This window comes from Bacillus sp. EKM206B (genome assembly GCF_011066015.1).
GTDB classification, from domain to species: Bacteria; Bacillota; Bacilli; order Bacillales; family Bacillaceae; genus Bacillus; species Bacillus velezensis.
Genome location: NZ_JAAMNL010000017.1, coordinates 1 through 41,100 on the forward strand (window position 1 = coordinate 1; position 41,100 = coordinate 41,100).

Genomic DNA, 41,100 nt, shown 5'->3' on the forward strand with positions numbered 1-41,100 from the left:
CAATCACCGATAAACTATCGGCAATTGGCTGTTTAAAAGGTGTTTTGACCCCTGTCTCAAAAACGGGGGGCAGTCCCTTTCATCCGGGCTTTTTTATTTTCGGTATAAAATGAGAGCGGAAAAACAATAAAGCTGCTCACCTTCAGGATCACAGGCCGCCGCTACCGTATATTTAATATCAACGAGCTGTTCATCAGAAATCCCCTTTAAAAATGTATTGACTTCAGTCTGCAGATCCTTTTCATGCTCCTCATCAAAAACAGCTATCTTCAGCACATCACCCTCTCCTTTCTCTATCAATTTATTCCGGTTCAATTGAAATATGATAGAGAAAAACAGATTTTCTTTTTTACTGATTTTTACTAAAAGTAACCAAAAATAGTTATTGAAAACGCTTACTAACATATGATAATATCATTTTAACAATAACCAGGTCATTTCTGTTTAGTAAATATTTAGTAAAAAGGAGATGCGAAATGGTCCGTCTCAAAGATATTGCCTTACAGGCATCTGTATCCAGCGCGACAGTATCGAGAATTTTGAATAAGGATGACTCTTTGGCCGTGACTGATGAAACAAGAGAAAAAGTTCTGAGGATCGCCGATGAGCTGGGCTATCAGCCGTCGGCAAAAAAACGGAAGAACCGCAGCCGCAGCGATTCTGCGCCCCTGATCGGCGTTGTCAGCTGCCTGTCACCGGAAGAAGAACGGCAGGATCCTTATTTTTCAGCGATTCGAAAAGGCATTGAGGAAGAATGCTTTCGGCAAAAAGTTTTTATCACATCTTCTATCCATCTCGGTTCTTTTCAAGAGCATATGTTTCACGAACTGGACGGCGTGATCGTAATCGGCAGCCTGCAAGAAGAGGCGCTTACGAATATCAGCGCCGCTTTCAGGCACGCGGTATTTGTTAACGGCACCCCCGATCCCGCCCGCTACGATTCTGTCAGCGTGGATTTTTATGCCGCAGCGCAAAAGGCGATAGAACATCTTCTGTCGCTCGGTTACCAGCGGCTCGGTTATATCGGCGGCCGGGAGCGGGAGCATACCGTCATAGACGGTGTAAACAGCAATAAAACGATTGAGGATAAGCGTCTGACCGCTTTCTTACAAATGGCCGGCGCCGGGCCGGAGCATGTACTGATCGGCGAATACAGCATGCACGAAGGGTTCCGGCTGATGAATGAAGCCATCAAAGGCGGAAGTCTCCCCGATGCCTTTTTTATCGCAAGTGATTCGATGGCTGTCGGCGCTTTAAAAGCCTTGCAGGAAGCCGGCCTTCAAGTCCCGCGCGATACGGCAATTGTCAGCTTCAACGGAATTGATGAGGCAGAATACGCCAGCACGCCGTTATCAACGGTAAAAGTATACACGGAAGAGATGGGCCGGACGGGTGTCAAATTGCTTCTCGACCGTTTAAACGGAAGAACCGTCCCGCTGGCCGTGACGCTCCCCACTTCATTGATTGTCAGACAAAGCTGCGGCTCACAAGAAAGGAGGTGACATGTCCCGCAGCGTTTATATCATATTTAAAGGAGGAAAAGATGAAACGCTTACTGGCTTTGTTTCTTTCTTTTACTTGCATGATACTACCCGGCTGCTCGGCAGAACAGAGCGGCGCCGGAGAAAAGCAGAAAACATTGACAGTCTATTCCACAATATCCTCAGACAGCGAACGCGCCGTATTCAGAAAGTTGGCTGATTCATTCCAAAAAGAACATCCGGACATTCAAGTAAACGTTCATTTCCCAAGCAATGACTACGAAAATATGATGAGGGTCAGAATGGCGGCCGGTGACATGCCCGATCTTTTCGACACACACGGCTGGGCCAAAATCCGCTACGGAGAATATACCGCCGACCTCAGCGGCATGTCTTGGACGAAGCGGCTCGATCCGAATTTAAACAGCATGCTCAAAGACGCCAAAGGCAGAATATACGCCTTCCCTCTGAATCAGGCAAAGGACGGACTGGCCTACAACCGTACAATGTTGAAAAAATACGGAATCAAACCGCCGGGAACAATGGATGATTTTATGAAGGCACTGAGACAGATTAAAGAAAAAAGCGGCGGAACAGTCACCCCCTTTTGGTTTGCCGGCTATGAGAAAAGCTCATTTGCCCAATATTACGATCAATTCGCCGCACCGCTTCTCATCACAGATCCCGTACACCGTTTCAAAAAACAGCTGTTAAACGGAACCTTCCGCTGGACACACTTCACCTATTTATCTGACAAACTGAAAGAGATGCAAAAGGAAAACCTGCTCAATATAGATGCCGTGACGGCAAAACGGTCCCAGCTCATTGAACTGATGGCGCAAAACAAAATCGCCTTTACGCTGCAGGGCGGCACCCTCGGCCAAGACGTCGCTCAAATCAATCCGAAGGTAAAAGTCGGCATCATACCGACCCCGGCCGTCCACAAGGGAGACGCGCCGGTTTGGATCGGAGGCGAACGTTACACGCTGGCGGCATTCAAGGATTCCCCGCGGCTTGAAGAAGCGAAACAGTTCATCGCATTTATGGCCCGTCCCGAGCATGCGAAATCAATTGCCGAAGCGACCTCGCTTCCGGCCGGATTAGTGAATGTGCAAACGGACATTTTCTACGCAAATGACTATAAGCGCTATCAGCATATTAAGGTGCAGCCTTATTTTGACCGCCTTTATTTGCCGAACGGAATGTGGGATGTGATGGGGACAGCCGGGCAGGAGCTGATGGCCGATATCTTAACCCCCGCGGAAATTTCGGCGAAACTCGGCAGGGAATATAAGCGGCTCCGTCTTCAATCTGATTCACAAGGAGCTGAAAAAGAATGAGTGATCTTGCAAGAGAAACCCAAGGATTTCAGCATCAAAAGCCGGTAAAACCCGCGTCACTGTGGTGGATGTACGTTCCCGCTCTTGCCACGGTTTTTATTTTTATGATTTTTCCGTTTGTCAAAGGCGCTTTTATCACATTTACAAACTGGAACGGCTTCTCACAGACGTATCAATGGGTGGGGGTCACTCAATATAAAAGGCTTTTTACAGATCCGGACACGTGGCTTATTGTGAAAAACACTTTGCTTTACGGCATCGGAAGCACTTTTTTTCAGAATATGCTCGGACTTTTATATGCGCTGCTTTTGAATCAGAGCTTAAAAATGAAGGCACTCACAAGAACGATCGTCTACCTGCCCGTCATTATCAGTCCGCTGATTATGGGATACATTTGGTATTTTATTTTCTCATATGACGGGGGTGCGCTGAATGATGTACTGGGCGCACTGGGAATCGGTCCTGTCAACGCCTTGGCAAGCCCTGCGGCAAACCCTTGGATTATCGTCATGATTAACACGTATCAATACGCAGGCATTGCAATGATTGTATATTTGGCGGGGCTGCAAAGCATTCCGAAAGATTATTACGAAGCCGCAAAAATGGATGGCGCGGGAGGTCTTCAGCCGTTTTTCACCATCACCCTGCCATTATTGATGCCGGCTGTCACCATCAACATGGTCATCAATATCATCGGAGGGCTGAAGCTGTTTGATGTCATTTTCGCGCTGACCGCAGGCGGGCCGGGCAATTCCTCTCAATCGATGTCGACGTTTATGTATGATTTATATTTTAAACGGCAGGATGCGGGATATGCCGCCGCCCAAGGCGTGTTTATGTCCGTCATTATTCTTGTCATCAGCTTTTCGGCTCTCGTGTATTTCAAGCGAAAGGAGACGGAAATGTCATGAAAACAGCCCGAATGCGGATTTTTACGCTGTTGGCTGCCGTTATCTCGTGCGTTCATATTGTCCCCTTTTATATTTTGCTGACCACGTCATTAAAAGCAAAAGGAGACTACAGTTCAAAATGGTCGCTGCCATCCGCCTTTTCATTTCAGAATTTTCGTGAAGCATGGGAGCGCGCCTCTCTCGGGCAATCCTTTCTGAACACGATCATCATTACAGCCGTTTCCGCCGCCTTGCTAATTTTCATGGGTTCGCTTGCCGCATACCCGCTCGCAAGAAGAAATACAAAGCTGAACAAAATCGTCTTCGGCCTTTTGATTTCAATCATGATCATCCCGCCTTTGACTTCCATGGTTCCTTTATACAAGATGGTCGCTGATGCGGGGCTGGTCAATACGCATGCCGCAGCCATTCTCATTAATACGGCTGCATATATGCCGCTGACCGTTTTCTTATATTCAGGGTTTATCCGCTCCTCTATTCCGAAAGAACTTGAGGAAGCCGCCAGGATGGACGGCGCGGGATTGATCAGGACTTTTTATACGATCGTGTTTCCTTTGTTGAAACCGATTACCGCAACGGTCTGCATTATTTCCTGCGTGTTTATCTGGAACGATTACCAATTTGCGATTTTCTTTTTACAAGATCAAAAGGTGCAGACATTGACCGTGGCCATGGCGGGGTTCTTCGGCGAAAACGCGAACAATCTTCACTTAGTCGCCGCAGCCGCAATTATGGCGATGCTGCCGATGGTCGTATTGTTTTTGGCGCTTCAAAAATATTTTATCTCAGGGCTGTCCTCCGGGGCGGTCAAAGGCTGAGAAGAAAAGGGAGGAATTTCTGTTGAAGAAAATTACATTTATCGGAGCGGGGAGCACGATTTTCGCAAAAAATGTACTGGGGGACTGCTTACTAACTGAAGCATTAAACGGATTTGAATTCGCGCTTTATGATATTGACGCTGTACGGCTGAAAGAATCCCAGCTCATGCTGGAAAACATGAGAGACCGCTACAATACGAGTATATCCATCATCTCTTACGATGACCGAAAACAGGCGCTTACACAGGCCGGCTATGTGATAAACGCCATTCAGGTCGGAGGCTATAAACCCGCGACGGTCATTGACTTTGACATCCCGAAGCGGTACGGTCTCCGCCAGACGATTGCCGATACCGTCGGAATAGGCGGCATTTTCCGTTCCCTCCGCACCATCCCCGTTTTATTTGACATCGCAAAAGACATGGAAGAGGTCTGCCCGGATGCGTGGCTGTTAAACTATACAAATCCGATGGCCTCTCTGACCGGAGCGATGCTCAGACATACAAATGTCAAAACGGTCGGCCTGTGCCACAGCGTCCAGGTCTGTACCAAAGATCTGTTTGACTCACTCGGCATGGATCACGAAGGTACGGAAGAACGCATTGCCGGCATCAACCATATGGCTTGGCTTTTGGAGATTAAAAAAGACGGAATTGATTTATATCCGGAAATTAAAAGACGGGCACGCGAAAAACAAAAGACGAAACATAAGGACATGGTGCGGTTTGAGCTGATGGATAAATTCGGCTGCTACGTGACGGAATCATCTGAGCATAATGCCGAATATCACCCGTATTTTATAAAAAGCCGGTATCCGGAGCTGATAGATGAACTCCAAATTCCGCTTGATGAATATCCGAGGAGATGCGCGGATCAAATCAAATATTGGGAAACGATGAGAGACGGCATCATCAACAACCAAAACCTGACGCATGAACGCTCGAAAGAATACGGTTCGAGAATTATAGAAGCGATGGAGACGGGCCGTCCGTTCACATTCGGCGGCAATGTGCTGAATACAGGGCTGATACCGAATCTGCCGGCGAAAGCGGTCGTTGAAGTGCCGTGCGCCGCCGTCAAAAACCAAATTATGCCGTGCTACTCCGGCGAACTTCCGGAGCAGCTCGCGGCGCTCAATAGAACAAACATTAACACACAGCTTTTAACCATCGAAGCAGCCGTTACATTAAAAAAGGAAGCCGTATATCAAGCGGCCATGCTTGATCCGCATACGAGCGCCGAGCTTTCCATGAATGACATAATCTCTTTGTGCGATGACTTATTTGAAGCGCACAAAGACCGGCTTCCGGCTTATCATTGATCATTCGCGATCCGGTCCTGGGCGGGCCGGACGCTTTTATACGTTCAGCACCAGTTTGACCGTCTGTAAGGTGTGTCCTTTAAAATCTTCTTCAAATTCACATACCCTTTGAAACCCTTTCGCTTGATAAAAGGACAAGGCGATGCGGTTCTCTTTTTCTGCATGGACATAAAGCTTTTTTACCCCGCCGGACTGCCTGATGCATTCTTTAAGAAGTGCCGTGCCTATCCCGCTTCCCTGGCAATCCGGGTCAATATAGATGGCGGTCAGCTCCGCATTTCCGTCTTTTTGAACCGGGGTGACATTTGCAAAACCGAGCACTCGCCCCTCTTCTTCTGCCACAAAGAACAAAGAATGCAAGAGCCGGCGTTCCATCATCTCATCCTGATAGGCGGATTCGAGAAACTGATCCTGAATGTGTCTGGGGATAATCCCTTCATATGTATGATGCCAGCTTCGTTCTGCGACTTGCCGGACCTGTTTGATATCGTTTGTTTTCATCGCGCGGATCATCGGTTTCACCTGATTCGCCTCCCGTTTTTTTATAAAAAAAGAAGAAAAAGACGCACGTCCCTTTTCTTCTTTCACTTCAAAGCGTTATTTCTTCGGCTTTGTTTCGCCTTCCCACTCCAGCATGCCGCCTTCAACATTAACTGTACGGAAGCCCTGCTCATGTAAATACATACAAACGTTCATGCTTCTTTTTCCGGAACGGCAGATAAATACATATTCCTTGTCCTTGTCTAACGCATCCATCTTCTCAGGGATGTCCCCCATGCGGATATGAACGGCCTCCGGAATCATTCCTTCGGCAACTTCTTCGTCTTCTCTGACATCAATCAGATACAGCTCTTCTCCCGCTTTTAATTTTTCTTCCAGTGCGGCTGTGCTGATTTCATTTATTTTCAATGCGTGACACTCCCATTCATCTTTATGGTGTTAAGTATACCAAAGCCCGCGGTGCAATTTCTATGATAGAGGCCTGATAAAAAAGCCCCTCTCTGTAGGAGAGGGGCTTCGTCCGGTCAGTTTGCCACGATATTGACAAGCTTGCCCGGTACGGCAATGATTTTTCGGATCGTTTTTCCTTCAAGCTGCTCTTTTACTTTTTCGTCAGCTTGTGCGAGCTGTTCTAACGCTGCTTTATCAGCATCAGCCGGAACCATTAATTTCGCTTTTACTTTTCCGTTCAGCTGGACGACGATTTCCACTTCATCGTCCACCAGTTTTGATTCATCATAAGCAGGCCAAGCCTCGTATGCAATCGAACCTTCGTGGCCGAGTTTTTCCCACAGTTCTTCCGCCAAATGCGGCGCAACAGGAGAAAGCAGCTTCACAAAACCTTCGATATATTCTCTCGGCAGTTCATTCGCTTTGTAAGCTTCATTAATGAAGACCATCAGCTGAGAAATGCCCGTGTTAAAACGAAGGGCTTCGAAGTTTTCTGTCACTTTCATAACCGTTTCATGATAGACGCGCTCAAGAGTTTCGCCCGCGCCTTCTGTCACTTTACCCGTCAGCTCGCCGTTTTCCTCGATAAACAAACGCCATACGCGGTCAAGGAAGCGGCGCGCTCCGTCAAGACCTGATTCAGACCAGGCGATAGATGCGTCAAGCGGCCCCATAAACATTTCGTACAGGCGAAGCGTATCTGCTCCGTGAGACGCCACAATTTCATCCGGATTGACGACGTTTCCGCGGGATTTACTCATTTTTTCATTGTTTTCCCCGAGAATCATCCCTTGGTTATACAGCTTTTGGAACGGTTCTTTCGTCGGCACGACACCGATATCGTAGAGGAATTTATGCCAGAAACGCGCGTACAGAAGGTGAAGCACGGCATGCTCCGCTCCTCCAATGTAAATATCAACGGGCAGCCATTTATCCAGTTTCTCAGGTGAAGCGAGCTGATCCGGATTTTTCGGGTCGATAAAGCGGAGGAAATACCAGCAGCTTCCCGCCCATTGCGGCATCGTGTTCGTTTCTCTTCTGCCTTTTTTGCCCGTTTCAGGATCAGTGACTTCCACCCACTCTTTAATGTTGGCAAGCGGTGATTCACCTGTTCCGCTCGGTTTGATCTCATCGGTTTTCGGCAGAATCAGCGGCAGCTCTTCCGCCGGAACGGCTGTTGACGTGCCATCTTCCCAATGAATGACCGGAATCGGCTCGCCCCAATAGCGCTGGCGGCTGAACAGCCAATCACGCAGACGGTATGTCACTTTTTTCTCACCGTTTTTCGTTTCTTCAAGCCAGGCGATCATTTTTTCAATCGCTTCCGCTTTATTCAGTCCGTTCAGAAAGCCGGAATTGACATGCTCTCCGTCTCCCGTATACGCTTCTTCTTCCGTGTTTCCGCCTTTTACGACTTCTTTGACAGGCAGGCTGAACACTTTTGCGAATTCAAAATCACGTTCGTCATGCGCCGGCACGGCCATTACAGCGCCCGTTCCGTAAGAGGCGAGGACATAATCCGCTATCCAGATCGGCAGCTTTTCTCCGTTTGCAGGGTTTACGGCATATGCGCCCGTGAAGACGCCCGTTTTTGTTTTCGCAAGATCCGTCCGTTCCAGGTCACTTTTCGCCTGAACTTCTTTAACATAAGCGTCTACCGCTTCTTTTTGTTCAGGCGTCGTGATGGCCTCCACAAGCTCATGCTCAGGAGCCAGTACGGCATAAGCCGCGCCAAACAGCGTGTCCGGTCTTGTCGTAAACACGGTAAACGTGTCATCAGTGCCGTCGATCGCGAAATGCACGTTTGCGCCTTCTGAGCGTCCGATCCAGTTGCGCTGCATGTCTTTAATGCTTTCCGGCCAGTCAAGGTCTTCTAAATCTTCAAGAAGCCTGTCCGCATAAGCGGTGATTTTCAGCATCCATTGTCTCATCGGACGGCGTTCAACCGGATGGCCGCCCCGCTCGCTTTTGCCGTCAATGACTTCTTCGTTCGCAAGCACCGTTCCGAGCGCCGGGCACCAGTTGACCGGCACTTCGTCTACGTAAGCGAGCCCTTTTTCGTACAGCTTGGTGAAGATCCACTGCGTCCACTTGTAATAGTCCGGATCAGTCGTATTGATTTCACGATCCCAATCATATGAAAATCCGAGCGATTGAATCTGGCGGCGGAAATTATCTATATTTTGTTTTGTGAACTCGGCCGGATCATTCCCCGTGTCAAGCGCGTATTGCTCGGCAGGAAGCCCGAACGCGTCCCATCCCATCGGATGAAGCACATTGTATCCTTGCATGCGTCTCATGCGCGAAAGGATATCGGTTGCCGTATAGCCTTCCGGATGTCCGACATGAAGGCCGGCTCCTGAAGGATACGGGAACATGTCAAGCGCGTAAAACTTCGGCTTGTCATTCTCTTCACTGACGGCGAACGTTTTATGATCCAACCAGTAATTCTGCCATTTCTTTTCTATTTTTTCATGCTGAAAACTCAACGTAAAAACCTCCTTCTGATTGAATACGGCGTATGTAGTCCAAGTATTGACGGGATGAGAAAGATTATATTCAGATTATTCTAAAACTAAAAAAAACTCCCTCATCCCAAAAAGGGACGAGAGATTTTTGTTTCCCGCGGTACCACCCTCGTTAGCGCGGTTTTAAGCCGCACTCACTTGATACTTTTAACGCAGTTATGCGTCAGCGGTTTTGCCGCTGCAACTCTGAGGCGAGTTCGGAAACAGACTTGATTGACTTGCACCCGCCGTCAACTCTCTGATTGCAAAATCTGCTTCTTACTGCTCCTCTTCACTGTTCTTATCGCTACCGTAATCTTACCTGTATTTTATAGAATTCTGTTCATAAGTGCAAGCAGGTTTGTATACAATGGGAATGTACCCGGAACGGGTCATGAGCGGGGATATTATTTTGATGGAGGATTTTTTTGCTGGTGTGGTTTTGCTTCGGCCGAATCACTGTTTTGTTCTCTGACAAAATCAAAGCTCCTGAGAACAGCTTCTCCGCCGTAGCCTGCGATTATCGATAAGATGACGAGTTGAATTCCTGAATCGGGGTCAGCGGATAAGACAAGTAAGATGGAAGCAGCCATTCCGATAAAACCATCTTCCAAAAAACCGAGATAGATAAACCGCTTTGTCATTCTGGGTTTCTCCAGCCTGCCTCTCTTTTTCACATGACCGAGAACCCCCATGATTCCTCCAATTACACAAGCAATTATTACCTGATGCAGCATCTTCATCACCTTCCTAAAGCCCTTATTTAGTAAAGCGACTTCAGGCCATCCAGCCCCCTTACGAATACGATGATTTTCGATATCTACATACCGGCGATTGAGCAGGAAAGTAAAAAGCTTGTTTCTTCCATTATATGTGAACACATGATCGGTAAGCTTGATGCATTAGATTCATTTTTCACCCAGTGACAATGACCTAGTCACTTACTTAGCGATGATGTGCCTTCCCCTTATATATTCAGTGTATATGAGGACAAGCCCGAATGACAAATTGCAAACTTCGGCTGCTTGAATCAGAACATATGTTATGCTACGGTTACTGTAGATTCATTTAAAAAGGGGAGAAACACGGCTGAAAAAGCGCGCAGCTTTACGGCCAAAAGGGGGTTTTACATGGCTGACTCAAATGTATCCGGAAAACTGGAGCAGCTGGAGCTTATCAAAAAGGCGCTTGATCACGCACGCATCGGCGTGGTGATTACAGACCCCTCTCTTGAGGATAATCCCATCATATATACAAATCAGGGATTTATGGATATGACAGGCTACTCTTCCGAAGAGATATTAGGTAAGAACTGCAGATTTCTGCAAAGCAAAGAAACCGACCGTCAACAAGTCGCGAAAATCAGAAAGAGCTTAACCCAGAAAGAAAAGATCACGGTGCGGCTGAAAAACGTCAAAAAAGACGGCACCCCATTTTGGAATGAACTCAACATTGATCCTCTTTATGTTGAAGACAAGCTCTATTTTGTCGGTTTTCAAAAAGACATTACAGAGCAGAAAGAATACGAAAAGCTCCTTGAGGATTCCCTCACAGAAATCACGACGCTGTCAACACCGATTGTTCCGATCCGAAACGGCATCTCCGCTTTGCCGTTAGTGGGAAACTTAACGGAAGAACGATTTGATTCAATTGTGACAACTTTGACAGACATATTAACCGCATCTAAAGATGATTACTTAATTATAGACTTATCAGGTCTGGCCGAGGTAAACGAACAGACCGCAGACCGGATTTTCAAATTGCACCACCTGCTTAAATTAATCGGCACAGAATTGATTATCACCGGTATCAAGCCTACCCTCGCCATGAGAATGAATCAGCTTGATGCCAGCTTTTCTTCATTAAAGACATATTTAAACGTTAAGGACGCCGTCAACGTGCTTCCGGTCGTATAAACAAAAAAATCCCGCCGAAACAGCGGGATTTTTTTTATGTCGTCATCGCACTTGGACGTTTTGTTTATTAACGGTTTTCAGGCGTTTGTCGTACAGCACCGTCGCTGCGATGCTGACAACAAGAAGCACCATCAGGATCAACAGCAGCACGCTCATTCCGTACTGATCAACCAGCACGCCGCCAAGGAGCGGCCCGATCATTCTGCCGCCCGTCGCCGCACTGTTGACGAATCCTTGGTAAAATCCTTCTTTCCCCTTAGGCGCAAGCTGATTGGCAATGGTAGGCACGGCAGGCCAGACAAGCATTTCTCCGACGGTTAAAATCACCATTGCGGTGAGGTACATCGGAAATTGCTTGGCGCTGAGAAGCACGCCGAACGAGACGATAAAAATACAAAAGCCGATGACCATCTGCGTTTTTAACGCACCGGACCATTTTTTCAGAACAGCTCCCATGAGAGGCTGTCCGGCGACAATTAATATTCCGTTTACGGTCCAGAGCACACTGTATAATGAAAGCGGCATACCGATGCTTTGAGTATGTGACGCAACGGTTGTGGACCACTGCGAATAGGCGATCCACCCGAGAACATACCCGCCGCTCAATATGAGAAGCGCCGTAAATTTCGTTCTGCTGCTGACAGGCTCGTAGTCCAGAACAGAAACCTGGCTCGCATTTTGGGTTTTGATATTTCGAAACCCGAAAAATACGATAAGGAAAAACAGCACATACAGCATAGCATTGGCTAAAAACACGTACGTAAACGAGTACGCCGCAACCATCCCGCCGAGTGCCGAGCCCACGGCGACACCTGCGTTCTGAGCTACATAAATCGCATTAAAAGCTCTCCGCCCGCCTTCTTTCCATACCGCTCCCGCCATGGCGTAACTGGCCGGAAACACGATACCGGAACCGAAGCCGACAATGATGAGCAGCCAAATATAAACGGGCCATTGATGAAACAGAACGAGTCCGAGAAGACTTGCCAATGTGATCATAATGCCCAGCATAATGGATTTGAATCCGCCGATTTTATCAAACAAAAATCCGCCGCATAAATTCCCCGCCACACTGGCCCCGGAATTCAGCATCAGAACAACCCCCGCAACAGTCAGCGATTTCCCTAAATGATTATGAATATAGATCGTATTCAGCGGCCACAAAAAAGATGCGCCCGTCACATTGATAAACATTCCGATGATTAATATCTTCAAAGCGCGCGGCATACCGATCCCCCTCTCTCTATAAAAAACCCCATGAAAAAACGGAAACCGCAAGCCGCGGCTCCGTATCGAACTTGTTATCATAGCACATTCATTCTATCGCCGCGGACGTCTTTTTTCAACATCAGAATCTGAAAAAAATAATGCCGGAATGTTGAAAAAATTACAAATGATTGGATTCACAAAAACAGGCCGGCCTCATGCTCTTTTCCTCAGCAGCCAAAACGGAATATACAGAATGAAAAAGCTCAATATCACCGCCGCTTCCATTGATAGAAGATACCACGGCCAAGGTCCGAAAACATTCAGAAGCGAAGCGGTCTTCGGTTTTTTCATTAAATATAAGTAATTTGCATTCAGCACACGATCAATAAAAAAGACACACGCCCCGTACAGATTTACGATCAGCACCGACATCCACAGCCCGCGTGCCGACGGCCTGTACCTTTCTGAAGCGGCCATGAATAGACAGGTAAGAAAAACACAGCCGTGGGAGACGAAAAACACGATGTACCGAAAATGAGGAGAAGAATACGCCCCTAAATCAGGTGTTGCCATCGCCTGTACGGCGCTGCCCAAACCGGCAAAATAGACGAAGGCGAACAGTTTTTTGCTTTTTGTCATGACCATCAGCATTGCCAAATAGACGGAAAGGTCGCTCAGCTGCAGCGGCAGAGCTGTTTTCAACGACCAGGCATGATGACAAAGCAGCCATATATGATAGCTGATCTGCGACACGGCAAGGAGAATGAACAGTACATAGCGGAAAACGCGATTCGACCGGCCGTGATTGAGCTGTTTCCGGAATACGATCACGCACACCCCCAGCAATCCGATGACCAACAGCGTGAAAATGTGTTCCTTGGAAAAAAGATGAAAGGCTCCTGTTTCAGATTTCAATTGAAAATACTTCTGCATAAGGCTCCCCCGCGCGAAAAAATGACGTATGTCTATTCTTTTAAAAATCGCTTTCTTCTATTCATACAAAAAAAGCCTCCGCTTATGCGGAGGCTCCTCAACTTGTTTTACAAGGCGGATTGAATGACCTTTTTATAGTATAGCACCGACAGCATGCCGAAGATGGAGTACAGCAGCGTATACAGCGCCATGACGATGATCATCGGCGTCCACACTTCCGTTCCGAATAAAAACCATCCTGACTGAACGGCAAAATAGCTGTGGAACAGCCCGAGAACGAGCGGAATCCCGAAATGATACGCCTGCTTCCGGCGGATGCCTTTCAGCAGATCTCCTGTTGTGAAGCCGAGCTTCCGCAATATCGTGTAATCAGCCTTCTCATCCTCACACTCGCCCATTTGTTTAAAATAAAGGATACAGCCTGAGGTAATCAGAAAGGTTAATCCTAAAAACCCGACAATAAACATGACCAGCCCCATGTTTTTCTTTTGCGTGTCAGCCGTTTCAAATTGTGAAAGCGCGCCGTCAGAATAGTGCTGCGCTTGAAACAGACCATCAGCTTTTTGGATGTCCTCTTCTCGTTTGAGTGTAATGCCGAAAAACCGATTTGATTTTCCCTGGATGGACGGGTCGATATCTTTCTCGATCCGGTCAAATACCTGCTGCGTGACGATAACGGTCGGCAGCCCTCCGCTTGTAAATGTATATGACAGGAGGAAGTCGTTCTTCAAGCCCTTATACGCCAGCGGTATTTTATCCGTTTTGCCGTTTATATCAATGGATCCTGACGTTTTCAGGTCGAGAAATCTTTTCATCATATCATTATATCCGGTAAACACGGCTTCTCCGTCAGAAAGCTCCGTCCCTTCTGCGTCTTTCTCGCTTATAATCGGCAGCGCCAAGCTGGACGGGTCTTGTTGAAAGCTTTTCATGTCGCCGTTTATGATGTTCTTCATATTGACACCGGCTTGAATGGTCTTGATTGTTTTCACTTTGTGTTCAATTCCGTTTTTCTTCAATAAAGCGGTAAATGAGTCAGTCTCCTTTTGGTTATCAAACGCAAAGTCCGCGGCTGTATTTTGCTCAGCCGATTTTTCCGCGGAATAGTACGAGATATAGCTTAAAGACAGCAAACCGATTGCCAGCGCCGAAAGAGTCGTAATAATCGTCAGCAGGACGGCGTTTGACTTCATCCGGAACATGATGGATGACAAAGACAGCACTTCACTGACATTCAGATACCCGCCTTTTGATTTCCGGATGAGATTTGCCAGAAAGCTGACCGAACCTTTATAAAACAGATAGGTTCCGATAATGACCGAGCCGAGAATAAACACCATGGCCGAAAACAGTTCATTCATGCTCGTAAAACTGCCTCCGAATAAATCCGCAGACACGGCATAGCCGGCGATAATGGCCGCAATACCGACAACGCCGATCGACATCTGCACCCAAGAAAGCCGTCTTATGCCGCTTTCTGACGATGACGCGGTTTTAAATAAAGACAAAATGCTTTGCCGTTTAATAAATAAGTAATTCATCATCATAATCAGCACGTAAATCGCCCCGAACACAATTAACGTCTGAACGAGCGCCTTGCTTGAAAAAAACAGTGAGACAGAGGCTTTCACACCGACTGTATGAAACAGCATCATCATACATAATTTCGAGAGAGAAAAGCCGGCAAAAATACCGATCCAAATCGATCCGAAATACAAAATGAAATTTTCTGTGCTGAGTATGCGGAAAATGTGCATTTTCGTCATTCCGATTAATCGGAATAAGCCGATTTCCCGGCCGCGCCGTTTAATAAAAATGGTGTTGGCGTATAAAAGAAATACCGACACGATCGCCACAAGCAGTACAGAGGCGGCCCGGATTGCCGCCGCTCCTTTTATGGAGCTTTTCATTTCATCAAGCGCCGGATCGTATTGCATCGTGACAAACGCGAAATAAAGGGCGGCGCTGAACACCAGCGCAAAAACGTAAAGGTAATAGTTTTTCAAATTCTTTTTCAGGTTCTGGAAGATCAAATGATGAATACTCATGCCTGAATCCCGCCCAATACACTTTGCGTTTTCATAATATCCTGAAAAAAGTCGGGTCTGTCCTGGCCGCCTTTATTCAGCTGTGTATACACACGGCCGTCTTTAATGAAAACCACACGTCCGGAATAGCTGGCAGCAACCGGATCATGCGTCACCATCACAATGGTGGCGCGGCGTTTTTGATTCAGACGGCTGAGTTTATTCAGTAAATCCATGGCAGCCTTTGAATCGAGCGCTCCGGTCGGCTCATCAGCAAAAATAATGCCCGGCTCGTGAATAACAGCTCTTGCGGCAGACGTCCGCTGTTTTTGCCCGCCGGAAATTTCACTCGGATACTTATGTCGCAAATCATAGATCCCAAGCTCCTCTGCCGTCTCGGCAAATCGCAGGTCCGCCTCTTTCTTAGACATTTTCGTAATGGATAACGGCAGGAGTATGTTTTCCTTCACGGTCAGGGTGTCCAATAAATTATAATCCTGAAAAATAAAGCCGAGATGCCGTTTTCTGAATTCGGCAAGCTGCTTTTCTTTCATGGATGTAATCTCCGTCTCATTCAGTTTAATGGTGCCCGCGCTCACTTTATCAATGGAGGAAAGCACATTCAAAAGGGTCGTTTTCCCTGATCCCGACGGGCCCATAATGCTGACGAATTCCCCTTTGTGAATCTGAAGATCAATTCCTTTCAGCACCTCTTGTTTATTCAGCTTGTTTCCGTAGCTTTTTTGGATATTGCCTGCTTCTAAAATCATCACGTTATGATTCTCCTTTTACATTGGTTATCTTTATTTTAAAAACAGAAGCCGTTTTTTTCGTTTGATTAAGCGAACAAAAGAGAAAAGCATGTGACACTTTTGTCACACGCTGAACATGCTGACGGCATCGTTCTGTTTCGGAAACACCAAGGTAAAAACCGTGCCGCTTTCCGGCTCAGAGCGCACGCTGATCCGGATAAGAAGCGGAGCCGCGGCTTTTTGAGCCAAATACAGGCCCATCCCCGTTGACGCGTGATCACGCCTCATTCGCGTCGAGGTAAATCCCTTTTCAAAAATGCGCGGAAGATCTTTGGGCTCGATGCCGATGCCGCGGTCTTCGATATCCACATGCACCCGGCCGTTTTGTTCATAGCTTTTTACGGTAATGTCATCCGCCTCACTGTATTTGACGGCATTGCTTAACAGCTGCCTGATGATGAAGGAAAGCCATTTTCCGTCACTGTGAACGTCTGGTGAATCAAGCTGAATGTCAAACCCGATCCCTTTTTGTATACACCAAGATTGCAGATTTTTAATTTCTTTGAAAACGAGCGGTCTGAGCTGAATGCGCTGGAATGATAAATCATTTTCAATAAAGGACAATCGTTTCTGATGAAGCTGCTGATCCAGGAGATGGTGAATCCGCAGCCATTCATACAGCAAAGGGGCTTTCAGCTGATGTTCATCAAGGCGCTCGATCATGAGATGCATCGCTGTCAGCGGTGTTTTGACCTCGTGAATCCATGACATCAGATCGTCCTTTTCATGCTCTGACGCCGCCTGAAGATGAAGGGAGCTTTTTCTTAACTGCTCTGTCTGCCCTTCAATGCTTTCTTCAACGATAGACTCAAACGGACTGTCAGGCGCTTTCAGATAAGACATGTCTAAATTGGCGTCCCACTCTCTTAAGCTTTTATAATAGGCGGTCTCTTTACGATAGCGGAACAAGAGAAATACAAGAAACACAAGAAGCGACAGGTAAACAAAATACAACACTGAAAGAAACGGAATAGACGGATCAATATATGCCGCAAAAAGGAGCACAGCCTGCTGCAAAAGAAACATCGCGATCCAGCTCTTTCTTTCGAGCAGAAATGATTTAATCATAAAGACCGTCTTCTTCCTTTGCGATGTATCCCTGCCCCACCTTGGTTTCAATCATTTTCCCGATGCCTAATTGATCGAGTTTTTTCCGCAGCCGGTTGACATTCACCGTCAGCGTATTATCACTGACGAAACGCTCATCATTCCATAGGCTTCTGATGAGTTCTTCCCGGCTGACGATTTTATTTTTCTGCTCAGCCAGCAGTTTTAAGATCAGCATTTCGTTTTTGGTCAGCTCGACCGAACCGTTTTTACGGCTGACCGTGTTGGTTTCTGTGTCAATGACCGCCCCGCACCATCTTTTCATCAGCGCAGGTTCTGTGCCGTATTGATGCACACGGCGGAACACCGCCTGTATTTTCGCGATTAACACATCAAAGTGAAAAGGCTTCTGAATAAAATCATCTGCCCCGAGCTGCATCGACATGACCATATCCGCGGGATGATCGCGCGAGGACAAAAAGAGAATCGGCACGTTTGATTGGGAGCGTATCATTCTGCACCAATGAAAGCCGTCAAATTTCGGCAGCTGTACATCAATGATCACCAAATCAGGCTTGATTTCGGTAAACTCCCGGATGACCCGGCTGAAATCTTTTATTCCGTGCACCGCAAATGACCAGCCCGTTAATCTCTCTTTCATCTCGTGAAATAAAGTGTTATCATCTTCTATTAACAAAATGTGAAACATGGTATCCGCCCTTTTCTGATAGATAGAGGAAAAACCGGCTGATGTCCAGCCGGCTTTTTTCCTTTACAGTTCTCTTCTTAATGCAGTCAGAACGTTGGTTTTTGTCGCTTTGCGGGCCGGATTCATACCGGAAATCACCGCGACCCCCGCACAAATGACAACTGCGATCACAACGAGGCTGAGCGGGATATAGGAGAAGGTATAATGAAGATCTTCAGCTCCGGTATTTCCCCCTACCGCTTTCAAGATAACCGGCACAGCCAGATTGACGGCAAAACTCACTCCGTAAGAAATGATAATCCCGATGACAGAACCTAATATCCCGATATAGGCGCTTTCCATCAGGAACATTCTGCGGATGATGGACGGGCTTGCGCCGATCGCTTTCATAATCCCGATTTCCTGCGTTCGTTCCGTCACCGCCATCGTCATCGTATTGAAAATACCGATGGCAGAAATCACGACGGCGATAAAGCCGACAAAGATCAGGCCGATTTTAAAGACGAGGAAAAAGGTGTTGACGCCCTTCAGCTCGGTTGTGACAGATCTGACATAAAAGCCGTCATCCGTGAGGTCATGGGTAAGCTGATCGACATGATCGAATTTGTCCGCATACACATTGATGCTTTTTTCCGCATTTCCATTCTTCAGATCCAAGAATGTTGAGAAGTCTTTCTTGAATTGATCACTCACAAAAATATTTGTATCCTCCATCCAATCTTGGGACGGTTTTTTTGTAATTCCGACTACTTTAAAGTCGTACGTTTTCGTTTTCTCAACGTCTCCGTCTTTGTTTGTTTTGGAGATGCTCAGCTGTATCGTTTTATTAAGCAGGTCTTTCGTATAGCCTTTTGGTTTTTTCACCTCCGACATGTCGCCTTGGTGATCATTTAACTCTTTGTCGTAAGCGTCAGCCTCTTTTTTCGTCAATAGGTTCTTCGCAAAATCATAGCCGACCACGATTTCATTCTCTGTACGGGCGACTCTTCCCTGATCAAGCTCCATATTGGCTTTGACTTCATCGTTCATGTTTGTCAGCACAATGGCTGAATCTTCATTGGTTCGGTTTCCCAATGACGCTTTGTTCGGTTCATACACTTGTGTTCTTTCAACGACAGACTTGACATTTTTATACTTTTCCAAGTCTGATTTCTTCACGGCTTTTCCGTTCTCTTGGCCGAGCACGTTGATTTCCGTAACAATCTGCTGGCTCATCGTAATGTCTGTAATCGTTTTTTGGATGCCGAATCCGACGGAAGCCAGCACCACTAAAAACGCGCACGCCATTGTCGTCGCCAGCACCGTCATGAAAACACGCAGCCGGTTTTTCTTCATATTTCTTCTGATAAAGTGAATCTGATCCTTAAATCTCAACAGTAACGCCCCCTTTTAATACACCGTCATGCAGCTGGAATTTTGAATGCGCGATCGAAGCGACTTCATCGTCATGCGTAATGATGACAAATGTAATCCCGCGCTCCCGGTTCAGCTGCTGAATTAATGCAAGCACCTCAAGTTCCGTTTCTGAATCAAGGCTTCCCGTCGGCTCATCAGCTAAAATAATTGTCGGATTTAAAATCAGGGCTCTTGCAATACTGACACGCTGCTGCTGGCCGCCTGACAGCTCATTCGGATAATGATTCGCATGATTCTCAAGTCCGACCCGTTTCAGCATGTCCGCGACTTTCTGCTTGCGTTCAGACGGTTTGACGCCTTTTAAGGCAAGCGGCATTTCAACATTTTCATAGGTTGTCAGACTCGGAATGAGCTGAAAACTTTGAAAAATAAAGCCGAAATGCCCGAGGCGGAACTGCGCCCACTCTTTTTCACTGAAGCCCGTCACATCAGTGCCGTTAATGACGATACGGCCCTTCGTCGGCGCTATGTATCCGGATATTAAATTCAGAAGCGTTGATTTTCCGGAACCGCTCCGACCGACGATACAGGCAATTTCCCCTTTTTCAACGGCCAAAGAGACATCCTTCAATACCGGAACCTCACTCTCTCTGCCTTTCCTGCCGATTTTAAATGAATGATCAATATGCTGTACTTCTATCACGTACACCACTCCCCCTTATATCTGTTTCGTTTTTTTATAGATGAAGTAATAACTGATGAAAAACCCGATAACCGCGCCGATAAGCATGCCGAATATGTAACCGGTATACGAACCGTTATAAGCATATCCGCATACCCCCGCACTTCCCAGCATACTGAGCACCATGACGAGCACTTGAATGGTGCGTTCAATGTGTTTGCTTAGGATAAAATGTCCGCTTCGTTCACTCGGCATTTTCAGGAAATTCACATAGCCGAATAGATAGAAACAACATCCCATTAATGCGGAGATGAACAATGCGTGTTTCATATAATACATCCATGATGTATGGATGTAAGCGGCAGGCATGAAATAGATCAGAAATCCGCTCCAAGGGAAATCAATATCGGGCACAGCCTGCCTGCCAAAAAGGAACTCAGCGTTTAACAGGTAAATCGTCATAACCACGATCGGAAAGACGGAAACCGTGAACGCCGTGATCAGCTGCGCCGCTAAATTGCCCGTTATCGTGCCGGCAGCTGTCACTAATGCATAAATCATCAAGCTGATGACCAGCATCCCTGCGCTGAATGATTGAAAATGATGGACAGCGTCAGGTTTAAGCGCTAGAAACAATAGGTCAGATACTCCGTAAGAAACAAACTGCGAGCCGGCTAACACGGCTGCTCCCAAGAAAAACTTCGTATGAAATATCCGGCTTCTCGAATACGGAAGACTCAGTGTAAACATCCTTTCAGCCCGGCCTCCTCTTATCAGAAAAAGCCCCATCATAACCGGAGGAATGAAATGAAGCCCAATCAAATTCCGATTGCTGTAATCAATGCTGAACGTACAAACTGAACCTGAATATTGATGAAGCGCACTCAAACAACCCTTATAGTGAAAATACTCATTTATAATTGCCAAAGGGCCTAAAATAGCTAAGAACCCCGCTGTAAGAAGCAGCAGCGTCTGCCGCTGCTTCCATTCTTTATAAAGCAAACCGCTAATCGGCACCTTGCCTTCCTCCAAACTGCTCATTTTCAAACGGATCTACATATGCTTTGACTTCCTGTAAACCGTAAAATAACTGATGAAAAACCCGATAACCGCGCCGAAGATAATGCCGGCTAAATAGCCGAACATCGTGTCTGTGACCCCATATCCGAAAACGCCGAAACCCATAACAGCAAAGGCAATCACCAAGATCTGCACCGGACGGTCCAATTTTCTCCAAAGAAAGAATCTGCCGTTCCGTTCATTCGGATGTTTCAGAAAGCTGACGTAACCAATCAGATAAAAGACAAGGCTCATCACAATCGGAATGATTAAAACCAAATCCCTTTCTCTGATCCAGTCGTTAAACACATATCCAATAGGGGTTACAAATATAAAAAGACGGGATTCGATATAACTGCTGATAAAAGAAAATTGACTTCCCACACTAATATCGAAAACGACCTCCAAATTCGCGGCCGGCAGACCGATGAGTAAAAAGGGCAGAACCGTGACGGTAAACGCCGTTAACAGCTGGGCGAATATCTGTCCCGTTAATGCGCCGGATGCCATTAACAAGGCGTAAGCCATAAAACTGATGACAATCATTCCGATTGAAAAATGATCAAAATCGTACGTATGGCTCGGTTTCAGCAAAGATATCAGCAATGACGCCGCTCCATAGCCTATCGCCTGAGGAACAACAATGACTGCTGCGCCAAGCCAAAATTTCGTCTGAAAGATTTGGCCTCTGCTGTAAGGCATGCTTAACAAAGCATCCATCGTTCCCTTTGTCCGTTCCAAGCCTAATAAGAAGACGGCAATGATGACACTCACAATCCAGCTGAAGGAAAGAGGCGACCCATTTGTATAATTGACAACGAATTCACAATCTTGAAGAGCTTGGTTATTCATACATTCTTGATATGTTGAGTAGTTGTTATAAACCAAAAAAGGGTTTGCCGCCATTAAAAGAATGCCGCTGCATAAAAACAACCACTGATTTTTCTTCCATTCTGTGTACAACAATCCCCGCGGTATCATTCCGGTCCTCCTCTCTTACACATGCTTCGTTTTTTTATAAATCACAAAATAACTGACTAAAAATCCGACCGCTCCCCCGACAATCATCCCGGCCACATACCCTGTCATCGTATGTCCCGTCGAGTACCCCGCCAGGCCAAAACCGAGAACGGCGATTATGATCACCACAATCTGAATGGGCCGGTCAAGCTGTCTCCAGAGGAAAAAACGGCCGTTCCGTTCCACCGGCTGCCTGACATAGCAAAAGTACCCGATGGCATAAAATACAATGCTCATCACTGCCGGGATGAGTAATATATACTTGCTGGCAGATACCCAATCTGTATCAATGTACATGATCGGGTTTAAGTATTGAAAAAGATTGTATACTTTGATATAAGCATCGACTGACGGCATCAGCTCATACATGCCGGCTCCGAAGATGACTTCTACATTGGACAGCGGCAACGTAATAATCAGGTAAGGCGCTATCGACACAGCAAACGCCGTTAACAGCTGGGCGAACGTATTCCCCGTTAAGCAGCCTGCACTCGCGACCAATGTAAAAGCCAAAACACTCACAATAATCTCTCCGACGCTGTAATGGTGGAAGAAATATACGCGCTCAGGCTTTAACAGAAGAATGAGCAGTTCAGCCAGCCCGTAGCCGATCACCTGAGCGCCGGTAATGATCGCCGCCCCGAGCCAAAATTTAGTGTGAAACACCTGAGCGCGGGAATAAGGCAGACTGAACAGCGTATCAATCGTACCTTTCGTACGCTCCAGTCCGAATAAGCAAACCGCTAAGATGACAGCGGGCGCCCAGTTCAAGTTCAGCATTCCGCTATCCAAAGAATTCACATAAAAGTTACAATATGCTTCCGGGGTGTCCAGACAGCCTTGATAAACCAGATAGGTATTTAACACTTCAAATGGATTGACCGCGGCTAAAAAAAGGCCGACCATCACAAGAACAGTTCGATTCTGCACCCATTCCCTGTACAGCAATCCCCTGTCTACCATCTTCGGTTCCCTCCAAACTTCGCGATGAAGACTTCTTCTAAGTTCACAGGAAGCTCGTTCCATACTTTCGGCTGCAGCTCTTGCAGAAAGTTCTTTTTCTTCTCATCGTTCTTTTGAATCAGCACCGTATAAAACACACCGGCATGGTCGAGAATCGGTATGTTTTGTTCTCTGATCTTCAAGGCGACGTTTTCTTCAAATGCCATTTGGATTTTCATGTACTCTTCCTTCATATCATCCAAGTCCATCACATTCGTCAGCTGATTTCCTTCCAAAAACCCGATCCGGTTGCACATTCGCTCAATATCTTCTAAACGGTGTGAGGTAATCAGAATGCTCGTTTCCCGTTCAGCCACTTCATCCACCATAAGCTGCAGCACGTCATGACGCGTTACGGCGTCAATTCCGTCCGTCGGTTCATCCAAAAGAATAAGTGCCGGGCGTGAAGCAAAGGCAAGGACGAGCGCAAGCTGTTTTTTCAGGCCTGTTGATAATTCACGGTATTTCTTCGTTTCCGGAATGCCGTACCTGTTCATCAGCTCATTGGCGTAAGTCACATCAAAATTCGGATAGATTCTGCTTACAATCGCAACAAGCTGTTTATATGTATACTTGTCATAAAAAGGATTTTCAACAGGCATATAAATGATGTTCTGTTTTACTTTCGGATGCCGCTTTATTTCCACCTGATTAAATAAAACAGTCCCTTGATCCGGCAGGAGAATCTGCTGAATGAGCCGAAGCAGTGTTGTTTTCCCTGATCCGTTTCGCCCGAGCAGCCCGAAAATTTCCCCTTTTCCGATGGTGAGCGAAATATCCTTGAGCACTTCTTTACCGTCTATCGTTTTTGAGAGATTCCGCAATTCAATCATGATCCTTGCCTCCTTTCACATCAGCGCTGATTTCCTTTATCCATTCCTGCAGCTTCTCCAGCTCAACTCCCGCGTAATGGGCATCGATGATGAGCTGTTTCAATTGCTCTTTTATCATCGTCATCTTCCCTTCAACCAATGTCGTTTTTGCATTCTCCGATATATACGTTCCTCTTCCCCTCAGCGTTTCAATGACACCATCGCGTTCGAGCTCCTTGTACGCTTTGCTGACTGTGTTCGGATTGGCGATAATGATCGTTGCCAATTCCCTGACAGAAGGAAGTTTATCCCCCGGCTTCATGATCCCTTTTAAACAAAGCTCTTTCAGTTGCTGTATGATCTGCTCATAAATCGGAGTTGAGCTTCTCGGATCGATTTGAATCATTTACTTCCCTTCTTTCTTTTACGAGCTGCTCTCTTTCTTTAAATGTTCTGCCATTGAAAACCGATGACGACAAGAACGACAAACAGACTGCTGGCCAAAACCGAGGCGGCGATAATAAGAGGCACATCTTGTTTTACGGATCTTTTGTTTTTCATGAAAGTTCCCCTTCCCTATGCTTAACATTTATATGTCGATTTCATTTTTTGAGTGTTTTATGTGTATTACATCAAGTAGTACACGTAATACAATAAACACACTCCGCCCTATTGTCAATTCTTTTTTCAAAAGAAATACAAAAAAACCCGCCGGGATTCCGGCAGGTTTGCTGACCATTTGAGACGGCGAGGTCAGTAATCAAAATTACGCTGCAAAATCATATTGTTTTGCAAGGTCTGCAGCTGCAATCTCATTCGATAAAGCTGCTCTCTTTGCTGATCATTCGCAGATAATGACAGCTTGTTTAATTCATTCACCGCGTTTTCAAGCATCATTTGCGCTTCACTGTACTCATTATCATTATAATGCTCTTGTTTCGAAGCGGTCATAAATTGCTCATTCGCAAATTCATACGCCTGTTCGCTTCTTTGGAGATGTTCATCTACTGATTGTCTTGTTGCCATTAAACAGTCCTCCTATTGATAATGTCATATCAATAGTATTTCTTATTCCAAATAAATTCTCACAAGAAATTTCAGGTAATTCATACACAAGACAGAGATGGTATAAAATACGATTAAATGTAAAACTTAATCAAGACAGAATTAACTCTTTATAAAAATCCTTCATTTTAGAACGATAACTTAATTCTTCTATTAAAAAAATTAAAATTTTCCCACATCACTCACAAGATCTTCGGTTCGCTTTAAATTGTTCACCATCAAATTATCTTTTTTGTGTAAAACACCCAGGATTCATCTTATTTTTTAGGGTATCCAATTCATTAGACGATCTGTTTTTATTAGCTTTAATTATCATCCCGAAACTAACACCAACTATAAAACCAAAACCTTTTTTACTCATCCCCATCTAAGCCTGGAACAGCTTTAAATTTTTTCAACAAACCGTTCAAAAGAGAATCGAATTTAGAAGAATTAAGATAATAGTATGTTTTATTTTGATTTCTCGTACTCTCAACTAAACCTTGCAACGTCAAAATTCTCATATGGTGTGAAATCGTTGCGTTGGTTAAATTTAGCTGTTCAGCAATCTCATTAGCATACATTTTTTTATGACTAAGTAAAATTAATATCTTGAACTTACTTTTATCCGATAAAAGCTTCAAAAAATCAATGATATGATTAATCTCAGCTTTCTCCAATGTATTTTCAAAAATTTCATCAACTTTATACCCCAGTCCAACATAAATGTTTTCTTCACTTTTCGTAATAGTTGCAGTGTAAGGTAAAAGTGTTGGATATATATTAATATAATTACAAGATAAGTATTCCTTACCTTTTAACGTACTGATTATCTTTTTTGGAAAATCCATATTTATGTTTTTTAATTGATTCATCCACTCATCTCTAAATTTAATTAAATTATACATCGCCTCGTTAAGATAACCATTCACCAACATTAATTTATTGCAAAATTGATCTACATAAGTTTTAGGAGATTTCATTACCTTAAATATGATCCACTTGTATTCGGGCTTTATATTTAAATTATTAAGTAGCTCAAATAAACTTTCCCTATCATTTAAATACTGTTGGGTAGATGTTTCCATTTTAAGATCTCCTTGTAAATAAATTAGAGACTCTAAAATATTTTTTCTTATCTCTTTTTCTGTAACTACAGACAAATAATCAATAATTTCAAAAAAATCTTTCGTATAAATTTGTGGGATTTTAAAAAAGGTTGTGGCTAAACAAAAAATATTTGCATTCCTAACATCTTTGTAGTCGCAAAAGCTGCCAAAATAAAAATTTAAAAACTCACTATCTAACTCTTTTATTCTTTTAAGGTCATCTAGTAATACAGAATATTCATTATCTAAATTTAACCCCAATTTGGTTGTATAATCTTTGAAGAATTCCTCGTGTTTCAAGAATAGAATAGAGGATATCTTGTCAAAGAATTCTGAAACACTGTCATTAATTATTAACCGCACTTTTTCACACCCCATAAAGTCTTTTTCCACAAGGAAAACGTTGTACTATCTTCATGCCAGACATTTTACATTTTTAATATTATCAATCAAAAGGGAACTTTCAAAGAATATTCATTTCTAATTTTAAAGAATTTCCTTTAAGCACATACCTGACTGAGCATTATCAAGAGCAGTCCTAGATTTATTAGACTTGCCTCACCTCTTGCTGAGTGTTCTCCTCATGTCACACTCTTCAGAAATCCTTAATCATCTCAGCTAGTTTACAGGTCAATTTTAGCTCTTATTGAGTTATTTCAAGTTACAAAATTGTTGAATTATAAAAATATGATTTCGAGAAAAGTGGATGAAAAAAACAATTTATGAATAATATTGACACCTCTTAAGATTACATTTATCATGTTTTTAGATATATATCGAATTTAAATTTAGATTAATATCTAATGGAGGTTGTAGGTTTGAATTTTCAAAAATTAATTATTCTATCTGCATTATTATTAGGTACATTCATTTCAGTAATGGACACCACTATAGTAAATATTGCCTTACCTAAGATGCTGGATTACTTTTCGAGCAACCTTTCTCAAGTAGCTTGGGTGGCTACAGGTTATACTTTAGCTTTTGCAGTATTATTAGTAGGTGCCTCAAAACTGGCAGACCATTTTGGGAGAAAAAAAGCTTTTATATTTGGATTAGCACTTTTTATTTTGACATCAGTTATTGCCTGTTTGAGCACTTCAATTGAAATGCTTATCGCAATTAGAGTGATTCAGGGACTATCTGCTGCTTTTATTGTACCTGTTACAATGCCTATAGCTTTAGCTATCGTACCTCAAAATAAAAAAGGAATGATCATTGGAATCTGGGGTGCTTTCTCAGGATTAGCAGCTACATTAGGACCTGTACTTGGAGGATTATTAACTGAAAATTTTAATTGGCAAGCTATCTTCTTCATAAATATTCCTTTAGGTCTGATTTCTCTTTTTTTAGCAGCATTTTTTATTACTGAGAGTTATGATGAAACAGTGAGCAAAAAAATTGATTACATGGGGATTCTTATTTTATCCGGAGCTCTCTTCTGTTTAACCTTTGGCTTTGCAAAAGTATCTGACTTAGGCTGGTCATCACCAGTAATTATCTCTCTTTTTGTAATCTCTGTATTATTATTCTGTTTGTTTTTCTTTATTGAATCTAAAATTAAAAACCCGATGATTCCCTTATCCATGCTGAAGATACGTACGTTTAGTTTCAGTTCTTTCACCCTCTTTATGCAGGGCCTTGGATTAACAAGCGGTACCCTTATTATTACTTTACTCCTCACGAATTTAATGGGAAAAACCGAATTAGAAGCGGGGTTAATTGTTTCTACATTAGCTCTATCATCTATGTTTACCTCTGTACTTTCTGGAAAGCTATCTGATAAACTCGGGGGCATTTGGCTTTCGGGTCTAGGTATGCTCGGTTTAACAATCACAACATATTTATATGGATACATACGATACGACAGTTCTATAACGTCAGTAATTATTCTGTTATGTTTGACCGGCTTAGCTTTAGGGCTTGTAATAGGACCAGCAATGAGTTCAGGGATACGGCTTATTCCTCCTGAGAAAGTAGGAATTGCCTCAGGTATTCTTAATATGATGCGGACAGTTGGACAAGCGCTAGGCATTGCCATACTTACATCTGTGCTTACAATGAATATAAATGATCACACAGCTACTGCGAAAAAAGAAGCCATTAAAATTGTGGAAAGCAATCAGGTTTTTGATAAAAATGCAAAGAACGAGATAATAACTCACTTAAAGCATTCAGACAGTAAAGGTTTCGATCGAAGCAAAAGTATTGCTGAATTAAACAAAAAAGAGGAAGAAATTCTCTCTATAACCCCGGATCCGTATAAAGAAAAAGTACAAAAAAGCTTCAATATTCAAAAGAAGGAAGTTATGGCTATCCAGAAAAAAATTTCAAATTTATATAATGAAAAAATAAGTGACAGTTTTAATAATACATTCAAAGTAGGCAGTGTAATTCTTATTTTAGGAATTATTTTTGCATTGTTCAGTGATATTTCTCCAAAACGTTTAAAACAACAACAGAAAAACCAGGTAGATATTACGTCTTGACCGTTCCATAATTGTTTCATTGTTCCGCTCCATCATTCATGCTACAATTTTAGGATGCATCTGATGTGAGGGAGGCTTTTTGAACATTGAACGAGAATAACCCTTTTCCTTATTCAAATACGGAAAAACGGTACCATACATTAAATTATCATCTGCGGGAGCATTTCGGGCATAAAGTGTTTAAAGTCGCGCTTGACGGCGGTTTTGACTGCCCGAATCGTGACGGCACGGTTGCACACGGAGGCTGCACATTCTGCAGCGCGGCGGGCTCCGGCGATTTTGCCGGCAATCGGGCCGATGACTTACTCACGCAATTTCACGATATCAAAAACCGCATGCACGAAAAGTGGAAAGACGGCAAATATATCGCATATTTCCAAGCGTTCACGAATACGCATGCTCCGGTAGAGGAGCTGCGAGAAAAATTCGAATCCGTCCTCAAGCTTGACGGCGTTGTCGGCATGTCGATCGCGACCCGTCCGGACTGCCTTCCGGACGATGTCGTGGAATATTTGGCCGAACTGAATGAGCGGACGTATTTGTGGGTTGAACTCGGGCTGCAGACCGTGCATGAGCGGACCGCCCTTCTGATCAACCGCGCCCATGATTTTGACTGCTATGTTGAGGGCGTCAATAAACTGAGAAAACACGGCATCCGCGTTTGTTCCCATATCATTAACGGGCTTCCGCTTGAAAACAGGGACATGATGATGGAGACGGCCAAAGCCGTCGCTGATTTGGATGTGCAAGGCATTAAAATTCACCTGCTTCACTTATTAAAAGGCACACCGATGGTGAAGCAATATGAAAAAGGAAAGCTGGAGTTCCTTTCTCAAGAAGAATATGTAAGTCTTGTATGTGATCAGCTCGAAATCATTCCCCCGGAAATGATCGTTCACCGCATTACGGGAGACGGGCCGATCGAATTAATGGTCGGACCGATGTGGAGCGTCAATAAGTGGGAAGTACTGGGCGCCATTCAAAAAGAGCTGGAAACACGGGGAAGCTATCAAGGAAAGCTCTTCAGAAAAATCGGGGAGGAGACCGCCCTATGACCTTGATGCACATCCTCCCTTTCAGTAAAGAATTGCTGAAGTCCGCCGCACAGGAAGGTGATATCACGGTTGACGCGACGATGGGCAACGGACATGATACATATTTCCTGGCCGGCCTTGTCGGTGAGACAGGACATGTCCATGCCTTTGATATTCAAGCGGACGCACTCGTTAAAACGAGGGAGCGGCTCGGTGCCGACTTCAGTCCGCGCGTCACGCTTCACCATAAGAGCCATGATCAAATAAAGGCATCGCTGCCTGAGGATGCGCACGGACGTGTGGCTTGCGCCGTGTTTAATCTCGGCTATCTGCCCGGCGGTGATAAAAGCATTACGACAAACGGCCACTCAACCATTTCCGCGATCGAACAGCTCCTTGAACTGCTGAAGGAGAACGGGCTGATCGTTCTCGTTGTGTACCACGGGCATCCTGAAGGCAAGACGGAAAAAAGTGCATTACTGGAGTACTGCAGCAATCTTGATCAGGAAAAAGCGCGCGTGCTGAGCTACGGCTTTCTCAACCAGCGAAACGACCCGCCGTTTATTATAGCGATTGAAAAGAAATCTGCCGGCAAATAAAGAATCGGCCTGTCATAAGCGGGCCGATTCTTTTTGTGTTTACTTTTTCTGAAAAATCAATTACTATGAAGTAATGGAAAAAAGTTCATCTTTTAAGTGTAACATCTGGGAGGAGCGGCAGTTTGAATATTCTTCGCATCATATTTTCAAGTGTTCCCTATGTGATGTTCGTCATCATTTTATCAAGACATTTAGGATTTGAGTTCGCAAAAACCTATTACTGGTGGTTTGCTGCATTTTTTGTCATCGGGCTGATCGGCAAATTCGCAATGCACCTTGCGGCAAAAAAGAAACCGTTAAAAAAAGAGACAGCGTAAAATGCGCATGTCTCTTTTTATTTACTGTTTTGCAGCACGCCGCGTGTATAAGCGGGATTGTTCGTAAAGACACCATCTGCTTTTTGTTTCAGCATAATAGGCGTCAGCGTATGCTCGTCTTCCTTATCAAAAAACACGTGCACTTTCATCTTATTGTGATGAATGCGCTTCACGACTGCTTCATTTGCCAATTTGGCGTTGAGCCCGACTGTATCAGCATACGTTTTGATGGTTTGCAGCTGCTTATCATTTATCTCCTCAGCCTCGTTATCTTTTAATAATCGAACAAGAGGAACTTTTTTATCCATAGATCGAACTTTCTTTAAGCTCTTCCCGCTAAAAGACTCAATGACTGCTTTATGGCTGGAAATCAGCTTATGTTTTTGTAATATGTCAATCAGTTTCTTTTCCATCACCAGGCTGCCGTTGCTTTCTCTTGTCTCAATATAGTAATTGGCAGTTTGTCCGAATTTCTGTATGATTTCTTCTAATGTTAAAATCTTTTCTCCTTTTCCCGCATTCAATTTCTTAATCTGAGCCAAAGACAGATCATCTGTCATCCCTTTACCATCTGTTGTCCGATCTACCGTTTTATCGTGAATTGCAATCAGACGGCCGTCCTTCGTCTCCCGTAAGTCTATCTCAATATAATCTGCTTTGTCTTTAATCGCACGTGCATAAGACAAAGCTGTATGTTCCGGCTCAATCGCAGAAGAGCCCCTGTGCGCTATCAAGACAGGATGATAGCCGGCGGAAGCATGGATGACGGAGCAGCCTCCGGAAATGGAAAGTAATGCTATGACCGCTAAATACTTTAATTTTTTCATAAAATTAAAGTATCATATTCTGCAGGCGCAAACAATGTTTCATTTCATACTTCACGTCATAAATAAAAAACTGCGCCGTCATGATTTACACGAGAGGCGCAGTTCACCCATTACGAACTTTTCGTCCAAGCCATCTTCTGAAATTTGCGGTAGGCTCTTCCGTTGATATAAAAGAAAAATGACGTTTTCCCGCTTGCCCTGATCAGCTTTCGCGCGAGGCGGCCCATTTCTTTTTGGCCGGCGACTTTGTCATCGGATAAATAGACGCCGAGCAGCCCCCTGTTGATCAGCCGATGAAAATTTTCATGCGGAATGCCTTGCAAATGTTCATCCGCTTTTTCAATAAAATGCTGCAGTCTCTGCATCATTTCTTCATGAGACTGATAATACGTACAGAAATTCAGATCGCCTTCAAGCAGATCCTCTTCCTGGTCAATTAAATAATCGAGCAGTATGTGCAGCCCTTGTATGTACGGAAAATAACTGCTGCGGATTTTCTCAGCGGTATGTTCGTTAAAATCAGGCTGGAATGAGTAAGCAACGAGACAGAAAATACCTAACGTCGATCCGGCGCAGGCCGAGAACTCAAACCACTCCATTTCCGGAAGCTGTGACCGGTACTGCTCAAACCAGCCTTTAAGCCTCGGAACGCGTTCATGCTCAACGACATGCTTATGAACCTGAAGATCGCAATAATAATCACACAGCTCAAGCAAATAAGGTTTAATGATACCGTAATGTTCTATTGACCCGAGCACCCGCTGGCATGTTCTGACCAGCTCATGAAGATAACCGCCGTCATCCCGCTCGTCTCTGTACTGATAGTACGGCCGCACTTCGGCACCGACCGTCAGCGCGTCACGCATGGAGAGATGAAGCATGCGGAAGTCCTCGGGATCAAGCGAGGTGCTGCGGTCGCACAGATTGTCCAGATAATCACTGATTGTCTGATACGCGATGATAAATTGCACGCATTTCTGTTTCTGCTCTCCCGAAAGCAAGGCTAAAATGCCGCCGCCTTCACAATGAAATGATTTATCGCGGATACTTGCGGCCGCCTGCTGCCGCAGTTCGGTATTTTTAATGGAATCTGATTTTTCCCGCCACATGTTCAATTCCTGATGAACGAGCGGAAAAATTTCCCGATACACTTTTGCCATAAGGTTAAAAGGATGTTCCGGTACTGTCAACATATGCACCCCCAGCGAATTCAAATATACTGATCTGTAAAGGCTTTTGCCGCCTTAAACACAGTTTCTCTTTCCGGTTCATTAAAAATTTCATGATAAAGCCCTTCCCATTCCCGGTACGATTTATTATGGGAAGCCACACCGGAAAACCATTTGCGGACCTTCATTTTATCGACGATTTTGTCATCTCCGCCCTGCATAAGCAAAAGCGGCACCTTTAAAAACGCATCAGTCGGCACCATAGCGGCATCAATGGTTTTTAAAAGCTCTCTGTACCATCTTACGGATACCTTCGTGACATATAAAGAATCGTTTTGATCCGCTTCAATCATATCCGCATTCCTCGTTGCCATATCAGGTGATAAGCCGGAATCCACTCTGAGGGACGGAGCGAGGACGTTCAGTCCTTTAGACGCAAAATCAAGGACTTTATTGACTTTTATTTGCAGACCCAGACAAGGTGATGATAAAATGAGTGCCGTAATGCGGGGATTTCTCTGCTGCTTAAACCATTCTATCGCAATCAGTCCGCCCATGCTGTGGCCCAAAAGGAAAACGGGCGCTTCAAGCGTTCTCGCTTTATCAATCCATATATCTACTTCATCAATGTATTCTTGGAAAGAGCGAATATGCCCTCTGGCGCGGGTCGACGTTCCCTGACCGGGCAAATCGCCCATCACCACGTTATATCCGGAAGATCTCCACATTTCAACGAGCCATTTATAACGCCCGTGGTATTCGCTCGCCCCGTGGATAATGACAATGGTACCGACGGGCCTGTCTGCTTTCCAAGTCCACATGCAGTTCACCTCTTACATAAATTTAGAGAAAGAAGGATGAGACATGATAATCTACCCTTATAAACAATTTACGCCTGACATACATCCTGAAGCGTTCATTGCGGATAACGCCGTCATTACGGGCGACGTCGTGATCGGAGAACAATCAAGCATTTGGTTCTCAGCCGTCATCCGGGGGGATGTTGCGCCGACAAGGATCGGAAAAAGAGTCAGCATACAGGACTTGAGCTGTCTGCATCAAAGTCCGAACCGCCCGCTTCTTATTGAAGATGACGTCACGATCGGCCATCAGGTTACACTGCACAGCGCAATCATCAAAAAGAATGCTTTAATCGGTATGGGCTCCGTCATTCTTGACGGGGCGGAAATCGGAGAAGGCGCGTTTATCGGCGCCGGAAGTCTCGTTCCTCCGGGCAAAACCATTCCTCCCGGCTGTCTTGCGTTCGGCCGGCCCGCAAAGGTTATCCGCCGGCTGACAGAAGAAGACATACGGGACATGGAAAGAATCAGAACGGAATATGTTGAAAAAGGCCGATACTATAAAACACTGCAAGAGAAATAAAAATAGATCAGCTTTGTTTTACTACTGTACCATTTTTCAAAATATTATTTAAGTAAAAACCATTTGCATTCTCCCGATTGTCAGGAAACAGAAGCAAAATGTTCAGGAATTTGTTTTATTCTTTCCCCGCCGGCCCGATCCTATGAAAAAAAAGAGCCCATGTCCCGGGCTCTTTTTTTTACGCTTTTTCGGCGAATGTCTGTCCGTTTTCCAGACCTATGTCTTTTCTTTTATGGAAACCTTTCCCGTAATAGGCGGCTAATAATATGCCGAACCAGACAGGCCCGATGATGACGGCCACCCGGGTCTCTGCATTAAAAGCCATCAGCACAACGACAAAAGCGAGAAATGCCAGCGAGATATATGAGGAAAAGGGGTATAAAGGCATTTTATATTTGAGTTTTTTCCGTTGTTCCGGCTGTAAGCTTTTACGGTATTTCATTTGGGAAAGCAAAATAATCGACCATGTCCAAATCGCCCCGAACGTCGCAATGCTCGTCACCCACGTAAACACTTTCGCCGGCACCACGTAGTTCAGCAAAACGCCGATGCATAACGCGCCCGCTGAAACCAATACCGCTTTTCCCGGCACACCGCCTTTTGTGACCGTACCGTATGCTTTAGGCGCTTCATTTTGCTCCGCCAGATTGAACAGCATGCGCCCCGTGCTGAAGATCCCGCTGTTGCAGGAAGAAAGGGCCGCCGTCAATACGACAAAATTAATGATTCCGGCTGCAGCCGGTATTCCGATTTTTTCAAATGTCAAAACAAACGGGCTTCCGCCTGAACCGATTTCCTGCCACGGATAAATTGACATAATGACAAACAAAGCTCCGACGTAAAAAATGAGAATGCGCCAAAAAACAGTATCTATGGCCCGCGCCAGTGATTTTTCCGGATTTTTGACCTCACCGGCTGTGACACCGATCAGCTCAATCCCGAGATAGGCAAACATGACCATTTGAAGCGACAGCAGCACCCCTTTAATCCCATTCGGGAAAAAGCCGCCGTGGCTCCATAAATTGCTGATTCCGAGTGCAACGCCTCCGTTTCCGAGGCCGAATACGATCATCACCAGACCGATCGCGATCATTGACAGAATCGCCAAAACTTTAATGAGCGCAAACCAGAATTCAAGCTCACCGTACGCTTTAACCGCCAGAAAGTTGACAGCCGTCATAATGACGAGTGCACAAAGCGCCCAGATCCATGACGGCACGTCAGGGAACCAGTAGCCCATATAAATGCCGACCGCGGTGATTTCCGCCATGCAGGTAACAACCCATAAAAACCAATAATTCCAGCCTGTTAAAAACCCGGCAAGCGGACCGAGATAATCTCTGGCATATCGGCTGAATGAGCCGGCTACAGGCTTTTGAATCGCCATTTCCCCTAATGCCCGCATAATAAAAAACATAATCAGCCCGCTGCAGGCGTAAGCGGCTAAAATCCCCGGCCCGGCAAGCTTTATGGCAGAAGCCGACCCGAGAAACAGCCCGACTCCTATCGCGGCGCCCAACGACATAAGCGAGATATGCCGCTCTTCCAAGCCGCGGTGAAGCGTTTTTTCTTTGTTTTGCATAACTCTCCCTCCCCCTGATTTTGACAAAGAAACACAAACCGAGACGAAATAGCCAGAAAACACTTTCCGGAATCTACCCGATTAGTCCTATTATAACCTTTTTCTGAATATTGCGTAATACTTTGTCGAAAACAGAGCGGAATAGACGGTTTACAAAAAAAAACAATAGAAAAAAGGCTTTCGATAACATCGAAAGCCTTTTGGATTAAACGAAAATGACTTCTTTCGGCTGATGATTCAGCTCTTCCGGCACCAGTCTTTTTTCAACATTGATGCTGTGCCAGATCATGAAGATCAGGACGGTCCAGATTTTGCGGCTGTTGTCCGCTCTGTCGGCACAATGATCTTCCAGAAGCTGAAGGACATAATCCTTTTCAATATAAGCATCTGTTTCACTTTCACGAATGATGTTGCGAACCCATTCGTTCATTTCATTTTTCAGCCAGTGGCGGATCGGCACAGGGAAGCCGAGCTTTTTGCGGTTAAGCACATGATCAGGCACTACCCCTTCAGCAGCTTTGCGCAGAAGGTATTTCGTCGTGCCGTTTTTCGTTTTCAGTTCATCCGGAATTTTAGAAGCCACGTCAAACACGACTTTATCAAGGAACGGCACGCGCAGTTCCAAAGAGTTGGCCATCGTCATTTTGTCAGCCTTTAACAGGATGTCGCCGCGCATCCACGTATGGATGTCAACATACTGCATTTTATTAATGTCGCTGTATGAACGGCTTTCCGTAAAGTACGGCTTCGTGACATCACGGTATGAAAGCTCTGGATTGTAATGTTTGAGCAGCTGTTTTTTCACGGGCTCTTCAAAAATCTTCGCATTACCGATATAACGCTCCTCAAGCGGTGTGCAGCCGCGGACTAAGAGGCTTTTCCCTCTCATTCCTTCCGGCATGACGGACGCCACATGAAGAAGCATTTTTTTCAGACCGGACGGAATGCGTTCAAACGGTTTAAGCGAAAGCGGCTCGCGGTAAATATTGTACCCGCCGAACAGCTCGTCCGCGCCTTCCCCGGATAACGCGACCGTTACATGTTTTTTCGCTTCTTTCGCGACAAAGTACAAAGGAATCGCCGCCGGATCTGCAAGCGGGTCATCAAAGTGCCAGACGATTTTCGGAAGCTCGTTCATATACTCCTCAGGAGAAATGACTTTGCTGATGTTTTCAATCCCGAGCGCGGCAGCCGTTTCCTTCGCTACGTCAACCTCACTGAAGCCCTGCTGCTCAAAACCGACGGAAAATGTTTTGAGGCTCGGGTGAAATTCTTTCGCAACTGAGACGATAAAAGAAGAGTCGATACCGCCGGATAGAAACGAACCGACAGGAACGTCACTTCTCATGTGAACTTTGACAGAGTCAAAGATTGCGTCTCTGACTTCTTTCACCAATTTATCTTCATCAGACTGAACAGGCTTAAAGTTCGCTTTGAAATATGTTTTAAACGCGATGTCGCCTTCCGGGCGGATCGTAAACTGGCTGCCCGGCTCGACTTTTTTCACTTCAGCGTCAAGCGTGCTCGGTTCAGGAACGAATTGGAAAGACATATATTGCTGTAAAGAAGCTGTATCAAGATCAATGCCGTTTTGAGCGGCCATTAAACTTTTTCTTTCAGATGCAAAATACACTTTGTCCCCGATGGTTGTGTAATACAGCGGTTTAATTCCGAACGGGTCTCTCGCGCCGTACATGACGCGGTCAGCTTTGTTCCAGATTAAAAACGCAAACATTCCGCGAAGCTTTGAAGCAGCTTCTTCTTTATAATGACGGTATGTCGCAAGGAGCACTTCGGTATCGGAATCTGTATTGAAAGTGTAGCCTTTCGCTTCAAGCTCTTCTCTCAATTCAATGTAGTTATAGATTTCGCCGTTAAAAATGATCCAATATTTTTCGTCTTCATATGATAAAGGCTGTCCGCCGTTTTCTACGTCAATAATACTGAGCCGTCTGAAGCCGAATCCGACGTGCTCGTCATGATAATACCCATCGCTGTCAGGACCGCGGTGAACGATCATTTGGTTCATTTGTTTGATTAGCTCTTCTTGATCTGCGGTTTGAGTTAATGGATGCTTATTAAAAACACCGACAAATCCACACATAGTATAGCCTCCATAAGTGTAATTTTCTAATTGGACCCCCTTTTTATAGACGCTTTGTTACGCCATTGGTTTCACGCTATGTAAAAAATAAGCATGGCAGCATCTACAAAAAGGGAAAGCCGCTTAAGTAAGCGGCTATAAAATTATTCTCCTAGTGCTTCTTTGCGAAGCGCATCCGCCTTGTCAGTACGCTCCCAAGGAAGATCAACATCATGACGTCCGAAGTGGCCGTAAGCAGCTGTCTGCTTATAGATCGGGCGGCGCAGATCAAGCATTTTAATAATGCCGGCAGGTCTCAGGTCGAAGTTATTCCGTACGACTTCGATCAGTTTTTCTTCAGAAGCTTTTCCTGTATCAAATGTATTGATGGAAATAGAAACAGGCTGTGCCACGCCGATTGCGTATGCAAGCTGCACTTCACAAGAATCAGCAAGACCTGCTGCCACGATGTTTTTCGCTACGTATCTCGCAGCGTATGCCGCAGAACGGTCTACCTTCGTCGCATCCTTACCGGAGAATGCGCCGCCGCCGTGGCGTGCATATCCGCCGTATGTGTCAACGATGATTTTACGGCCGGTCAGACCCGCATCACCTTGAGGTCCGCCGATTACGAAACGTCCCGTAGGATTGATGAAGTATTTTGTCTCTTCATCGATCAGTTCCTCAGGCACGACAGGGTTAATGACATGCTCTTTCAGATTGCGCTGAATCTGCTCAAGCGTAATTTCCGGGTGGTGCTGAGTTGAAATGACGATCGCGTCGATGCGGACCGGCTTGTTGTTTTCATCATATTCAACGGTAACTTGCGTTTTGCCGTCAGGGCGAAGGTACGGAAGAATGTCTTCTTTGCGGACTTCGCTCAAACGGCGGGCTAATTTATGCGCCAAAGAGATCGGAAGCGGCATAAGCTCTTTCGTTTCGTTACACGCATAACCGAACATCAGGCCTTGGTCTCCCGCTCCGATTGCTTCGATTTCAGCATCGCTCATTGTGCCTTCACGCGCTTCAAGAGCCTGATCGACACCCATTGCGATATCCGCAGACTGTTCATCAATTGATGTTAAAACAGCGCAAGTCTCCGCATCAAATCCATATTTGGCGCGTGTGTAGCCGATTTCTTTAATCGTTTCACGGACTGTTTTCGGAATGTCAACGTATGTTGATGTAGTAATCTCTCCGCTTACCAGCACAAGTCCTGTCGTTACAGATGTTTCGCAGGCTACGCGCGCGTTCGGGTCATTTTTTAAAATCTCATCTAAGATACTGTCAGAAATTTGGTCACAGATTTTGTCCGGATGACCCTCAGTAACAGATTCAGATGTAAATAGTCGACGGTTTTTACTCATTCACTTTTCCTCCTGAAAAAAGATCTTTTGCAAGACCTTTTCATATGATACGGAACTCGCTCCCTCTTAATACAATGTCATACTATATCAGAGAATGTTAATTGGCATATTTTATGAAATAAAAAAACCTTTTCCACTCGAGGAAAGGGTTTGGTCTGTGTGCCTTTCACTCTTATCGCTCAAGGAAAATATTAAACCTTGCATCAGGTTAGCACCTTGGTTTCCCACAGTGTTTTCACCTGCTTTTTTACAGAGAAACCGGTTGCTGGGCTTCATCGGGCCTGTCCCTCCGCCAGCTCGGGATAAGAGTATCCGCTCAATGAAATATCTTATCGTAAAAGGGCGGAAAGTGTCAATATGAATTAAAGCGATTACGCGCCTTTATTTCGGGAAGCAATGGAAAAACACAAACAAAAAACCGCAAATAGTATAGACTATTTTCAGATATATGTTATACTAATTCCACATTCAGCGAAATACAAATAAACCGGCAAAGGAAGGTTTTTATGAAATTAGTTGATTTAACCGCAGATCTTCAAGCATTACTTGCAAGTCCGAATGTGCATCATAATTTATCGGCTCCAAAACTTACCGAAAAAGTGATCAGCCGAAATGAAGGAACGCTGACATCAACGGGCGCCGTACGCGCCACCACCGGCGCATATACAGGCCGGTCACCTAAAGATAAATTTATCGTCCGTGAACAAAGCACAGAAAATCAAATTGATTGGGGCGCGGTGAATCAGCCCATTTCTGAAGAGGCATTTGAAAAGCTGTACGCCAAAGTCGTCAGCTACTTAAAACAGCGGGATGAACTGTTTGTTTTTGAAGGATTCGCGGGAGCGGATGAAAAATACAGACTCCCGATTACGGTCGTAAATGAATTTGCGTGGCACAATTTATTCGCGCGCCAGCTGTTTATCAGACCGGAGACGGATGAAAGAGACACGCAAGCGCAGCCTTTCACCATTCTCTCAGCTCCGCATTTTAAAGCAGATCCGGAGACGGACGGCACGCATTCGGAAACATTTATCATTGTCTCTTTCGAAAAGCGCGTCATTTTAATCGGCGGCACCGAATACGCCGGAGAAATGAAAAAATCAATATTCTCCATTATGAACTTCCTGCTTCCGCAGCAGGATATACTGCCGATGCACTGCTCAGCCAATGTCGGTGAAAAAGGCGATGTCGCCCTGTTTTTCGGCCTTTCCGGCACAGGGAAAACGACGCTTTCAGCCGATGCGGACCGCAAACTGATCGGCGATGACGAGCACGGCTGGTCAGATTCCGGCGTTTTCAACATTGAAGGCGGATGTTACGCTAAATGTATCAATCTGAGCGAGGAAAAAGAACCTCAGATTTTTCGTGCGATCCGCTTCGGGTCTGTTCTTGAGAATGTCGTGCTTGATGAAAAAACGGGTGAAGCGGATTACGACAATTCCTTCTACACGGAAAACACAAGAGCCGCATATCCGATTGAGATGATCGGCAATATCGTGCAGCCGAGCATTGCCGGCCATCCGCAGGCGATCGTCTTTTTAACGGCGGACGCATTCGGCGTGCTTCCTCCGATCAGCAAACTGACGAAGGAACAGGCGATGTATCACTTCTTAAGCGGGTACACCAGTAAACTCGCGGGAACCGAGCGCGGCGTGACATCTCCGCAAACGACTTTCTCGACGTGCTTCGGTTCACCGTTCCTTCCGCTTCCGGCGCATGTATATGCCGAGATGCTCGGGCATAAAATCGACGAACACGGCGTTCAAGTCTTCCTGGTCAACACAGGCTGGACCGGCGGAGGGTACGGAGTCGGAGAACGGATGAAACTTTCGTATACAAGAGCGATGGTCAAGGCCGCTATTGAAGGCAGACTGAACCAGACTGACATGACGGCAGACAGCATTTTCGGCCTGCGCAGTCCCGTTCATGTTCCGGGCGTGCCGGATGAAGTTCTTCAGCCTGAAAACACGTGGAGCGATAAACAAGCATACAACGAAAAAGCGCTGTTTTTGGCCAATGAGTTTAAAGAAAACTTTAAAAAGTTTTCCCATGCGGACTCGATTGCCAAAGCCGGCGGACCTCTCGTGTAATCAAAAAAGCCAAGGGCGTTGGGACTGCCCCCCCGTTTTTGAGACAGGGGTCAAAACACCTTTTAAACAGCCAATTGCCGATAGTTTATCGGTGATT

General features: G+C 45.2%; 38 protein-coding genes, 1 riboswitch and 1 other annotated feature. Of the genes, 12 read left to right on the forward strand and 26 right to left on the reverse strand.

Going from position 1 to position 41,100, the window contains the following annotated elements; all coding sequences use genetic code 11:
- Positions 1–93 precede the first annotated feature (93 nt).
- Positions 94–276 (reverse strand): sporulation protein Cse60, encoded by a 183-nt coding sequence (locus G9F50_RS19340; RefSeq protein WP_003152309.1) that lies wholly within the window; start codon positions 274–276, stop codon positions 94–96.
- 200 nt (positions 277–476) lie between these two features.
- Here G9F50_RS19340 and G9F50_RS19345 point away from each other — a divergent pair, with 200 nt between their 5' ends.
- Genes G9F50_RS19345 through melA form a run of 5 tightly spaced genes read left to right on the forward strand, consistent with a single transcriptional unit; the run spans position 477 to position 5,871 of the window.
- On the forward strand, positions 477–1,502 hold the full coding sequence (locus G9F50_RS19345) for a LacI family DNA-binding transcriptional regulator (RefSeq protein WP_060562038.1): 1,026 nt from the start codon (positions 477–479) through the stop codon (positions 1,500–1,502).
- Positions 1,503–1,543: 41 nt separating this feature from the next.
- Positions 1,544–2,821 (forward strand): ABC transporter substrate-binding protein, encoded by a 1,278-nt coding sequence (locus G9F50_RS19350; protein WP_060562039.1) that lies wholly within the window; start codon positions 1,544–1,546, stop codon positions 2,819–2,821.
- On the forward strand, positions 2,818–3,732 hold the full coding sequence (locus G9F50_RS19355; RefSeq protein WP_003152306.1) for a carbohydrate ABC transporter permease: 915 nt from the start codon (positions 2,818–2,820) through the stop codon (positions 3,730–3,732). The genes G9F50_RS19350 and G9F50_RS19355 overlap by 4 nt, the downstream gene beginning before the upstream one ends.
- Positions 3,729–4,550: a carbohydrate ABC transporter permease gene (locus G9F50_RS19360; protein ID WP_003152305.1), complete on the forward strand. Its 822-nt coding sequence runs from the start codon at positions 3,729–3,731 to the stop codon at positions 4,548–4,550. The genes G9F50_RS19355 and G9F50_RS19360 overlap by 4 nt, the downstream gene beginning before the upstream one ends.
- Positions 4,551–4,572: 22 nt before the next feature.
- Positions 4,573–5,871 carry an alpha-galactosidase MelA gene (gene melA / locus G9F50_RS19365; RefSeq protein WP_060562041.1) on the forward strand — a complete coding sequence of 433 codons (1,299 nt, stop codon included), beginning with the start codon at positions 4,573–4,575 and terminating at the stop codon, positions 5,869–5,871.
- A gap of 36 nt (positions 5,872–5,907) precedes the next feature.
- Here the strand turns inward: melA and G9F50_RS19370 are convergent, their stop codons facing one another.
- The 4 genes from G9F50_RS19370 to G9F50_RS19385 all read right to left on the reverse strand — a co-directional run bounded on the left by G9F50_RS19370 (position 5,908) and on the right by G9F50_RS19385 (position 10,072).
- Positions 5,908–6,384 carry a GNAT family N-acetyltransferase gene (locus tag G9F50_RS19370; protein WP_207195718.1) on the reverse strand — a complete coding sequence of 159 codons (477 nt, stop codon included), beginning with the start codon at positions 6,382–6,384 and terminating at the stop codon, positions 5,908–5,910.
- An 84-nt stretch (positions 6,385–6,468) separates the two neighbouring features.
- On the reverse strand, positions 6,469–6,780 hold the full coding sequence (locus G9F50_RS19375) for a rhodanese-like domain-containing protein (RefSeq protein ID WP_003152299.1): 312 nt from the start codon (positions 6,778–6,780) through the stop codon (positions 6,469–6,471).
- A gap of 116 nt (positions 6,781–6,896) precedes the next feature.
- Positions 6,897–9,311 (reverse strand): leucine--tRNA ligase, encoded by a 2,415-nt coding sequence (leuS, locus tag G9F50_RS19380; protein ID WP_060562042.1) that lies wholly within the window; start codon positions 9,309–9,311, stop codon positions 6,897–6,899.
- Positions 9,312–9,420: 109 nt separating this feature from the next.
- Positions 9,421–9,634, reverse strand: a binding site (T-box leader).
- Between the two features lie 102 nt (positions 9,635–9,736).
- On the reverse strand, positions 9,737–10,072 hold the full coding sequence (locus G9F50_RS19385; protein WP_015418038.1) for a DUF4257 domain-containing protein: 336 nt from the start codon (positions 10,070–10,072) through the stop codon (positions 9,737–9,739).
- A 387-nt stretch (positions 10,073–10,459) separates the two neighbouring features.
- Between G9F50_RS19385 and ytvA the strand changes: the two genes are divergently transcribed.
- Positions 10,460–11,245, forward strand: coding sequence for a YtvA family blue-light photoreceptor (ytvA, locus tag G9F50_RS19390; RefSeq protein ID WP_025285140.1), 786 nt, complete (start codon positions 10,460–10,462; stop codon positions 11,243–11,245).
- A gap of 42 nt (positions 11,246–11,287) precedes the next feature.
- On the opposite strand, the gene G9F50_RS19395 is transcribed toward ytvA, so the two are convergent.
- The 15 genes from G9F50_RS19395 to G9F50_RS19465 form a co-directional block, all read right to left on the reverse strand.
- Positions 11,288–12,472: an MDR family MFS transporter gene (locus G9F50_RS19395; RefSeq protein ID WP_015240418.1), complete on the reverse strand. Its 1,185-nt coding sequence runs from the start codon at positions 12,470–12,472 to the stop codon at positions 11,288–11,290.
- A 195-nt stretch (positions 12,473–12,667) separates the two neighbouring features.
- Positions 12,668–13,387, reverse strand: coding sequence for a YwaF family protein (locus G9F50_RS19400; RefSeq protein ID WP_060562043.1), 720 nt, complete (start codon positions 13,385–13,387; stop codon positions 12,668–12,670).
- Positions 13,388–13,494: 107 nt separating this feature from the next.
- Entirely contained in the window at positions 13,495–15,435 is a 1,941-nt protein-coding gene (locus G9F50_RS19405) for an FtsX-like permease family protein (RefSeq protein WP_060562044.1), read from the reverse strand.
- Entirely contained in the window at positions 15,432–16,187 is a 756-nt protein-coding gene (locus G9F50_RS19410) for an ABC transporter ATP-binding protein (RefSeq protein ID WP_015240420.1), read from the reverse strand. Before G9F50_RS19410 ends, G9F50_RS19405 begins: the two co-directional genes overlap by 4 nt.
- Before the next feature lie 102 nt (positions 16,188–16,289).
- Complete coding sequence (locus G9F50_RS19415) at positions 16,290–17,294, reverse strand: sensor histidine kinase (protein WP_060562045.1); 1,005 nt, start codon at positions 17,292–17,294, stop codon at positions 16,290–16,292.
- Positions 17,287–17,982 carry a response regulator transcription factor gene (locus G9F50_RS19420; RefSeq protein ID WP_014305616.1) on the reverse strand — a complete coding sequence of 232 codons (696 nt, stop codon included), beginning with the start codon at positions 17,980–17,982 and terminating at the stop codon, positions 17,287–17,289. The genes G9F50_RS19415 and G9F50_RS19420 overlap by 8 nt, the downstream gene beginning before the upstream one ends.
- Positions 17,983–18,045: 63 nt before the next feature.
- Positions 18,046–19,356, reverse strand: coding sequence for an ABC transporter permease (locus G9F50_RS19425; protein ID WP_015240422.1), 1,311 nt, complete (start codon positions 19,354–19,356; stop codon positions 18,046–18,048).
- A complete protein-coding gene (locus G9F50_RS19430) occupies positions 19,346–20,041 on the reverse strand; it encodes an ABC transporter ATP-binding protein (protein WP_060562046.1) in 696 nt (231 codons plus the stop codon). Before G9F50_RS19430 ends, G9F50_RS19425 begins: the two co-directional genes overlap by 11 nt.
- 15 nt (positions 20,042–20,056) lie before the next feature.
- Positions 20,057–21,037, reverse strand: coding sequence for a hypothetical protein (locus G9F50_RS19435; protein ID WP_060562047.1), 981 nt, complete (start codon positions 21,035–21,037; stop codon positions 20,057–20,059).
- A gap of 36 nt (positions 21,038–21,073) precedes the next feature.
- Positions 21,074–22,060 (reverse strand): ABC transporter permease, encoded by a 987-nt coding sequence (locus tag G9F50_RS19440; RefSeq protein WP_060562048.1) that lies wholly within the window; start codon positions 22,058–22,060, stop codon positions 21,074–21,076.
- Between the two features lie 15 nt (positions 22,061–22,075).
- Positions 22,076–23,062 carry an ABC transporter permease subunit gene (locus tag G9F50_RS19445; RefSeq protein WP_060562049.1) on the reverse strand — a complete coding sequence of 329 codons (987 nt, stop codon included), beginning with the start codon at positions 23,060–23,062 and terminating at the stop codon, positions 22,076–22,078.
- Positions 23,056–23,934 (reverse strand): ABC transporter ATP-binding protein, encoded by an 879-nt coding sequence (locus G9F50_RS19450; RefSeq protein ID WP_007613240.1) that lies wholly within the window; start codon positions 23,932–23,934, stop codon positions 23,056–23,058. The genes G9F50_RS19445 and G9F50_RS19450 overlap by 7 nt, the downstream gene beginning before the upstream one ends.
- Complete coding sequence (gene ytrA / locus G9F50_RS19455; RefSeq protein WP_003152275.1) at positions 23,927–24,319, reverse strand: GntR family transcriptional regulator YtrA; 393 nt, start codon at positions 24,317–24,319, stop codon at positions 23,927–23,929. The genes G9F50_RS19450 and ytrA overlap by 8 nt, the downstream gene beginning before the upstream one ends.
- A 347-nt stretch (positions 24,320–24,666) precedes the next feature.
- Positions 24,667–24,939: a YtzC family protein gene (locus G9F50_RS19460; RefSeq protein ID WP_003152272.1), complete on the reverse strand. Its 273-nt coding sequence runs from the start codon at positions 24,937–24,939 to the stop codon at positions 24,667–24,669.
- A gap of 392 nt (positions 24,940–25,331) precedes the next feature.
- Positions 25,332–26,444, reverse strand: a complete 1,113-nt coding sequence (locus tag G9F50_RS19465) for an ArsR/SmtB family transcription factor (RefSeq protein ID WP_060562050.1) — start codon at positions 26,442–26,444, stop codon at positions 25,332–25,334.
- A 440-nt stretch (positions 26,445–26,884) separates the two neighbouring features.
- On the opposite strand from G9F50_RS19465, the gene G9F50_RS19470 reads away from it, so the two are divergent.
- From G9F50_RS19470 to G9F50_RS19485, 4 genes are all read left to right on the forward strand, one after another.
- Entirely contained in the window at positions 26,885–28,552 is a 1,668-nt protein-coding gene (locus tag G9F50_RS19470) for an MFS transporter (RefSeq protein ID WP_060562051.1), read from the forward strand.
- A gap of 86 nt (positions 28,553–28,638) precedes the next feature.
- The gene (gene mnmL / locus G9F50_RS19475) at positions 28,639–29,607 is read left to right on the forward strand and encodes a tRNA modification radical SAM protein MnmL/YtqA (protein WP_007408822.1); all 969 of its coding nucleotides are present in this window, start codon (positions 28,639–28,641) and stop codon (positions 29,605–29,607) included.
- Positions 29,604–30,185, forward strand: coding sequence for a tRNA 5-(aminomethyl)-2-thiouridylate-methyltransferase MnmM (gene mnmM, locus G9F50_RS19480; protein ID WP_060562052.1), 582 nt, complete (start codon positions 29,604–29,606; stop codon positions 30,183–30,185). Before mnmL ends, mnmM begins: the two co-directional genes overlap by 4 nt.
- Before the next feature lie 122 nt (positions 30,186–30,307).
- Complete coding sequence (locus tag G9F50_RS19485; RefSeq protein ID WP_003152265.1) at positions 30,308–30,502, forward strand: hypothetical protein; 195 nt, start codon at positions 30,308–30,310, stop codon at positions 30,500–30,502.
- Between the two features lie 17 nt (positions 30,503–30,519).
- On the opposite strand, the gene G9F50_RS19490 is transcribed toward G9F50_RS19485, so the two are convergent.
- From G9F50_RS19490 to G9F50_RS19500, 3 genes are all read right to left on the reverse strand, one after another.
- On the reverse strand, positions 30,520–31,329 hold the full coding sequence (locus G9F50_RS19490) for a glycerophosphodiester phosphodiesterase family protein (protein ID WP_060562053.1): 810 nt from the start codon (positions 31,327–31,329) through the stop codon (positions 30,520–30,522).
- Positions 31,330–31,439: 110 nt separating this feature from the next.
- A complete protein-coding gene (locus G9F50_RS19495; protein WP_025285155.1) occupies positions 31,440–32,519 on the reverse strand; it encodes a tetraprenyl-beta-curcumene synthase family protein in 1,080 nt (359 codons plus the stop codon).
- 20 nt (positions 32,520–32,539) lie between these two features.
- On the reverse strand, positions 32,540–33,319 hold the full coding sequence (locus G9F50_RS19500; protein ID WP_003152261.1) for an alpha/beta hydrolase: 780 nt from the start codon (positions 33,317–33,319) through the stop codon (positions 32,540–32,542).
- A 46-nt stretch (positions 33,320–33,365) separates the two neighbouring features.
- Between G9F50_RS19500 and G9F50_RS19505 the strand changes: the two genes are divergently transcribed.
- The gene (locus G9F50_RS19505) at positions 33,366–33,881 is read left to right on the forward strand and encodes a gamma carbonic anhydrase (RefSeq protein ID WP_025285156.1); all 516 of its coding nucleotides are present in this window, start codon (positions 33,366–33,368) and stop codon (positions 33,879–33,881) included.
- Positions 33,882–34,059: 178 nt separating this feature from the next.
- Here G9F50_RS19505 and alaP read toward each other — a convergent pair whose 3' ends face one another.
- The 3 genes from alaP to metK all read right to left on the reverse strand — a co-directional run bounded on the left by alaP (position 34,060) and on the right by metK (position 38,913).
- The gene (gene alaP, locus G9F50_RS19510) at positions 34,060–35,463 is read right to left on the reverse strand and encodes an alanine permease AlaP (RefSeq protein ID WP_007408827.1); all 1,404 of its coding nucleotides are present in this window, start codon (positions 35,461–35,463) and stop codon (positions 34,060–34,062) included.
- A 205-nt stretch (positions 35,464–35,668) separates the two neighbouring features.
- On the reverse strand, positions 35,669–37,567 hold the full coding sequence (gene asnB / locus G9F50_RS19515) for an asparagine synthase (glutamine-hydrolyzing) (RefSeq protein WP_003152255.1): 1,899 nt from the start codon (positions 37,565–37,567) through the stop codon (positions 35,669–35,671).
- A gap of 143 nt (positions 37,568–37,710) precedes the next feature.
- Positions 37,711–38,913, reverse strand: a complete 1,203-nt coding sequence (metK, locus tag G9F50_RS19520; protein ID WP_003152253.1) for a methionine adenosyltransferase — start codon at positions 38,911–38,913, stop codon at positions 37,711–37,713.
- 169 nt (positions 38,914–39,082) lie between these two features.
- Positions 39,083–39,222: riboswitch (SAM riboswitch) on the reverse strand.
- 197 nt (positions 39,223–39,419) lie between these two features.
- Here metK and pckA point away from each other — a divergent pair.
- The gene (pckA, locus tag G9F50_RS19525) at positions 39,420–41,003 is read left to right on the forward strand and encodes a phosphoenolpyruvate carboxykinase (ATP) (protein WP_007408828.1); all 1,584 of its coding nucleotides are present in this window, start codon (positions 39,420–39,422) and stop codon (positions 41,001–41,003) included.
- The last annotated feature ends 97 nt before the right edge of the window (positions 41,004–41,100 follow it).

Excerpts from the sequence above, each read along its gene's own strand:
- G9F50_RS19345 (WP_060562038.1), top strand. The coding sequence starts at position 477 with ATGGTCCGTCTCAAAGATATTGCCTTACAGGCATCTGTATCCAGCGCG.
- G9F50_RS19350 (WP_060562039.1), top strand. The coding sequence starts at position 1,544 with ATGAAACGCTTACTGGCTTTGTTTCTTTCTTTTACTTGCATGATACTA.
- G9F50_RS19355 (WP_003152306.1), top strand. The coding sequence starts at position 2,818 with ATGAGTGATCTTGCAAGAGAAACCCAAGGATTTCAGCATCAAAAGCCG.
- G9F50_RS19360 (WP_003152305.1), top strand. The coding sequence starts at position 3,729 with ATGAAAACAGCCCGAATGCGGATTTTTACGCTGTTGGCTGCCGTTATC.
- G9F50_RS19370 (WP_207195718.1), bottom strand. The coding sequence starts at position 6,384 with ATGATCCGCGCGATGAAAACAAACGATATCAAACAGGTCCGGCAAGTC.
- G9F50_RS19385 (WP_015418038.1), bottom strand. The coding sequence starts at position 10,072 with ATGAAGATGCTGCATCAGGTAATAATTGCTTGTGTAATTGGAGGAATC.
- ytvA (WP_025285140.1), top strand. The coding sequence starts at position 10,460 with ATGGCTGACTCAAATGTATCCGGAAAACTGGAGCAGCTGGAGCTTATC.
- G9F50_RS19395 (WP_015240418.1), bottom strand. The coding sequence starts at position 12,472 with ATGCCGCGCGCTTTGAAGATATTAATCATCGGAATGTTTATCAATGTG.
- G9F50_RS19400 (WP_060562043.1), bottom strand. The coding sequence starts at position 13,387 with ATGCAGAAGTATTTTCAATTGAAATCTGAAACAGGAGCCTTTCATCTT.
- G9F50_RS19405 (WP_060562044.1), bottom strand. The coding sequence starts at position 15,435 with ATGAGTATTCATCATTTGATCTTCCAGAACCTGAAAAAGAATTTGAAA.
- G9F50_RS19415 (WP_060562045.1), bottom strand. The coding sequence starts at position 17,294 with ATGATTAAATCATTTCTGCTCGAAAGAAAGAGCTGGATCGCGATGTTT.
- G9F50_RS19420 (WP_014305616.1), bottom strand. The coding sequence starts at position 17,982 with ATGTTTCACATTTTGTTAATAGAAGATGATAACACTTTATTTCACGAG.
- G9F50_RS19440 (WP_060562048.1), bottom strand. The coding sequence starts at position 22,060 with ATGATACCGCGGGGATTGTTGTACACAGAATGGAAGAAAAATCAGTGG.
- G9F50_RS19445 (WP_060562049.1), bottom strand. The coding sequence starts at position 23,062 with ATGGTAGACAGGGGATTGCTGTACAGGGAATGGGTGCAGAATCGAACT.
- G9F50_RS19450 (WP_007613240.1), bottom strand. The coding sequence starts at position 23,934 with ATGATTGAATTGCGGAATCTCTCAAAAACGATAGACGGTAAAGAAGTG.
- ytrA (WP_003152275.1), bottom strand. The coding sequence starts at position 24,319 with ATGATTCAAATCGATCCGAGAAGCTCAACTCCGATTTATGAGCAGATC.
- G9F50_RS19460 (WP_003152272.1), bottom strand. The coding sequence starts at position 24,939 with ATGGCAACAAGACAATCAGTAGATGAACATCTCCAAAGAAGCGAACAG.
- G9F50_RS19465 (WP_060562050.1), bottom strand. The coding sequence starts at position 26,444 with ATGGGGTGTGAAAAAGTGCGGTTAATAATTAATGACAGTGTTTCAGAA.
- mnmM (WP_060562052.1), top strand. The coding sequence starts at position 29,604 with ATGACCTTGATGCACATCCTCCCTTTCAGTAAAGAATTGCTGAAGTCC.
- G9F50_RS19490 (WP_060562053.1), bottom strand. The coding sequence starts at position 31,329 with ATGAAAAAATTAAAGTATTTAGCGGTCATAGCATTACTTTCCATTTCC.
- G9F50_RS19500 (WP_003152261.1), bottom strand. The coding sequence starts at position 33,319 with ATGTGGACTTGGAAAGCAGACAGGCCCGTCGGTACCATTGTCATTATC.
- alaP (WP_007408827.1), bottom strand. The coding sequence starts at position 35,463 with ATGCAAAACAAAGAAAAAACGCTTCACCGCGGCTTGGAAGAGCGGCAT.
- asnB (WP_003152255.1), bottom strand. The coding sequence starts at position 37,567 with ATGTGTGGATTTGTCGGTGTTTTTAATAAGCATCCATTAACTCAAACC.
- metK (WP_003152253.1), bottom strand. The coding sequence starts at position 38,913 with ATGAGTAAAAACCGTCGACTATTTACATCTGAATCTGTTACTGAGGGT.
- pckA (WP_007408828.1), top strand. The coding sequence starts at position 39,420 with ATGAAATTAGTTGATTTAACCGCAGATCTTCAAGCATTACTTGCAAGT.